General features: G+C 67.1%; 44 protein-coding genes, 1 pseudogene and 1 riboswitch (2 of these 46 running past the window's edge). Of the genes and pseudogenes, 13 read left to right on the forward strand and 32 right to left on the reverse strand.

Features of this window, described 5'->3' with window-relative positions:
* The 4 genes in view from ACIQTU_RS09930 to ACIQTU_RS09945 are tightly spaced (at most 38 nt apart) and all read right to left on the reverse strand, a layout consistent with a single transcriptional unit that may run on beyond the window.
* Window positions 1-248 carry the 5' end (the start) of a FecCD family ABC transporter permease gene (locus ACIQTU_RS09930; protein ID WP_400546012.1) on the reverse strand. 739 nt of this gene lie to the left of the window's left edge, so only the first 248 of its 987 coding nucleotides appear in the window; the start codon lies at window positions 246-248; the stop codon falls past the left edge of the window.
* A complete protein-coding gene (locus ACIQTU_RS09935) occupies window positions 245-1051 on the reverse strand; it encodes an ABC transporter substrate-binding protein (RefSeq protein ID WP_400546015.1) in 807 nt (268 codons plus the stop codon). The genes ACIQTU_RS09930 and ACIQTU_RS09935 overlap by 4 nt, the downstream gene beginning before the upstream one ends.
* A gap of 38 nt (window positions 1052-1089) precedes the next feature.
* Window positions 1090-2100 carry a threonine-phosphate decarboxylase CobD gene (gene cobD / locus ACIQTU_RS09940; protein ID WP_400546018.1) on the reverse strand — a complete coding sequence of 337 codons (1011 nt, stop codon included), beginning with the start codon at window positions 2098-2100 and terminating at the stop codon, window positions 1090-1092.
* Between the two features lie 4 nt (window positions 2101-2104).
* Window positions 2105-4063, reverse strand: coding sequence for a TonB-dependent receptor plug domain-containing protein (locus ACIQTU_RS09945; protein WP_400546021.1), 1959 nt, complete (start codon window positions 4061-4063; stop codon window positions 2105-2107).
* A 131-nt stretch (window positions 4064-4194) separates the two neighbouring features.
* Window positions 4195-4404, reverse strand: a riboswitch (cobalamin riboswitch).
* Window positions 4405-4443: 39 nt separating this feature from the next.
* On the opposite strand from ACIQTU_RS09945, the gene cobU reads away from it, so the two are divergent.
* The 3 genes from cobU to ACIQTU_RS09960 all read left to right on the forward strand — a co-directional run bounded on the left by cobU (window position 4444) and on the right by ACIQTU_RS09960 (window position 8292).
* Complete coding sequence (gene cobU, locus ACIQTU_RS09950; protein ID WP_400546024.1) at window positions 4444-4965, forward strand: bifunctional adenosylcobinamide kinase/adenosylcobinamide-phosphate guanylyltransferase; 522 nt, start codon at window positions 4444-4446, stop codon at window positions 4963-4965.
* A 117-nt stretch (window positions 4966-5082) separates the two neighbouring features.
* Window positions 5083-7275, forward strand: coding sequence for a TonB-dependent hemoglobin/transferrin/lactoferrin family receptor (locus ACIQTU_RS09955; RefSeq protein ID WP_400546027.1), 2193 nt, complete (start codon window positions 5083-5085; stop codon window positions 7273-7275).
* 45 nt (window positions 7276-7320) lie between these two features.
* The gene (locus ACIQTU_RS09960) at window positions 7321-8292 is read left to right on the forward strand and encodes a DUF6607 family protein (protein ID WP_400546030.1); all 972 of its coding nucleotides are present in this window, start codon (window positions 7321-7323) and stop codon (window positions 8290-8292) included.
* Window positions 8293-9088: 796 nt separating this feature from the next.
* Here the strand turns inward: ACIQTU_RS09960 and ACIQTU_RS09965 are convergent.
* The 3 genes from ACIQTU_RS09965 to ACIQTU_RS09975 all read right to left on the reverse strand — a co-directional run bounded on the left by ACIQTU_RS09965 (window position 9089) and on the right by ACIQTU_RS09975 (window position 11421).
* The gene (locus ACIQTU_RS09965; RefSeq protein ID WP_400546033.1) at window positions 9089-9955 is read right to left on the reverse strand and encodes a hypothetical protein; all 867 of its coding nucleotides are present in this window, start codon (window positions 9953-9955) and stop codon (window positions 9089-9091) included.
* On the reverse strand, window positions 9952-10407 hold the full coding sequence (locus tag ACIQTU_RS09970) for a hypothetical protein (protein WP_400546036.1): 456 nt from the start codon (window positions 10405-10407) through the stop codon (window positions 9952-9954). The genes ACIQTU_RS09965 and ACIQTU_RS09970 overlap by 4 nt, the downstream gene beginning before the upstream one ends.
* A 297-nt stretch (window positions 10408-10704) precedes the next feature.
* On the reverse strand, window positions 10705-11421 hold the full coding sequence (locus tag ACIQTU_RS09975) for a hypothetical protein (protein WP_400546039.1): 717 nt from the start codon (window positions 11419-11421) through the stop codon (window positions 10705-10707).
* A 516-nt stretch (window positions 11422-11937) separates the two neighbouring features.
* On the opposite strand from ACIQTU_RS09975, the gene ACIQTU_RS09980 reads away from it, so the two are divergent.
* The 5 genes from ACIQTU_RS09980 to ACIQTU_RS10000 are packed head-to-tail and all read left to right on the forward strand — an operon-like array spanning window position 11938 to window position 24930.
* On the forward strand, window positions 11938-16356 hold the full coding sequence (locus ACIQTU_RS09980) for a hypothetical protein (protein ID WP_400546042.1): 4419 nt from the start codon (window positions 11938-11940) through the stop codon (window positions 16354-16356).
* Entirely contained in the window at window positions 16316-19201 is a 2886-nt protein-coding gene (locus ACIQTU_RS09985; RefSeq protein WP_400546044.1) for an AAA family ATPase, read from the forward strand. The genes ACIQTU_RS09980 and ACIQTU_RS09985 overlap by 41 nt, the downstream gene beginning before the upstream one ends.
* Window positions 19198-20709: an ATP-binding protein gene (locus ACIQTU_RS09990; RefSeq protein ID WP_400546047.1), complete on the forward strand. Its 1512-nt coding sequence runs from the start codon at window positions 19198-19200 to the stop codon at window positions 20707-20709. The genes ACIQTU_RS09985 and ACIQTU_RS09990 overlap by 4 nt, the downstream gene beginning before the upstream one ends.
* A 25-nt stretch (window positions 20710-20734) precedes the next feature.
* Window positions 20735-21874, forward strand: coding sequence for an exonuclease SbcCD subunit D (locus ACIQTU_RS09995; RefSeq protein WP_400546050.1), 1140 nt, complete (start codon window positions 20735-20737; stop codon window positions 21872-21874).
* Complete coding sequence (locus ACIQTU_RS10000) at window positions 21874-24930, forward strand: AAA family ATPase (RefSeq protein ID WP_400546053.1); 3057 nt, start codon at window positions 21874-21876, stop codon at window positions 24928-24930. The genes ACIQTU_RS09995 and ACIQTU_RS10000 overlap by 1 nt, the downstream gene beginning before the upstream one ends.
* A 118-nt stretch (window positions 24931-25048) precedes the next feature.
* Here ACIQTU_RS10000 and ACIQTU_RS10005 read toward each other — a convergent pair whose 3' ends face one another.
* The 4 genes from ACIQTU_RS10005 to ACIQTU_RS10020 all read right to left on the reverse strand — a co-directional run bounded on the left by ACIQTU_RS10005 (window position 25049) and on the right by ACIQTU_RS10020 (window position 29772).
* Entirely contained in the window at window positions 25049-26293 is a 1245-nt protein-coding gene (locus ACIQTU_RS10005) for an HlyD family secretion protein (RefSeq protein WP_400546056.1), read from the reverse strand.
* Complete coding sequence (locus ACIQTU_RS10010; protein ID WP_400546059.1) at window positions 26290-28413, reverse strand: peptidase domain-containing ABC transporter; 2124 nt, start codon at window positions 28411-28413, stop codon at window positions 26290-26292. The genes ACIQTU_RS10005 and ACIQTU_RS10010 overlap by 4 nt, the downstream gene beginning before the upstream one ends.
* 111 nt (window positions 28414-28524) lie before the next feature.
* Window positions 28525-28890, reverse strand: coding sequence for a hypothetical protein (locus ACIQTU_RS10015; protein ID WP_400546062.1), 366 nt, complete (start codon window positions 28888-28890; stop codon window positions 28525-28527).
* 96 nt (window positions 28891-28986) lie between these two features.
* Window positions 28987-29772 carry a hypothetical protein gene (locus tag ACIQTU_RS10020; protein WP_400546065.1) on the reverse strand — a complete coding sequence of 262 codons (786 nt, stop codon included), beginning with the start codon at window positions 29770-29772 and terminating at the stop codon, window positions 28987-28989.
* A 584-nt stretch (window positions 29773-30356) separates the two neighbouring features.
* On the opposite strand from ACIQTU_RS10020, the gene ACIQTU_RS10025 reads away from it, so the two are divergent.
* Window positions 30357-30617, forward strand: coding sequence for a hypothetical protein (locus ACIQTU_RS10025; RefSeq protein ID WP_400546068.1), 261 nt, complete (start codon window positions 30357-30359; stop codon window positions 30615-30617).
* Between the two features lie 41 nt (window positions 30618-30658).
* Here ACIQTU_RS10025 and ACIQTU_RS10030 read toward each other — a convergent pair whose 3' ends face one another.
* The 13 genes from ACIQTU_RS10030 to ACIQTU_RS10090 all read right to left on the reverse strand — a co-directional run bounded on the left by ACIQTU_RS10030 (window position 30659) and on the right by ACIQTU_RS10090 (window position 43671).
* Window positions 30659-32452, reverse strand: a complete 1794-nt coding sequence (locus ACIQTU_RS10030; RefSeq protein WP_400546071.1) for an ABC transporter ATP-binding protein — start codon at window positions 32450-32452, stop codon at window positions 30659-30661.
* A 302-nt stretch (window positions 32453-32754) separates the two neighbouring features.
* Window positions 32755-33894, reverse strand: coding sequence for a hypothetical protein (locus tag ACIQTU_RS10035; RefSeq protein WP_400546074.1), 1140 nt, complete (start codon window positions 33892-33894; stop codon window positions 32755-32757).
* A gap of 218 nt (window positions 33895-34112) precedes the next feature.
* On the reverse strand, window positions 34113-34508 hold the full coding sequence (locus tag ACIQTU_RS10040) for a helix-turn-helix transcriptional regulator (protein WP_400546077.1): 396 nt from the start codon (window positions 34506-34508) through the stop codon (window positions 34113-34115).
* 259 nt (window positions 34509-34767) lie between these two features.
* Window positions 34768-35373, reverse strand: a complete 606-nt coding sequence (locus tag ACIQTU_RS10045) for a lytic transglycosylase domain-containing protein (protein WP_400546080.1) — start codon at window positions 35371-35373, stop codon at window positions 34768-34770.
* Window positions 35367-35873: a S26 family signal peptidase gene (locus tag ACIQTU_RS10050; RefSeq protein ID WP_400546083.1), complete on the reverse strand. Its 507-nt coding sequence runs from the start codon at window positions 35871-35873 to the stop codon at window positions 35367-35369. The genes ACIQTU_RS10045 and ACIQTU_RS10050 overlap by 7 nt, the downstream gene beginning before the upstream one ends.
* Window positions 35870-37018 (reverse strand): TrbI/VirB10 family protein, encoded by a 1149-nt coding sequence (locus ACIQTU_RS10055; protein ID WP_400546086.1) that lies wholly within the window; start codon window positions 37016-37018, stop codon window positions 35870-35872. The genes ACIQTU_RS10050 and ACIQTU_RS10055 overlap by 4 nt, the downstream gene beginning before the upstream one ends.
* Window positions 37015-37890, reverse strand: a complete 876-nt coding sequence (locus ACIQTU_RS10060) for a TrbG/VirB9 family P-type conjugative transfer protein (RefSeq protein WP_400546089.1) — start codon at window positions 37888-37890, stop codon at window positions 37015-37017. The genes ACIQTU_RS10055 and ACIQTU_RS10060 overlap by 4 nt, the downstream gene beginning before the upstream one ends.
* Entirely contained in the window at window positions 37869-38552 is a 684-nt protein-coding gene (gene trbF / locus ACIQTU_RS10065; protein ID WP_400546092.1) for a conjugal transfer protein TrbF, read from the reverse strand. The genes ACIQTU_RS10060 and trbF overlap by 22 nt, the downstream gene beginning before the upstream one ends.
* 1 nt (window position 38553) lies before the next feature.
* A complete protein-coding gene (locus ACIQTU_RS10070; RefSeq protein WP_400546095.1) occupies window positions 38554-39936 on the reverse strand; it encodes a type IV secretion system protein in 1383 nt (460 codons plus the stop codon).
* Window positions 39937-39947: 11 nt separating this feature from the next.
* Window positions 39948-40691: a conjugal transfer protein TrbJ gene (locus ACIQTU_RS10075; protein ID WP_400546098.1), complete on the reverse strand. Its 744-nt coding sequence runs from the start codon at window positions 40689-40691 to the stop codon at window positions 39948-39950.
* Window positions 40642-43065, reverse strand: coding sequence for a conjugal transfer protein TrbE (trbE, locus tag ACIQTU_RS10080; RefSeq protein ID WP_400546101.1), 2424 nt, complete (start codon window positions 43063-43065; stop codon window positions 40642-40644). Before trbE ends, ACIQTU_RS10075 begins: the two co-directional genes overlap by 50 nt.
* A 7-nt stretch (window positions 43066-43072) precedes the next feature.
* Window positions 43073-43351, reverse strand: a complete 279-nt coding sequence (locus tag ACIQTU_RS10085) for a VirB3 family type IV secretion system protein (RefSeq protein ID WP_400546104.1) — start codon at window positions 43349-43351, stop codon at window positions 43073-43075.
* The gene (locus tag ACIQTU_RS10090; protein ID WP_400546107.1) at window positions 43351-43671 is read right to left on the reverse strand and encodes a TrbC/VirB2 family protein; all 321 of its coding nucleotides are present in this window, start codon (window positions 43669-43671) and stop codon (window positions 43351-43353) included. The genes ACIQTU_RS10085 and ACIQTU_RS10090 overlap by 1 nt, the downstream gene beginning before the upstream one ends.
* A 365-nt stretch (window positions 43672-44036) precedes the next feature.
* Between ACIQTU_RS10090 and ACIQTU_RS10095 the strand changes: the two genes are divergently transcribed.
* Window positions 44037-44408, forward strand: a complete 372-nt coding sequence (locus ACIQTU_RS10095) for a helix-turn-helix domain-containing protein (protein ID WP_400546110.1) — start codon at window positions 44037-44039, stop codon at window positions 44406-44408.
* A 21-nt stretch (window positions 44409-44429) separates the two neighbouring features.
* Here ACIQTU_RS10095 and ACIQTU_RS10100 read toward each other — a convergent pair whose 3' ends face one another.
* From ACIQTU_RS10100 to ACIQTU_RS10120, 5 genes are read right to left on the reverse strand one after another with little or no spacing between them, the layout of a single operon-like run.
* A complete protein-coding gene (locus tag ACIQTU_RS10100) occupies window positions 44430-45074 on the reverse strand; it encodes an ATPase, T2SS/T4P/T4SS family (RefSeq protein WP_400547104.1) in 645 nt (214 codons plus the stop codon).
* Window positions 44984-45322 carry a hypothetical protein gene (locus tag ACIQTU_RS10105; RefSeq protein WP_400546113.1) on the reverse strand — a complete coding sequence of 113 codons (339 nt, stop codon included), beginning with the start codon at window positions 45320-45322 and terminating at the stop codon, window positions 44984-44986. The genes ACIQTU_RS10100 and ACIQTU_RS10105 overlap by 91 nt, the downstream gene beginning before the upstream one ends.
* The gene (locus ACIQTU_RS10110; RefSeq protein WP_400546116.1) at window positions 45319-45771 is read right to left on the reverse strand and encodes a hypothetical protein; all 453 of its coding nucleotides are present in this window, start codon (window positions 45769-45771) and stop codon (window positions 45319-45321) included. Before ACIQTU_RS10110 ends, ACIQTU_RS10105 begins: the two co-directional genes overlap by 4 nt.
* A complete protein-coding gene (locus tag ACIQTU_RS10115; RefSeq protein WP_400546119.1) occupies window positions 45768-47636 on the reverse strand; it encodes a type IV secretory system conjugative DNA transfer family protein in 1869 nt (622 codons plus the stop codon). The genes ACIQTU_RS10110 and ACIQTU_RS10115 overlap by 4 nt, the downstream gene beginning before the upstream one ends.
* Window positions 47633-48256, reverse strand: a complete 624-nt coding sequence (locus tag ACIQTU_RS10120) for a hypothetical protein (RefSeq protein ID WP_400546122.1) — start codon at window positions 48254-48256, stop codon at window positions 47633-47635. Before ACIQTU_RS10120 ends, ACIQTU_RS10115 begins: the two co-directional genes overlap by 4 nt.
* Before the next feature lie 204 nt (window positions 48257-48460).
* Here ACIQTU_RS10120 and ACIQTU_RS10125 point away from each other — a divergent pair, with 204 nt between their 5' ends.
* The 3 genes from ACIQTU_RS10125 to ACIQTU_RS10135 all read left to right on the forward strand — a co-directional run bounded on the left by ACIQTU_RS10125 (window position 48461) and on the right by ACIQTU_RS10135 (window position 51637).
* Window positions 48461-48958 (forward strand): helix-turn-helix domain-containing protein, encoded by a 498-nt coding sequence (locus tag ACIQTU_RS10125; RefSeq protein ID WP_400546125.1) that lies wholly within the window; start codon window positions 48461-48463, stop codon window positions 48956-48958.
* Between the two features lie 292 nt (window positions 48959-49250).
* Window positions 49251-49898 (forward strand): lasso peptide biosynthesis B2 protein, encoded by a 648-nt coding sequence (locus ACIQTU_RS10130; RefSeq protein ID WP_400546128.1) that lies wholly within the window; start codon window positions 49251-49253, stop codon window positions 49896-49898.
* A complete protein-coding gene (locus ACIQTU_RS10135; protein ID WP_400546131.1) occupies window positions 49898-51637 on the forward strand; it encodes an asparagine synthase-related protein in 1740 nt (579 codons plus the stop codon). The genes ACIQTU_RS10130 and ACIQTU_RS10135 overlap by 1 nt, the downstream gene beginning before the upstream one ends.
* Window positions 51638-51661: 24 nt before the next feature.
* On the opposite strand, the pseudogene ACIQTU_RS10140 reads toward ACIQTU_RS10135, so the two are convergent.
* From ACIQTU_RS10140 to ACIQTU_RS10150, 3 genes and pseudogenes are all read right to left on the reverse strand, one after another.
* Window positions 51662-54076, reverse strand: a pseudogene (locus ACIQTU_RS10140) (prolyl oligopeptidase family serine peptidase); the annotation flags it as partial.
* Window positions 54077-54083: 7 nt separating this feature from the next.
* Complete coding sequence (locus ACIQTU_RS10145; protein WP_400546134.1) at window positions 54084-56999, reverse strand: TonB-dependent receptor domain-containing protein; 2916 nt, start codon at window positions 56997-56999, stop codon at window positions 54084-54086.
* Between the two features lie 94 nt (window positions 57000-57093).
* On the reverse strand, window positions 57094-57671 hold the 3' portion of the coding sequence (locus ACIQTU_RS10150) for a FecR family protein (protein ID WP_400546137.1). Its footprint extends 394 nt past the window's final position; the window shows 578 of its 972 coding nt (coding positions 395-972); its start codon lies beyond the right edge, outside the window; it ends in the stop codon at window positions 57094-57096.

A 57671-nucleotide genomic window follows, 5' to 3' on the forward strand; every position in this document is an offset into this window, starting at 1 on the left:
GCCAACGGATTGCGCGTATAGCCCTGCAGCGCCGCCCCAGTCAGGCCCAGCACCGCCCCGACCATCAGGGCCAGAATGGTGCGCGGAAGGCGCAGTTCGAACAGGATGGCCCAGGCCGGATCGCCCCGCTGGCTCGCCCAGTCGCTCCAAGGAATCCAGACGCGCCCGGCGCTCATGCTGGCGAGGGACAGGACAGCGATCAGGGCCAGCAGCCCGATCATGATCAGGGGACGCGGCAAGGTCTTCACAGGGCCTCCAGCGCCGTGCGGCGCGCCTCAGCGAGGGCGGCTGCGGTCTGGATCAGTACCGGACCGCCGCAATAGAGCAGCTTCTCTTCCAGTTGGGCCTGCACCATCCGACCGGACAGAGAGGCCAGCGCCGGATGGCGCATCACCCGGTCGGCCCAGGTGCGCGACCCCTGCGCGGGCGTGCCGCTGAGCAGGACCTGCGGCGGATCGGCCAGCAGGCGCTCGACCGGGACATTGCCCCATTTGCCGAGGCCGTAGCGCCCGGCGACGTTCTGGAACCCGGCGCGGGTCATCATCTCGTCCATCAAGGTGCCGCGCCCCGCGGCGAAGCCGTTGGGCTGATAGATCAGGGCCTTCAGGGGTCGCGATCCCGGCGGCGGCGCAGCGGCGGCGAGGGCGGCCTCGATGCGAGCGATCAGGGCCTCGCCCCGCGCCGGGCGACCGACCAGACGGGCCACCTCGCGCACCTGATCCAGACTGGCCGCCACGCTGTCCGGGACGGCGAACAGTTCGGTCGTAATGTTCATCCGGCCCAGAGCATTACGGGTCGCCAGGGCGCTGTGGCGGCTGGTCAGCACCAGATCGGGGCGCAGGGCGATGACCTCTTCGGCCGTCTCCCAGGTAAAGGGCAGCGTACGGGCCACCTCGGAAATGGTCGAGCCGACCGGCTCGCGCGCATAGTGGCTGAGGGCCGCGATCTGGCCCCGGTCGGCGACATGGACCAGAATGGCGTCGAGGCAGGCGTTCAGCGACACCACGCGACGTGGAGCCAACTTGGCCGCAGCAGGTGACGCGACAAGCATAGCCGCCGCCCCCGCCAGAGCCTGTCGCCGCGAAGCCCTCATCCGAAGGCCTCCAGCGCCCGGACCAGTCGTGGCAGGTCCCGTTCGATCGGCACGCCGAACCGCAGTCCATCGGGCGTGTGATCAAAGGGACGGGTCAGGATTCCCGCCCGGCACAGATGCTGGAACCAGCGCGCGGCGTGGGGCGTGCGCGTCATGCGGAACAGGCTTGTGCCGCCGACGATCTGAAACCCCGCCCGCGTCAGTTGTTCGTCCAGCCGCGCGACCCGTTCGGCCAGAACCGCCTCGGTCCGCGTCCGCCACGCCGTATCGGCATAGGCCCCACGCCCCATGGTCAGGGCGTCGACGCCGACCGGCCAGTCGCCCAGCAGGGCGCGCAGACGCAACCCCAGATCGGGTGCCGCCAGCATGAAGCCCAGCCTCACCCCGGCCAGCCCATAGAACTTGCCGAACGAACGCAGGACGATCAGGCCCGGCTCGACCACATCCGACACGCTGTCGCCGGGCGCGCATTCGATGAAGGACTCGTCCACCACCAGCCAGCGGCCCTCCGCCGAGCGTGCGCGGGCCATGGCGATCAGGTCGGCGCGCCGGCTCAGGCGGCCGTCGGGATTGTTCGGATTTACGATGACCAGCACGCCCGACTGCGACGCCGCCGCCTGATCGGCCGCGATCAGGCGCGTCGCCACGCCCGCCGCCCGCCAGGCCTCGGCGTGGGCGCCATAGGTCGGGCCGACGATCTCGACCGAACGCACGCCCAGCAGCAGGGGCAGAAGACGGATCACCGCCTCGGCCCCGGCTGTCGCCGTGGCTCGCTCAAGCGTCGCGCCGAAAGCAGACGCCGCCGCCGCCTCCAGTGCAACCAGCGCGCCAGGATCGGGCAGACGGTTCAACTCGGCTTCCGGCGCGCGCGGCCCGCGCCACGGCTCGGGATTGATGCCGGTGGACAGGTCCAGCCACGGGCGCGGCGCGTCGGGATAGGCGGCGGCGGCCTGCATCAAACCGCCGCCGTGCCGGGTCGCCGCTGTGAGAAGAGCGGCTTTGCTCATCGGATCAGAACCGGACGCGAACGCCGCCGAACACGCCGCGACCGGCGGTGCCGTAGTTCAGGACCGTCTGATAGTCCTCGTCGAAGGCGTTCTCGACCCGACCATAGACTTCCAGGTTGTCGTTGATCGGATAGGAGGCGCGGAGGTCGACCAGAGTGTATTCGCCCACGACGACGGTGTTGGCGTCGTTGTTGAACGTCTCACCCACATAGCGCACGGCCACGCCCGTCTTCAGGCCAAAGGCGAAGGCGTAGTCAGCGGCGACGTTGGCCATGTGCTCGGGTCGGCGCGTCAGGCGCTTGCCGTCCGTGGCGCCCGAAGCGCTCTTGGCGTCGGTCCAGGTGTAGTTGGCGCTGAGGTTCAGGCGCTCCGTCACATCCACGCGGCCGATCAGTTCGACGCCTTGCGCCTCGGTCTTCTGGACGTTGCGGTAATAGCCCCAGCGGCCGACGCCGTTGACGGTGCACAGCGGGTCGGTCGAGGGCGTCGAGCAGCCGTTGTAGCGGATCTCGTTGTCAGCCTGACGGTTGAAGTAGGTCGCCGAAACCACGGCGCGGTCGAACAGACGCTGCTCGACGCCGACTTCCCAGCTGTCGAACTCTTCCGGCTGAAGCGTCAGATTGCCGTACTCGCTGTAGAGTTCATACAGGCCCGGCGCACGGAAACCCTGCCCCCAGCTGGCGCGCACGACGGTGTCGCCGTCGTTCAGGGCCCAGGCCGCCGCGACCTGACCCAGCAGGTTGTCGCCATACTGGGCGTGGTCGTCGTAACGCAGGCCGCCGGTCAGGGTCAGGCCGTCCAGCACCGTCCACTGCACCTGGGCGTAGGCGCTATCCAGGTCAGCCTGACCGCGCGCGAAGGCGGGATTCAGGTTGAAGGCCGACGGCGAGCGGGTGCGCATTTCCGAACGCTCGCTCTCGATGCCGAAGGTCGTGTTCAGCGCCTCGGTCACGGCGAACGTGCCCTGGTATTCCCAGCGGCGGTTCTCACCGGCGGCGTCGAAGGTCAGCGGCTGGACCAGGGTGGCCGGGTTGTAGTTACGGCGGTTGGTGTCGGTGTAGGCATAGCCGATGCGGTTGCGGAAACGGCCGTCCAGCAGGTCGAAGTTCAGGCCGGCATAGCCGACCAGTTCCTCGGTCTTGCCGTACTCGCGGCTGTCGCCGTTGAAGGCGTCGAAGTCGTTCTGGCCGTTCGACCAGACCGAACGCAGGTCCAGCGAAACCGCATCCGTGATCTTCAGGTTCAGGCGGCCCGACAGGCCGGAGTTGGTGTAGCCGTCGTCCTCGGTGCCCTTGGCGAAGGCCGAGAAGCCGTCGGTGTCATAACGGCTGGCCGCCAGACGCCAGCTCAGGCGGTCGTTGGCGCCGCCGATGCCGCCGCGGAAATAGGTCGTGCCGCGCGCGCCGGCCTCGGCGTCGAGTGAGCCTTGCAGGGCTTCGGTCGGTTCGGCGGTGACGATGTTGACCACGCCGCCGATGGCCTGGCTGCCCCACAGGGTCGACTGGGCGCCGCGCAGCACCTCGATGCGGGCCGTATCGCCGACCAGAAGGTTGCCGAAGTTAAAGCCGCCCTGGGTCGAGGATGGGTCGTTCAGCTTGACCCCGTCGATCAGGACGACGGTGTGCTGGCTCTCGGCGCCGCGAATGTTGACGCCCGTCGAGGTGCCGACGCCGCCGTTGCGGGTGAAGCTGACGCCCGGCGTCTGGGCCAGAAGCTCGGCCACGGCGGGGGTCTGACGCGCCTCGATGGCGGCCTGGGTCAGGACGGTGACCGAGGCGCCGACGCGCTCGATCGGCTGGGCCGAACGGTTGGCGGTGACAATGACGTCGGCGACGGCGGTGGCGCCAGCGCGACCAGCCACGTCAGGGGCGGCGGCCTGCTGGTCGGTGACTTCGGCGGCGAAGGCGGGCGCGGCGGCCAGAAGGCTGGCGGCGGCCAGGGTAACGAATGCGGTCCGGTTCATTCCGGTTCTCCATATGACGACGCCGCGCCAGACCGCCCAACGCCCGGATGAGCGAAAGCGGCCGCTGACGCGGCTGGTTTACGACTGTCGTCACACGAGTCACCTCGACCGCTCGGCACATCCCGACCGCGCGGAGAACGACGGCGACAGGCAGGTCTCCTGGCTCGCGGATCAAGGCCGGTGCACGTCGCCTTCCCAGAAGTCGTTCAGGCCGTGGCCTTCCGGACCGCCAGTGGCGTATGACGCGCGGGCTAGCCGCTTACAGTTGCGGGAACAGCCGGAGTTTCACACTCCGTTCCCTTTCAATCCCCTTTCGGGGAACCTGACGCGACCGTGGCAGTAGGACCGCGCGCCCCTCAGGTCAACCGGAGAGACGAAGCATGGCCATCACCCTGGTCCTCGGCGGCGCCCGTTCGGGCAAGAGCGTCTACGCCCAGAAACAGGCCGAACAGGCGGCGGCGACCAAAGACCGCCCTCCCCTGATGATCGCCACCGCCGAAGCCTTTGACGACGAGATGCGCGACCGGATCAGGCTGCACCGTGACGAACGCGGCGAAGGCTGGCGCACGCTTGAAGCCCCGCTGAATCTGGCCGCCGCCGTCCGCAACCTGAACGCCGAGGATGTTGTCGTCGTCGACTGCCTGACCCTCTGGCTCAGCAATCAGATGCTCGGCGACCACGACCTGCCCGCCGCTATCGACGACCTGACCGACGCCTTCGTCGACTGCCCCGCGACCGTCTGGGTGGTCAGCAACGAAGTCGGTTGGTCGCTGGTCCCAGAAAACGCCCTGGGTCGTCGCTTCCGCGACGAAGCCGGTCGCCTGAATCAACGTGTCGCCGCTGTCTCCGATACGGCCTGTTTGATCGTCGCCGGCATGAGACTGGATCTGAACAGGCTCTAGGGCCTCATACGCCGTCATCGACGCGCCAAGGATTTGTCAGGGCCGCGCCGCAATTGCGGTTGATTCTGATAATCGTTCGCAGTAATTGCGCAACCCTCTTCAACCGGGGCCGTAACCATGCGCTCGTTTCTGATGTTCTCCGCCGGGCTGACCGCCCTTTCGGCCGCCGCATTGCCGGCCTTCGCTGAAGAAGCAGTCGATCTGGAGCAGGCCGTTCCCGTCGCCCCGATAACGGTGATCGGCACCCGCACGCAGCGCCGTGTGGACGATGTTCCGGCCAGCGTCAGCATCATCACCGCCGAGACCATCGAGACCAATCTGGTCACCGACATCAAGGACCTGATCCGGTTCGAACCGGGCGTCAGCGTTCCCACCAGCCCGGCCCGCTTCTCGGCCGCCCTGTCGGGCGCCGGCCGGGACGGCAACTCGGGTTTCACCATTCGCGGCATGGGCGGCAACCGGGTCCTGATCATTCAGGACGGCGTGCGCGTCCCCAACGGCTTCAGCTTCGGCGCCCAGGCGGTCGGTCGCGGCGGCTACAACGACCTGGACCTGGTCAAGTCGGTCGAGATCCTGCGCGGCCCCGCCTCGGCCCTCTATGGTTCGGACGGCATCGCCGGCGCGGTCAGCTTCACCTCCAAGGACCCGTCCGACTTCATCGCCAGCGGCGAGAACTTCGGCGCCCGCGCTCGGGTCGGCTACAACTCAGCCGATGACAGCTGGACCGAGGGCCTGGCCCTGGCAGGCCGCGCGGGCTCGCTGTCCGGCCTTCTGGCCTACACCCGCCGCGACGCCCATGAGACCGAGAACCAGGCCGAAACCGGCGGCATGGGCTCGGCCCGCACCCAGCCGAACCCGCAGGAGTTCGCCTCAAACGCCGTCCTGGGCAAGCTGGTCTGGGACGCCAACGCCAACCACACCGTCCGCCTGACCTATGACCACTTCGATCAGGAAATGGATGGCGAGGCGCTGAGCAGCTATTCGCCCACCGTCATCGGCCTGACCGCCCATGACGAGACCCAGCGCGACCGCGTGAGCCTGGACTGGCGTTTCAACGACGTCTTCGGCCTGGATAACGGTTCGGTCTCCGCCTACTGGCAGGACGCCACCACGCGCCAGTTCACCTATGAGGACCGCACCCCGGCGGTCGACCGCACCCGCGACGTCACCTTCGACAACAGCATCATCGGCATGGCGGCCCAGGGGTCCAAGACCTTCGGCGGGGCGTCGGTTCAGCACCGCGTCACCATCGGCGGCGACTGGTCGCGCACGACCCAGGACGGCATTCGCGGCGGCACCGTCCCGCCAATGGGCGAGGTCTTCCCCGTCCGCCCCTTCCCCAAGACCGAGTATGATCTGGCCGGCCTCTTCGTTCAGGACGAGATCGAACTGCTGGGCGGCCGCCTCAGCATCATCCCGGCCCTGCGCTACGATTGGTACGAGCTGACGCCCAAGGCCGACGCCCTCTATCCCGTCACGGCCAAGGGTCAGAGCGACAGCCACCTGTCGCCCAAGATCGGCGCCATCTACTGGGTCGACGACCATTTCGGCGTCTTCGCCAACTACGCCCAGGGCTTCAAGGCGCCCTCGCCGATGGAGGTCAACAACTTCTTCGAGAACCCGCTGTTCGGCTATGAATCCATTCCCAACCCCGACCTGACGCCGGAAACCAGCGAGAGCATCGAGGCGGGCGTCCGCTTCCGCAACCTCGACATGTTCGGTGGTGTCCTGTCGCTGTCCACCACGGCCTTCCACACCAACTACGACGACTTCATCACCCAGATCGTCGTCAGCGGCACGGGCGTGCCCGGCGTTGATCCCCTCATCTATCAGTACGTCAACCTGACCGAGGTGAAGATCTGGGGTCTGGAAGCCCGCGGCGACATCCGGTGGGACAACGGCTTCTCAGCCATCGTCGCCGCCTCGTTCGCGGACGGCGATCAGGAAACTGACGGCGCTCGCGGCAAGCTGACCAGCATCGATCCGATCAAGGTCGTCGCCGGCCTCAACTACGCTGCGCCCTCCGGCGGATGGGGCGGCTCAGCCACGGTCACCTGGTCCGACGACAAGGACCGCGCTGGCTGCGGCGGCGGCACGTGCTGGGGCGGCGAAGAGTTCGCCATCATGGATGTGACCGCTTTCTGGAACGTCACCGAGAAGGCCACCCTGCGCGCGGGCGTCTTCAACGTCTTCGACGAGAAATACGCCTGGTGGAGCGACATTCGCGGCCTGTCGCAGACCAGCACCGTTCGAGACGCCTTCACCCAGCCGGGCCGAAACTTCGGCGCCTCCATCAGCTTGCGCTACTAAGCCCAACGGCCAACAATGCAAACGATTCTCATTAGGAAGAACCTCATGCGCGCCCTCCTTCTCGCCGCCGCCCTCCTGGCTGGCGCTGCTCCGACGGCGACCGCCCTGGCGCAAACGCCGACCGCAACGGTCACGGCGCCGGCCACCGCCTTCGAACAGGATCGCCAGTCGATCCTGGCTCAGGCCGGTCAGTACCGCGTCCACTTCGACATGCGCGAGAACGTCAGCTTCAACGCCGACTACGACCCGATGGAAGGCAAGCTGTCGGGCGGCAGCGAGATCGTGCGCATCGTCTATGACAAGGGCGACAAGATCAGCCTGCAGCACATTCTGGTCATGGAGCACGAAGGCCAAGCCATCGTCATCAAGCACTGGCGTCAGGACTGGGTCTATCAACCGGACAGCGTCCTGACCTACGTCGGCCCGAACGAGTGGTCGCTGACGCCGGTGTCCGCCGATCAGCGCGCGGGCGCCTGGTCGCAGACGGTCTGGCAGACGGACGACTCGCCCCGCTACGGCGGCGTCGGCCGCTGGACCTACGCCAACGGCATGAAGGTCTGGACCTCGGAACCGACCTGGCGTCCGCTGGCGCGCCGCGATGCGGTGCTGAACCCGGTCTACGACCGCTATCTGGGGACCAACCGCCACGCCCTGACGCCGAACGGCTGGGTCCATATCCAGGACAATATGAAGATGAATGGCCGGGCTGGCGGCGAGCCCGTCGCCATCGTTCAGGAAGACGTGGTCAACACCTATGACCGCTCCACCAGCTATTCGCCGAAGGCGGGCGACGACTACTGGGCCGCGACGAAGGACTACTGGTCCGCCGTCCGCGACGCCTGGGACGCCGCCATCGCCGTCGATGGCCGCGTCCATGTTCAGGAAGAAGCCCAGACCGGCGTCGTCACCGGCCCGCCCCTGATGGATCTGGCCCAGAAGCTTCAGGACGGCGAGGTCTCAACCGAAGCCGCCATCGCCCAGGCCCGTACCATCATCGAAACCGCCACGAAACGCTGAGCCTGACCCCAGCCCCCTGCGCAGCGTCACCCAGGGTGTTCCCTGCGCAGGAGAGGCCGGACGTCCATGTCCGCTGCAAGCATAAATCCGGGTCCCGAAATCGATCCGTTGCGGACACGCCTCTCATTGATGAGAGTGTCAGCCGATGATGCGCAGGACTATTTCTTTGGGTCTGTTGGCGGCCTTGGCGGCATGCTCGCCTGAAGGCAGCCCGCAGTTCATCCGCCATGCCAATGGATCGCCTCAGAACGCCTGCTCGCCATCCTCGCTTCCAGAGGCAGAGATACGCGGAACTCGCGTGGCCTCCATCATCACGGATACCGGCTACGAACAGTTTCATACCGACTGGCGCTATAGCCGCCGCAATGGGTGGGGCTTCTCTCAGTCGGGAATCTATCGACTTTGCGGCCCTTCTGTCTGCGTCAAAATCGACGGCGAGCCTGAGCGATGCCGCGCTCTCCGGAGAATAGCAAAAGCCCGCTATCTTGATCCCTCGGACCGAGAGATCGTGTTCCGACCAACCCTGGACTGAGCCTGCGCCCACGTGGGCCAATGGCCGAAAATCTATACAGTGCAGGTGGTAGGCGGCGACGGGTTCGAACCGCCGACCCTCTCGGTGTAAATCTGGTCAAGGCCATTTCAAGCCATTTCAGGATTTCTCAAAAATCTTGAAAAACAATGCACTGCTATAAAAACCTACATCATCGCTTTGCATGAATGTTCATTTGACTTCGTTCCGAATGCCCCACTAGCGCCCCACAAAAAGCCATTGGCCTGGCGCGCGCTCGACGTGATTCTAGAAGCTGATGCGCACGGGCGCGCCCTGGGCCGTTCTTATGAGCTGGGCCCGCGGCAAGGCAGTCCAATAGTTGCTCAGGTCTGGGTGATTGAAGCTGTTCGGATCCCCACATGAAAAGGCGACGATCACGTCGTACAGCGCGCCCCACTGGTTCAGGTAGCTATGCGTCTTGTTCGCCCAATGCGTGTGGGACCCGTGATGGTAGGCGACCAACCCAAGGAGGTCGTGTGTCCCCGCGACGTAACGAGCATAGTGGGGCACCCTGTGAACGGGCGCATCCCCCGGCAGGAGGATAACCCGTCCGGTTGCTTTCTGAACCAGGCTGAAGGCCACACCGGTCAGGTTGCAGTCCTCCCCAACGGTTGCAGCATCGAAATGCTGGAGCTTCTCCACCCACAGCTCATCGCCGTTCAAGGCAAGAAATCGGATCGGCGTCCGCTCGAGATGGCGAGGAATACAGCGGACCCAATTCATCCGCGCAGCCGTCATCGCCGCGCGAGGTGATGTCCATTGGCGAGGCGTCAGCCAACGCCCTTTCCGGCCAGCCTGGCTAGTTTTGCCCGCAGAGCACCAATGATCTTCATCCCAGTGCGTCAAGAAGATCCGATCGCCCTTCAACACGGGCAGATTCATATCGATCTCGGCCTGACGCCGAGCCAACGGCCGCACGGAAAAGGGGCGACTTTCGCGGCCTCCATAATCGATCCGCAAGATTGTGCGGCCGTCCTGGTCAAGGATCGAAACGGCGTCGCCCTGGCCCACATAGTCCACGCGGACACCACCCACACCGCTCACCCCGGCCAGAGGATTCAGCGCCACCCAGTCAGGCGACGTAATCGCCTTTTCCGCGGACGAAGCGGTCATGCGCGCACCATGATCTGCTCCGCCTCGCCTGTCTTTTGCCGGCCGGCATAGAGCTCATCCCAGGTCCGCTCCTGGGGGTCGTACTGGGTGATCGGAAGCTCGATCTCCTCCAAACGCGCGGAGCATTCGTCAACCGTCATGACCATGCCGGACGGTGAAGGGTCCAACGGCTCAACCGCCCCCCCCTCTGGCCCATCGTCCTCTTCACCGACGTCCGGAACATGAGCCAAGGAGAAGACATCCCTCAACCGGCTCTCCGTCGCAGGGTCTGCACTTTTGAACCACGCCAGACGCGCGGTTTGATCTTCGGCCTCGCCCCATGAATCCCCGACCAGGCAGAGAATTCCATCGGTTGGCGGCCGCGAGAAATCCAGCCCAACGACAAACCAACGCGAAAGCAGTGCTTCAAAGCTAACTTCGCCGAACCGCCCTTCACGGAAAAGGATGTCCACGACTGGGAGCTCCGCATCGCCGAAGGTGTCAAGCAGATCGCGCTGGCGCCGCCGCCTCTGACGCGAGGACGGCCTCGACCCGAGGCGTTCAAATTCGCCCTCAAGCCTCCGGAATTCCCAAGCATCCACGCAAGAAAAGCGCAGCCGGCGATCAAGGGACTCCATCGAGGGCGACCCAGGCCTGAGCGCGCCGGATGGACCGAAAAGGGGCCCATCGCCTAACCCATCTCCAGCCTCCAGATAGGCGAAGTAGAACTTCAGCTTCTTACCGAGAGGTAGCGACCTATAGAACATGGCCTAGCCGAAGAGCTGGGCGATCTCGGCCGGCAGGCCGCCGCCCGCGCCGGTCGCAGCCGTCTGCACCCATTCGAAGAATTCGCCTATCTTCCCTGGCACCTGCTCGGCGGCGCCGCCTGCCACCTGGGCTGCGAACCAGCGACCCGCGCGGTTTAGCGTCGGGACAAGGCCTTCGGCCTGCAGCACGCCGCCTGCCTGGAGCCTTTCCTGCAACTGACGCTGTTGATCCTGACTTAGAAAGGCGGTGATGAAGACGCCGAACTGCGTCATGGGAATGCGCAGGATTTCGCCGCTTAGAGAAATGTCCGCAAAGACCCCTTTGGCCTTGGATCGCGCTTCAATGGCCGATCTCACGAGCGGCGACTCGATGCCCAGGCTCAATCTTTGCTGATCGACGGAATAGCGGCCGTGCCTCACGGCGATGAGAACGCTTCGGTTGAGCGCATCGTCGTCCAATGTGCGCAGCTGGTGCTGGAAGAGCAGGTTACGCGCCTTCGCCGGTGTGATGTTGAGGCTTCGAGCCATGTCGTAAATGGGCTGATCGGCCTGCAGCACCCCGGTCTGGATCAGCAGCCCGAACACCAGAAGATCAACCTCGCTCTTGGGCAGCGCACCGAAGGCTGTCGCCAGATAGGAGTCGGCGAAAGCCTGGCCGAACGCCTGAGCGGTCTGGGCTTGCTTGAGCCGGCCCTTTAGGGCGTTAAAAGCTGTCGGCATAGCGCTTCCCCTGGTTCATGTCGGCGGCGAGCCTCGATCGCCGCCTGGCCAAAGTCCGTAGAGGCTTCAACGAGCTTAGCCATAACCTCGAAGTTCTCAAGCTTACGGTGACGACAGGTCGGAAGCTTAACGGTCGGCGCCGAGCCTCCTATCCAGTCGAGCTGCGATGAAGTGAAGGTTGTGGAGGCGGATTCAGTCCCGCAGGCGCAGCCAGGACATGAACAGACTCAGAAAAATGCTACCGGAAGCCGCCCGAATGCGGCGCGCGTGACGCCCCTTCCCGCGGTAGACCTCAAAACCGGCTCGACCAATCATCGTCCTGGTCTCCTGCACCCTGATTCCCCTTGGGCCCTTCGCTCGAGTTTAGCCTGAACGCTCCCCACGGCAGGCACCAATTACAACCGACAGCTCAAACATCATGGGCATCGCCGCAACTGGACAAAAGCCCTCTCGACATCCTGCCAGCCCTGATCCGAGCCCTATAGTCGAGGCTGGCCGCGATTCGAGGAACCCAGGATGTCTGTTCTGTTTGAAGCAGCGATCGGTTTCGCCGTCGGCAAGGCCGGCGACCTTGCGCTGGATCAGGTCAAGCTCATCCTCAAGAAAGGGGCCGCCAAGAAAGAACTTGGCGCCATCGGCGCCTCGGCCATTGAAGCCGCCATTCTCGTCGAGCCTGGGTTCAGCGAAGATTTCCGTTCTCGGCCATTCCTCGAAGATGTCATGGCGCCGGTCCTGCTGGACATGCTCGCCAATCCGGGACGCACCTGGGAAAGCAAGGCCTTCGCCGACCACTACCTGGAACGGTTCGTTCGTCCCTATCTGCGAGGTCGATCCGACGCGGAAGCGCTGAACCGCATCTATCAGACTGAGGTGAAGACGCTGCAGGCCGCCTTCGTGGCTTTTCTCGACAAGGTGAGAGCGAGCCTTTTCGCCTCCACTCATTGGAAGGAACAGGTTCGCGACGCCACGCTTTCGGAAATCCGAGAGGGTATGGTCAGCGTCCGGCAAGCCCTGGAGGTCATGACCGCCCCCTCTTCCGACCCGGAGCAAGCCCGACGCGACGCGAAAACCAGTTCCAGCGCTCTGCGTGACTGGACAAAGGACATATTCGGCGAAGAGATCGAGCGCGCCGCGCTTCCCGCCCTCCTGACTCGCATTGAATCCGAGCCTTCGGGCTGCACCCTCCTGATCGGGGAAGCAGGCGTGGGTAAGTCAGCCTTGCTGGCGAAACTGACTGCGGAGTTGGAAGCCGAGGGAACCCCCGTCTTCGCCCTCAAGGCCGATCTGCTGACGCCGGAAGTCCGCGACATGGAGGGGCTGTCGCGTGAGCTCGGGATCAAGGGGCGGATCGACGATGAAATCCAGACCTTGGCGTCTGAAGGCCCGCTGGTCGTTCTGATCGATCAGTTGGACGCGGTCAGCGACGTCATGGACCGGACCTCGCAACGCATGAGGCTGCTGCTTTCTCTGTGCAAGACTGCGCGGGCGACACCTGCGGGCGCGCCCCCTCTACCGGTCCATATCATCGTCTCCTCGCGTCCGTTCGAAGCGGCCCACGACGCCCGTTTCCAGAGCCTGAAGGCCAAGGAGGTATCCCTTTCGCCTCTGTTGGCGGTCGAGGTGGACGCCTTCCTTGAACGGATGGATGTTTCAGCGAAGACGGTTTCGGCCTCCCTGCGCGACACGCTCAGACGCCCGTTCGCCTTGAGACTATTCATCGAACTCGTGCGTCGGGGGGCGGCGCCGGAAAACCTCGCCGCCTCGGATCTGCTCCAAGCCTGGCTCGCCTCGGCCAAAATCGGCGACGGCGCGGAACGGCTGCAAGCCATGACCTTCCTCGAAACCCTCGCCGGGGACATGACGGATACAGAAACCCTGTGGCGTCCAGCAGATCTCTATGAAGCCGAGCATCGTCAGGCGCTCACCGCCTGCCTCGCCAGCGGCCTGATCATTCGCCAGGCGGACAGGATCGGTTTCAGTCACCAAGCTTGGCTGGATGATTTCCAGGCGCGTCGTCTCGCGACCGCGGAAACGCTCACCGACTATGTGTGGGCGAGACAGGACGGACTCTTCTCAAGGGCCACGGCGCTGCGCGCCCTTCAGAGACTACGCGCCCATGATGAACGGCAATACGATCTCGCGCTGGACATCCTGCTCGGTCAGGAGCGCACGAGGCGCCACATCCGCCACCTCGTGGTCGACCTGGTCTCGACCCATCCGGCCCCCCAGCCTCGTGAACAGACCTGGGTCTATAGTCTGATCCAGAACGACTCGCCTCTCGGCCGACGCGCGGCGGGCGGGCTTGTTGAACACTGGTCGCAATGGCGAGGCCGGCTCAAACCGCTTCTTCCTCGCATGATGCGCCACGAAGCCCTGCAATGGAGCGCCGTCCGCATCCTTCAGGCTGAAGCCGAAATCGCACCCGTCGAAGTCGAAGCCCTCCTTCAGAGGTACTGGGGAGAAGAGCCCTTCGACGGCCTTGTCTTTGAGGTCTGCATGCGCGCCGCCCTCTGGTCGCCGACCACGGAAGCCAGGCTCGCGGACGCCTTCGGTCGGAAGCGGATTCGTGACTATGACATCGACGTCTACGTCAGCGAGTTGATCAAGCAGGACCGACAGAATGATGCGAAGGATCTCGTTCGCGTCTTCATCCAGAAGGCCGGCGCCGAAGCCCTCGCTGAGATGGACTTTGATCGGCTCACGGCGCTCACGGAAACAGCGGCCGAGGACCTCGCCCACGTTCTCATGCCCTGGCTGCTGGAGATAAGCGCCGGATCCGAAGAGGCGGTCGAGAACCGCTACAAGGCGGATTACCCCCGTCTCCCATCCGCCTCATCAAGCCGGCTCAGGCGACGAGACGGCATCGCCGGCCCTTTCCAGATGCTACACTCGGCTCTGGCGGCAATGGCCGAAGCCGCCCCTGAATCCGTCATGCCGTTCCTCATAACCGCCATGGCCGTCGAGTTCGACGAGGTGCAGGCGCTGGTCGCAGACACGCTGGCGGCCGGGATTCCCGCTCTGCTGGAAGAGGGGCTCGCCTTTTTGCTGGCCGATCCCCGGCGGTTGCAGGTCGGTCACGCCCATCTTCGTGACGCCGAAGGGGTCGGACGCATGGTTTATGGCTGGTCGAGCCAAAGACTGATCACAGCCATGGCGCCTCACCTCGGCGGGACGGACGCGGCGCGCCTCCGAGACGCGATCAAGGCCTGGGATCCTTATCGCGATGTCGCTTGGATGGAATCCAAGGGGTCTAGTCTTCGAGAGCGACTTAGATGGGCCGACGAAGCCCGCATGCCGCTTTACGAAGCCCTACCCGATACCGTGATCGACGCGCGGCGGCGGCGCCAGATCCTCGAGTGGCGCGCGCAGCAGCCGCGGTATCGCGAAGAACCCGAGGACATGATCCTCACGGCTGTCGGCTCGCCCATGTCTGCCGATCAGATGGTCAAGGCCACTGACCAGGAGATCATGGGCATGTTCGACGCCGTGGACGACAGCGTCGACAACTTCACATCGAGACGGACCCGCGGACGCCGACGATGGCCCAACAGCGGCGGCGTGTCCCAGCTCGCCCAAGCCTTTTTGGGGTTTGCCCAGCGTGAGCCGGAACGCACGTTCGGCATCCTCGAACGCCTCGTTCCCCAACGCCACGCCTATGTCGCAGGGGCCGCGTTGCGCGCGCTTTCGGAGAACGAAAACGTCTGCCCGCAGCGGCTCCTTCGCATCATTCGCGATCTCAACGACAGGGGCTTTTCCGCCAGGGACTGGCGCAGGGATGCGTCCTGGGCGATGCAGGAACTGGCGCAGCGCAATGAGGGCCTCGCGCCTGCGGAAATCGATCTGCTCGAATCCTGGCTGCAGCCCTTCGTCCCTCGCTCGCCGGACGACCCCGGCTACAGCCCGCCAGAACCTGCCGCCGAAAATTCAGATTCACGCCCAGCCCGACCGGTCGTCTTCGGACACGACATGGGCGGCATATCCATCGCGCCGAACGGCAATTACGCGCACCTTTCGGCGATCCTCGCCGGCCAGATCTGCCGCAAGGATCCCGACTATGACGGCTGGCTCGGCGTTCTGAGCCGCCACGTCGAAACCGCGGAAGACCCTGAGGTTTGGTCGAGCATTCTGGCCTTGCGAGGACAGCATCTCCTGGGCGCCGACCGCATCGGCGTGCGGAGCTTTATCGACGCCCTGTGGCGAAAAGCCCCTGGCGTTTTTGATCCGCCCTCGATGACCCATTTCACCTGGTCGTGTCGCGTCTTGATGCCGTCCGCTGTCACGGAGGCCATGCTGTTGCGCTGGATGACCTCTTCGGACGCCGCCTTAAGGCAAGGCGCCGGAGAATATGCCGCAGCGCTCTGCCTGCTCGGCGAGGCGTCCGAAGCCGTGACCGCCCTTCACCTTCTGTCCTTGGGCGTCTCCGATAAAACCGCTCGAACGGGCGCGATGTTCGCGGCCGCGGCGGCCTGGGTCCAGGACGACCCTGACCTGCGGGCCGCCGGTCACAAGCTTCTGACCGGCGCCGCCGCCGGGGCGACCGGCGCCGTCGCCGAAGCGATCGCCAACGCCCTGACCCGCTCATCCTCTCTTGCGCCGGACGCCGCCACGCGTGAGCTTTTGACGCTCGCCTGCGACAACAGGGACTTGCTGGCCGCAGCCCTGAACAGTCGCCTCATGAACGCCCTCCAGGAGCTCCTCATCCATCCTGGCTTCGACGAGATCGTCCTTCAGTGCATGGAGCGGAGCCTGGACCGCTTTGACGAAGGTGGACAGCGCCGCGGGGCTTTCATCGACAAGGACATGGTCGAAATCTCGGTCGCTCTTCAGCGAACGGACGGCCCCATACGGGTTCGCGCCATGAACCTCTACGAACGGCTCCTAGACGCGGACGTCTATGGCGCCGACAAGGCGGCTCGGGCGGCGTTGCGCCAATAGGGCGAGACCCTCCCGGGGTTGTCTCGAGACAGCAGCCCAAGCCGCACGCGGTTCCACCTCGGAAATCGCGCAGACCATCAACCCAGGGAAATTGAATTCATCTATTTTAAGTGGTTATCACTTCATGGACGGCGTGAACGGTGAAGCTGGAGCGCCTTGGCTTCACCCCTTCGGAGAAGAGATCACCGTGAGCAACAAGGCTTTGTTGGACTGGGCTAAAAAGCAACCCGCATGGGCAAGCGACGCCCTGAGGCGGCTCGCCTCCTCTTCAGAGTTGGCCCTAACGGAGGAAGACAAGAAGGAGGTTCTCTCCAGGATCCGCCACGCTGCGTCGAACGGCGCCGACGACGGTCCGCAGTGCACCCCGCTCTCCGAAGATCATCTTCGTCGGCACGGAACGCCCGGTCCTCGCGTCGCGCTGACGTCGATCGGGCCGGTCGCCAACATTGACCGCTTGGCCCCGAACCAGCGGCTTCGCTTCGCCGAATCCGGCGTCACCCTTGTTTTTGGCGAAAACGGCAGCGGCAAGAGCGGCTACGCCCGCATCGCGAAACACCTCTGCCGCAGCCTCTCGCAGGACAAGCTCAAAGGCGACGTCTTTGCGACGGCTCCCACAGGGGCCATGGGCGCCCAGCTCCAATTTCGCGTAGGCGAGGACGAACTGAAGACCCTGGACTGGTCGCCTGACCAAGCCCCGCCCCCGGCGCTTCGCGCCGTTTCGGTTTTCGACAGCCACAATGCGGGTCTCTACGTCGACGACAAGAACCAGATCGCCTACCTGCCCTTCCAACTGGCTCTCCTGGAACAGCATGGAAGGGTTTGCACCGCCCTTTCAGCCCAACTCTCCAGCGAAGAACCCCCAATTCGCCAAAGACTGGCGAGCGGAACGCCCGCCGGCTATGCGCCGGAAGGGCTCTGCCAGACCCTGCTCGCTCGTATGAAGCCCAACGGATCGGACCTCCCCGCCGAACAGGAGCTCGCCACCCTCGCCGCCCTGAGCGAGGAGGACGTCGCAGAACTCGCCAAGCTCGAACGTACTCTCGCTCAGGACCCGGTCGCCCTGGCGACGACGCGGCGGCGTGCGATCACCCTGCTGGAGCGCGTCCTGACGCTCTATTCGGCGCTCGACGCCGGCCTGTCGGTCCAAAAGGCCACGGAATTCGAAGGCCTGCTGGCCGCGGCGGCGGCTGCGGAAGCCGCGGTGCGGATGTCCGCGGGCGAGGTCTTCGCGCAGGAGCCTCTGCCGAACGTCGGCGGGGAAGCCTGGCGCCTGATGTTCGAGGCTGCACGCGCCTTCGCCGGACGGGACGAACTTCCTGAACAGGTCAGCGAGGCCTGCCCGCTCTGTCTCGATCCTCTCAGCCCAGCCGGCGCGGATCGTATGGGCCGGTTCAACGCCTTCATCCGCAGCGAGGCGTCCCGTCAGGCTCAAGCGGCCCGCGCCGCGCTCCAGGCGGCCAGATCGGCGTTCGAAGCTCTGGCGACGCCGGACGCGCAGGCGGTCGAGGACAGCCTTGTCCCCTTCGCGGAGCTGGACGACGCCCACCAGGCCCTGGTGACGCGGATCATGACCGCCCTCGCCGCCCATCTCGCACGCCGTGAAGCCCTGGTCGCCCGACCTGGAACGAACGCGGCGCCCGTCCCGCCTCCGGCTGAAGATCTGCAGGCGGAGCTTCGCGCCGTCTGCGACCGCCTCGCCGAGGAAGCCGCAGCCCTGGAGGCGTCCGCCGCCCATGAGGGGGCGCTCGACGCCGCGCGCCGTCGCGTCAGCGATCTGAAGGATCGCGCCAAGCTGCGCGACGACCTGCCTGCCCTGCTGCAGAGACTGGCCGATCTGCGCGAACTGGGGCGGATCCGCGCCGCAATCGCCCTGCTGGGAACCGCGCCCATCACCCGCCAGATCAACCAGCTTCGGCGCGCCCTGGTGACCGAAGACCTCCAGCGTCGCCTCGTCGAAGAGATCAGAGCTCTCGATCTCGCCCATATCCCCTTCACAGTGTCCGACGGGGCCGCCCAGGGAGTGAACCACTTCAGCCTCGGCCTCGAGGGCGTCTCGCGCATCAAGAACAGTCAGATTCTGAGCGAGGGCGAGCAAAGAGCCCTGGCCCTCGCCTGCTTCCTGGCCGAACTCGGCGACCAGGCGTCCGGCATCCTGGTCGACGACCCGGTGACCTCGCTCGACCATCATCGCATGCGCAAGGTGGCGGCCCGTCTCGTCGATGAAGCCGCAGGAGGACGACAGGTCATCATCTTCACCCACAACCTGGTCTTCTTCAACGAGGTCGCCAGCGAGGCCGCGCGCCGCGGCGACAGCGCCCCGCTGATCAAGATGATGGTGCGCAAGTCGGCGGCTGGCGGATACGGCCTGATCGAGGAGGATACGGCCCCCTGGCTGATCCGAAACGTCGTCGACCGCATCCAGGATCTGCGAGAGCGGGCGAAGACCCTGGCTGGCCATGACGATCCAACCGGCGAGGATTATCGTCGCCGCGCGAAGGACTTCTACAGCGACCTGCGCGAAACTTGGGAGCGCGCGGTCGAGGAAACCCTCCTCTACAAGACGATCCAGCGCCTTGTCCCCGACGTCATAACCCAGAGGCTCAGCGGTGTCGAGGTGACCGATGCGGACTACAGCGTGATCTACCACGCCATGAAACGCGCCTCGGAACGTTCGGGGCACGATATGCCCGAAGGTCGGGCCATATCCGCGCCGAGCGCCGATGAGATGCTGGCGGACGTCGAAACGTTGGACAGGCTTCGGCTCGAGATCGCGACCCGACGCAAGGTCGTCGAGAAACGGCGTAAGACCCTGGAAGAGCCGGTGAAGGCGGCGCTGACGGCATGACCCAGACCCCGCGACTGTTCGACCTGAACATCAAGAAGATCCTCGAGGCTTGGGACAACGCCCACGCCGTGCGCGAACTGATCGCCAACGCCCTCGACGAACAAGTGCTGAGCGACACCGCCGAACCGACCATCCGACGCGACGAAGCCGGCGTCTGGACCATTCGCGACTATGGCCGCGGCCTGCGCTACGAGCATTTCACCCAGAACGAAAACCCCGAGAAGCTGAAGGCGGTCGGACGGGTGATCGGCAAGTTCGGCGTCGGCCTCAAGGACGCCATGGCCACCCTCAACCGCAACGGCGTGGGCGTTGAAATCGCCTCGGCCCACGGCGTGATCACGCTCGCCGAGACGGCCAAGCACGGCTTCGGCGACGTGGTCACGCTTCACGCCGCGGTGTCTACGCCGCGGGAGCCCGGCATGGCGGGCACCGAGATCCGCCTTCCGGGCCTTGCCGACGCCGACATGGCCCGCGCCAAGGACTTCTTCCTGCGCTTCTCCGACGAGGCCGTGATAGAGGAGACGCGCGTCGGTCGGATCCTGCGCAAGGCCGGCGCCAAAAGCCGGATCTATGTCGCCGGCCTGCTGATCGCCGAAGAGGAGAATTTCGCCTTCTCCTATGACATCACGACCCTGACGGAGACGATGAAGAAGGCGCTCAATCGCGAGCGCACCAACGTCGGGCGCACGGCCTATGCCGAAAGAGTCCGCGCCATGCTGCTGCAGACCGGCGGCGCCGAGGTGGCCCAGGTGCTGGCCGATCAACTCATGGCCGTCCAAACGGGCCTGGCCTGCGACGAGGTCGGCTGGAAGGATGTGGCCGTCCATGCCTGCCGCATCCTGAACGGCGCCGGCGACGTGCTCTTTGTCAGCGCCAGCCAGCTTATCGACCATACGAGCGCGGTCGATCACGCCCGCGACGACGGCCTGAGGATCGTGACCATCCCCGACGCCATCTTGTCCGAGGTCGCTGGCCGCGCCGATCTGTCCGGCGCGCCGATCCGGGACCTCGGTCTCTATCAGGCGGAATGGAACGACAGCTTCGTGTTCGACTGGGTTGCGCCGGAGACCCTGACGCCCGCGGAAAAGGCCGTGTTCGACCGCACCGAAGAGATAGCCGCCCTGGCGGGCGGAACCCCGCCGCGCGTGCGCGACATCCGCATCAGCCGGACCATGCGGCAGGATTTCGCGGCCGGCGGCGACGCCCAAGGCCTGTGGGACCCCCAGACCTCCAGCATTGTCATCCGTCGCGACCAGCTAGCCTCGCTGCCCGCCTACGCCGGCGTCCTGCTGCATGAGATCGCCCACGCCCGCTCCGGACACGGCGACGTCACGCGAGCCTTCGAAAACGAACTGACCGACCTGCTCGGCCTGGCGGCGGCGGCGGCTCTGAAGCCAATGGTGGCCGCCCGCCCTCTCTCCGCGACGCCCGAGGCTCTCGTCCAGGCCGAACCCGTTCTTGCGCCAGGCCCGAAGCCCTCGTTCCTCTCCCGCTTCAGACGGCTATAGAGGGCGGTCAGGGGGCGAGGACAACATGCGATTCCTACACACGTCGGACTGGCACCTGGGCCGCACCATGGCCCAGGAGAGCCTGCTGGAAGACCAGGCGCTCATCCTGGACCAGATCTTCGACACCCTCGTGGACACGCAAGCCCGGGCGATCGTCATCGCCGGCGACATCTTCGATCGCGCAGTGCCGAGGCGGGAGGCCGTCGATCTGTTCGATCGCTTCCTGACACGCGTCTATCGCGAGACGCAAAGCGCCATCATCGCCCTGGCGGGAAACCACGACGCCCCCGAGCGCATCGGTTTCGGCGGCGCGCTCCAAGACCCGACTCGCGTCCTCATCCGCGGCCCGTTGAACGGCCGCCCTCAACCCCTCGTGCTGACCGACGATCACGGCCCGGTCGCCTTCAGCGCCCTGCCCTTCGGTGAGATCCACGCCGCGCGGGGACGCTTCGACGACCCCGGAATCGTCACCCCCGCTGACGTTCTCGAACGCCAGGTCGCCGAGGCTCGCCTCCATGTTCCCGAGGGCGCGCGCTGGGTCATCGCCGCCCACGCCTTCGTCCAGGGCGGCGCAGCGACCGAGACGGAGCGGTCGTTGGACTTCGTCGGAGGTATAGAAACCGTGCCCCACGCCGTCTTCGACGGTGCGGACTATGTCGCGCTCGGCCACCTTCATCGCGCCCAGATCGCCGGCGCCGACCATGTCCGATATTGCGGATCCCCCATGGCCTTCGGCTTCGACGAAGCCGGCCTGGAAAAAAGCCTGCTCGTGGTCGACCTCGAACCCGACCGCGTCACGATGGAGACCCGCCCCCTTGTCCAGCGCCGCGCCGTCCGCGTGATCGAGGGGCGTCTGGAAGACCTCGTCCAGGCCGCCGGCGGCCGTCTGAGCGAGGACTTCATCAAGGCCGTCCTGCTGGACGCCGGGGAGTTGGTCGATCCCATGGGACGCCTCAGGACCGTCTACCCCAATGCTCTGCAGATCCAGCGTCGCGAGCGACCGGAAATTCAGGGCCGCGCGGCCTTCGCCCCCGGCGGCGCTCGCCGGGCGCCCATGGAGGTGATGGACGCCTTCCTGACGGATGTACGCGGGGAAGGCCTGACGGACATCGAACGTCCCCTCGTCCTCGGGGTTCTGGAAGCGGCCGCGAGGGAGGCTGAATAATGCGTCCGGTCCGCCTCACGCTCCAGGCCTTCGGCCCCTTCGCCGGCCGCGCCGTCATCGACTTCAGGGCCGCGCTCGACCAGCGCCTGTTCGGCATCTACGGCCCCACGGGCGCCGGCAAGACCAGCGTTCTGGACGCCATGGCCTACGCCCTCTTCGGCGAGTCTTCCGGCGGCGAGCGCGGTCGCGGTCACATGCGGTCCGATCTCGCCGATCTGAACACCCGCACCTTCGTGGAGTTCGTCTTCGAGCTCGGCGCCCGACGCTATGTCGTGCGACGCGAGCCGGAGCAGGTTCTTCGCTCGCCGCGCCGCGACAGCCGGACCTATCCTCAGAGCGCCGCCCTTTTCGACGCCACCGCCCTGGCGGTGGACGCCATCACCGACGACGCCTCCGGCGAGATCCTGGCGGAGCGTCGCGTCCGGGACGTCGACGAAGCCCTCGCCCGCCTTCTTGGTTACAGCGCCGACCAGTTCCGTCAGGTCGTCATCCTGCCGCAAGGCCGGTTCCGCGATCTGCTCACCGCCAGCAGCGACCATAGGTCGACCATTCTGCGCGGACTGTTCGACGTCGGGGTTTTCGAACGCGCCGCCGAACGCCTCCGGCGCGAGGCCGCCGATCTGGACGTCGCTGTCCGGGCGGCGCGTCAGGAGACCGAGGCGCGCCTCGCAGACCTCGAGGCCGCCGATCTCGACGCGGTCGACGCCCAGCTCGAAGCCGCGACGGCCCAGGCCCGGGCGGCGGCGGACGCCCGGCCGGCTCTCGACGCGCGCCGGGCGCAAGCCGAGACCGCGCTCCTCGCCGGACGCGAAAGCGCCGCCCGACTCGAGGAAGAACGTCAGGCCGCAGCCGACCTGGCCGGGGCCGTCGCCGAGCAGCCGCACCATGAGGGGCTGCGCCTCAGACTCGAGCGGGCCCGCCTCGCCGAGCGGCTCTCGCCCCTCGAAGCCGCCGCCCGCGCCGCCCAGACCATCGCCGAGACAGCCGCTGCGGCCGCCGCCCGGCTCGGATCAGAACGGGACGGCGCGCGGGAAGCCGCTCGAACGGCGACGACCCGATTGGAAGCCTCAGTCGCCCAGACCCCCGCACGCGCTGAGGCCCATAGGGCGAGGGAACGAGCCGAGCGTATCCTCGAGCGGGTGGAAGCCGCCGAGCCGTTGCGCGCCGAGGGCGTCGTCGTCCGCGCCGCCCTGGCCGGTCACCAGGCCGAAGAGGCGCGCGCCCAGGCGAATTGCGATCGCCTTGAGGCCGACCTCGCTCAGACCGCAGCCGCCCTTGCCGCCGCGCGAGACCGCGCCGGTCAGGTCTCGGCGCTAAAACTGCGTCTGAACGAGTTGAAACAGGCCCTGGCCGCGGCCCGGAGCTTCGATACGCTCGCCCTGAGGCTGGCGAGCCAGGAAGATATTTCGGCCCAGGCCGGAACGGCGTTGGAGACGCGACGCCGCGCGGCGGCCGAAGCCTCCGGCGCCCTCGGCGTAGCCCGCGCCCGCAGAGAGGAACGTCTCGCGACCGTGCTCGCCCTCTCCCTGGTCGATCAGACCCCCTGTCCCGTGTGCGGCTCGCCCGAACACCCTGCCCCGGCGCGTCTTCCCGCGGACGACGGCGATCCGGACAGCGAACTCGAAGCCGCAGAATCGGCTGAGACCACGGCGCGTGAGGCGCTCGCCTCGGCCGAGCGCGCGGCCGGGGAAGCGCGGGTGCTCCATCAGGAGCTGGCGCAGTCCCTCGCCGCTCTCGACCGACCGCCCCGCCCCGCGGCCGCGCTTGAGGCGGAGATCGCGCCGGTCGAGCTGCAGCTGGCGGACCTGGAGAAGGCTCCCTCGCTGGAGGAGATCGAGGCCGCGGCCAATGGGGCGGCCGAGGAACAGACCGCCGCCCAGACCGAGCTTGCCGAACATCGCCGCGCCGCCGCCGAAGCCAAAAGCCGCCTGGAAGCGCTCGATACGGTTCTGGCGACCGAGCTCGCCGCCGTGCCGGATGATTTGCACGACCCCGCTCGCGCACGCTCCCACCGCGAAGCCAGCCTCAAGGCGGCCGAGCAGGCCGAAGCCGAGCATAGGACGGCGGCCGATCAGAACGCCGCCGCTGCGAAGGCCTTGGCCGTCGCGGAAGCGGCTCTGGCGGAGCGGCAGGACGAAGTCGAACGGACCGGCCGCGCCGCCCTCGAGGCGTCTGACCGCCTGGCTGATGGGATCGACAGGGCAGGTTTCAACGCGACAACCTTCGCCGTCGCGCTGGGCGACCTTGCCCAAGCCGCCGCCCTCGAGGCGGCCCTGGCCGCCTTCAACGCCCGCCTCGCCGCCGCCCAGGCTCGACGAGATCGAGCGACCCTAGCGGCGACGGCCGCTCCCGAGCCCGACCTGGAAGTCCTGCAGGCCGCTCGCATCGCCGCCGAGGCCGAGCTCGAGGCCCTGGTGCGCAGCCAGGCCCGCAGCGAAGCCGAAGCCCAGGCGCTATCGCTGGCGAGGACGCGGATCGTCGAGACCCTCGAACGCCAGGCCGCCGCAGAGGAGGCCTATCGCCATGTCGGCGCCCTGTCCTCGCTCGCCCAGGGACGCAACGACCTGCGTATGGCCCTCGTCGACTATGCGGTGGCCGCCTATTTCGAAGACGTCCTGCGGGCCGCCAATATTCGTTTCGACCGCATGTCGGCGGGCCGGTTCGAACTCCGCCGCAAGACGACCGCCCAGGATCAGCGCAGCCGGGCCGGACTGGAGATCGTGGTCTTCGATGCTCACAGCGGGCGTGAACGAGACGCCCAGACCCTGTCCGGCGGCGAGGGCTTCCTCGCCGCCCTGGCCCTGGCTCTCGGTCTCTCGGACGTCGTCCAGGCCGAGGCCGGTGGCGTGAAACTCGACGCCATCTTCATCGACGAGGGCTTCGGCCACCTCGACGACGAGAGCCTGGAGCGCGCTCTCGACACCCTGAGGGACATGGTGGGCGAAGCGCGAGCCGTCGGGGTCATCTCACACGTCGACGCCGTGAAAACGCAAATCCCGGCCGGCTTCGAAGTCACCCCCGGACCCGCGGGCAGCCAGATCCTGGCGCGCGTCTGATAGAACGGCGCGATGAGCCATCGGATTGCATCTACAGGCGTAGGACGAAGTGCCGCCGCTTGGGCTCGGCCCAGCCATGCTCTCGATCATCCCCTCCGCACGACGGGATCCCTGAAGGCTATGAGGCGCGCTTTCCGGCCGCGAGCAGAGGATCGAACAACTGCTGCCAAAGCCGTCGACGATCAATGGGCAGGTCTGCACGCAAACTCATGCCCGATTGGAGCGCTCGTCGTTCTCCGTAGGCCATGACATGATCGCGCTCGAGAGCGACGCGCACCTCATAGACAGGCTGATCCTGGGCGATCGGGAAGGCGGCGTCACCAGGCCGCGTCACGGTTTTGGCGATGTCGATGACCCTGCCCTCAACGAAGCCGAAACGCTGAAAGGGGAAGGCCTCGACCTGCAGGCGGGCCTCCTGACCGACGCGCAGAAAGCCGACCGCACGTGTGGGCACCAGCAACCGGGCTTCAAGGGGCGATCCTTCCGGAGATAGCGACAGAATAGCCTGTGTCGTATCCGGCGACATTCCGGGTCGAGCTTGCAATGCGGACACCCGTCCATTGATTGGCGACCTGAGAACGTGCCCCCTAGCGACTTGAAGTTCAGCGCGCCTCTGGGTCAGGCTGGAGCGTTCGCTCGCCAGAATGGCCAGACCCTCTGCTTCCCGAGCCGGCAGTGAAGCTATCTGGCCTTTGAGATTGGTTACGAGCGTGTCCAGTTCCGAGATCTGCGTATCCAGGTCCGCCAAGGCCCCTCGCTCCGTCAGAACGCTTCGACGTTTGGCGTCGATCTGCGCATTGGTTGCGTAGCCCCGGGCTTGCAGCTGGGTCATCCGTTGCGCGTCGGCTTCCGACAAAACGAGCGCCTCAGCCTGCACGCGACGACGTTCCTGAAGGATGGCTCGGGTTCGAGTATTGGCGGCAATCTGGTCGTTCAAACGGCTTCGCTCGTCCGCATTGCTGCGCACCAGCGCGGCTTGCCGGTTCGCCAAGGCGCTGACCTGGGCGTCGGTTTCGGCCATCTGAATGTCGAGCACGGGCGCTTGTCCGGTGCTCTCCAGATCCGAGATGAATTCGACCAGGGCCGCGCCCGCCTGCACCAGCTGCCCATCGCGAACAAGCACTCGGCCGATGCGCCCAGCCTGCACGGGGCGAACCTGAACGACCCCAGCTTCGGGAATGAGGAAACCCTCGACGGTCTCCTTCCGAGTGTACCTCCCGAAAACAAGGGCCCCAAACAGGGATGCGCTCACGAGAGAAAGCACCACGGTCCAGGCGATGAAGGCTGGAGGTTGCGCCAGACGAACCTCGCCCCATAGGCGCCGCCGCTTGGCGTCCAGAGCTTCAGGCCGAAAAAGACTCATGCCGTGCGCTCGCCTATCGCAGACACCAGACCGAAGGGCTGAAGCACGGCTCCGGTGACTTCCGAAACCACGCCTGCATCGACCATGAGCACCCGGTCTGCCCCGCGGACGGCGGCCTCTCTATGAGCGACCATGATGCAGGTGATCCCAAGCGTGGCGATGGTGGCCATGACCTGCCGCTCCAGATCGGGGTCGAGGTTGGCCGTCCCCTCATCCATAAAGAGAATAGCGGGATCCTTATAGAGGGCCCGCGCCAACAGAAGTCGTTGCTTCTGCCCCCCTGACAGCGTGGACCCCATGTCGCCGATCAGGCTGTGATATCCCATGGAGGTCCGCATGATGTCATCGTGCACATGAGCCAAGGCGCACACATGCCGGACCTTCTCCATATCGATCTGAGCATCGAAAAAGGCGACATTGTCCGCGATTGAACCGGACAAGAGCTGGTCATCCTGCATGACGACGCCGAGGCGATCACGTACGGCCCTTAGCCCCAACAGACGCATGGCGTGGCCGTCGACCGCAACCTCGCCTTCAGTTGGGGTGTAAAGACCGACGAGCAGCTTCAGGAGGGTGGATTTCCCTCCGCCCGACGGACCAATGATGGCTACCGACTCTCCGGCCGCCACCTTGAAGCTGGCGTCCGAAATGACCCACGGGTCATGAGCGCCGTACCGGAAGCGCACGGCACGCGCCTCGATCGCTCCAGTGATCGGCCTAGATAGAGCAGAGACGACTTCAAGACCCGGCTCGGTGTCATGATGAACAATGTCCGCAAGCCGCTCGAGATGAAGACCCAGCATGCGCAGCGTGAAATAGGCGCCGATCAGATTGCCGATGCGACCTGAGAATATGGCCGCATAGCTTTGAAACGCGAAGAACATGCCAAGGGTCATATGGCCGTCGAGCACCTGAAGCGCGCCCGCAAACAACATGAGGAGGCCGTTGAGGCCGCCCCAGACAGCCAATCCGCCCCACCCGAAAAGTCCGAATACGCCCTGCCGGTAGGCGACATTCTGCTGATCCGCCATGGCGTTCTGCCACACGCCGTGACGCTCAGCCTCCCGGCCGGCGATCTTGATCGCGCGCGCGGCGCGAACGGTCTCTAGAAATACTGAATCCGTTTTAGCCGCGAGGTTCAGGTTCTCTTCCGCATAGCGGCGCGCGGTCGGAAAAGCGGCCAGACGAACCACAAGGATCACGGCCAGGTTGATCAGGGCCAGACCCGCCAGAAGCGGGGAATAGAGGACCATGATGACGGCGACGGGAAGCACCATCACGGCGTCCAGGACGATGCCGACCAGCCCGCCTGTCAGGAAGCCCTGGGCAGGCCCTAGTGATCCGAAACGGGAAAGCACGTCTCCGACGTGGCGCCGTTCAAAAAAGTCAGTTGGCAATCTCAAAAGATGCCGAAGGAGATTGCCGGACAACTGCAGCGACATCCTCTGCCCCGCATGCAGCTGTATGAAACCCCGTAAGGTTTCAATCGCCGTCTGTATGACGATGAACGCCCCGAAACCGACCATGATCGCGACCAGCAGGTCCCGATCACCGCGCCCGATCACGTCATCGACCACAAGCTGGCTTGCAAGCGGCGAGACCAGGGCCGCCGCCTGCAGCAATAGGGTCAGAAGAATGATCTGTACGAGGAAAGGCCGAAAGCCGGACAGACGGCTCCACAGATCGCCGAGCTTGACGCGCTCCACCTGTGCACGTCTCTCGAAGTTCGGAGCCGGCGTCAGTTCAAGGGCGACCCCGGTGAAGTGACGCGACACCTCTTCGATCGGCAGCTTGCGCTCACCTCGCGCTGGATCGGAAATCCAAGCGTATCGGCGGTCTATCCGTTGGAGGACGACGTAATGGTCCAGGCTCCAGTGAAGGATAGCTGGTGTTTCGAGTTGCGTCAGTTCGTCGAGTTCGCAGCGCACTGGCCGAGACGAAAAGCCCAGAGCGTCAGCTATGGCCACTAGGCTCTGCAGGCTTGAACCCGAAAGCGAGACGGGAAATCGACGCCGCAGTTCCGATAGGCTCTCAAGCCGCCCATGGGCGGCGGCGACCATAGCCAAACACGCCAGGCCGCATTCGGCTGCTTCCGCCTGCAGGATAGCCGGGCGCTTCATGATTTCTCGATGTCTCTATTGATCGCCGTCTCGCCAGAGCCTGCAAGGAAGCTCGCACGAGAAACCAGGGTGGAGCGCCGCACACGGGACGCGGCGGCGCTCCTTTGACCTCTAGTAGAGGCCCGCCAGGTCTTCAGCAGGCTCTTTTTGGGTCTGATTGGGCGCACGGATCGTCTGCGGAATGCTCACATTGCCGCCATAGCCGCCGCTCGAACCCGCGCCGCCGCCGGAACCGCCGCCGCCCGGCGAGGAAGGGCCGGTCGTGACCGTGACGGTCGAGGTAGTGGTCGTGGAGCTCCAGTTCACCCCGATCGTGCCGCCCGTGACCTGGCCGCCCGGACCGAAGTTGCCGGTCCCGGTGACGCCGGTCGTGGTGGAGTTCGAATTGGTCGTGGTCGTGGTCGTGGTGCCACCGGTTTGAGTGGCCTGAGTGCCGCCGATAACGAGGCTCAGTTCCGACTTTTCAAGAATTCGCATTCAGGTGTCCTGCTACAATTTTTGGATGAGCTGCAGCGCTACGAGACCACCTTGACGATACGAATCCATCAACGTCAAGTTGATAAAATCCGTTAATCACAGCTCTTCATCGATGGCTTGATTTCGATAGTGGAGGGCCGCACCATGTGCGTTCTCAGCCAAAATCTCGCGATCCCGTGCATCGGCGGGACTCCAGAAATCGACGACCTGGAGTTGCGGGACATGCCTCGCAAGATAGGCGGGGTCGACGACCGCAAAGTCATTGGGGCCGAAGGCCGCGACATCTGTGTGGAAATCCTTGAGCGAGTACCATCCGCCACCCACGTCATGATCAATGGCGAACTGCTTGTGTGAGGCGACGATCCCCACGACGATGTCACGCATTTTCGCTCGACCTTCAGCAACGAGCGCTTCGGAGACATCGGGAAACGCCTGACGCTGCTGGCGTTCCACTTCGTCCTGGATCAGCTTGATGAAGGCCTCGCCCTCCTCGGGAGCGCCATGGAGCCCCACAATCGAGTATGGCTCGACTTCAAGAGACCTTGCAGCCGGGACGAGATAATTGGCGCAGGCGGAAAAGCAGACGCCGCGCACAATGAGCGCGTAGTTTCTAGCCGTAACCATACGAGCCGCCTGGATGGCTAAGGCAGCGTCGCCCCCGTTGGACGTGATCCGCAACTTGCGTGTTTGCGACGGCGCAGATTGCAGACACTCGACCAGACTGGAATCGGTGCTGCCGACGAACACCAAGGCGTCTTCTTCCTGAAAACACATTGGAACACCGGATCTGATTTGATCAACGGATGCCTTGGCCCGCGCCCCAGGGTCAGCGTCCGGCGAGGAAGCGTAAATCGACACAGCAGCGACGAACTGGATAATCATTCTGGAACACCAAAAACGCCAGCTCGACAAAGGTCGTCGAGCTGGCTTCTGACTTCAGTATAGACCCGCCAAGTCGTCGGCCAATTCCGACTGATCGACGGTCCGAGAGGTCGGTTTATTGATTTCGACGACCGGCATGTTGGGAATACCGCCCCCGCCACCTGCGCCTCCGCCTCCGCCTCCGCCCGTCGAGCCGCTCGGCGCAGAGGGGGAGCCGCCGGAACTGTGACTATACGAAAGGCGGATGCCCGTTGCGTTGCCATTGGCGCCAAAGGTCACGCCGACACCAAAAGACGTCGTCGACGAAGACCCTGTCGTCGTGGTCGTGCCGCCGCCCGTACTGGTCGTCTGACCTCCGGACGTCGGGCCGGAAGACTGCCCTCCGACCACTTTTAGAATTTCGTCAGCCTGGAGGCTGCGCATGTTGGATGCTCCATGCAAATCAAGTGACATGTAGCGCTGCCCCGCCAAGCTATTTGGTGGAAACAGGAAGTCAACCTAAAGGGGTGAATTTCATCCACTGATGGTGGCCGTTTTGCTCGCCATGAATCGACGAGAGACCCAACCAAGTCTACGACGTCTGGATGTCCAAGTACGAGCCCCTGACCCGCTACCTCCGACGACAGCCGGCGGACACGGTGGACCTGACCTTCAGGGAGTTCGAGAATCTGCTCAAGGCCATGCTCCCTCGCGGCGCGGCGGAACCCAAATGGTGGGCGGACGAAGCGACCCCGAGTATCCGCTATCAGCAGCGCCTGAGTTGGCTGAACGCCGGCTTCGAGGCCGCGCTCATCCAAGGCAAGGAGCGGGTCCGTTTCCATCGCGCGGAGACGAATTCGGACTAACAGCCATCCTGGATGGCCCTCCACAGGACTTCGCCTCCGCCCTACCCCGTGATCTCCGGCTCCGTACCCGCCTGCCGCTCGAACAGCCGACGATACTGGCCGTCAGGAGAGGTAAGCAGGTCCTCATGCGATCCATCCTCGACGATCTTCCCGTTCGCAAAGAGCAGGATGCGGTCTAGGGCCCTTACCGTTGACAGCCGGTGGGCGATGACAAGGGCTGTCCGGCCGACCAGCAGCCGCTCCATGGCCTGCTGAATGGCGGCCTCGCTCTCCGAGTCCAGGCTCGACGTCGCCTCATCCAGGATCAGGATCGGCGCATCCGCCAGGAAGGCGCGCGCGATCGCGACCCTCTGACGTTCTCCGCCTGACAGCTTGACGCCTCGCTCCCCGACCAGGGTGTGGTAGCCCTTGGGCAGGCGCGCGATGAAGTCATGGGCGTTGGCGAGGCGCGCCGCCTGTTCGATCTCCACCGCCGTGGCGCCGGGTCGGCCGTAGCCGATATTGTCGGCGATCGACCGGTGAAACAGCACCGGTTCCTGCGGCACGATCGCCACCTGGCTGCGCAACGACGCCTGCGTCGCCCCGGCCACGTCTTGGCCGTCGATCTGCACCTGGCCTTGGGTCACATCATAGAGCCGCTGGATCAGCTTGACGAAGCTGGTCTTGCCCGATCCAGAGCGCCCGACCAGACCCACGCGCTGGCCAGCCGGCACGGTCACGTCCAGATGTTCGAACAGGGCCCTGTCCTGGCCGGCGTAGCGGAAGGTCACGTCCGCAAAACGGATCTCGCCCGCCTCCACCCGCATCGGAACCGCGCCGGCCGCGTCGGCGACGCCCAAGGCTTCGCCATGAAGCTGAACCAGTTCCTCCATCTCGTTGACCGAGCGCTGGAGCTGGTGGATGTGCATGCCGATGTCGCGCAAGTAGCCGTTGAGCACCAGATAGCTGGTGATGACATAGGCCATGTCGCCGGCGCCGGCCTGGCCGCGCATCCATAGCCACAGCGCCACGCCGGTCACCGCCAGACGGATGGACCACAGCAGCGCGCTCTGCGCCGTCCCCGCCCAGGTGAAGGCCATCCAGGTCCGTCGCGTCCGCTTGCGCCACTTGCCTAGGGTCTTCGCCAGAAGCGCTTCCTCGCGCGCCTCCCCGCCGAAGGCCTTGACCACGGCGTTGGCCCCGATGGCGTCGGCCAGCACCCCGCCCACCTTGGTGTCCCACTGATTGGACAGGCGGGCGATGGGCGCCAGAACCCGGGTCGCAAGACTGACGGTCAGGACGATATAAGCGACCGCGCCCAGCCCCATGACCAGGCCTAGGACCGGCCAGCGCAACGCCATCAGGATCACGGTTCCCGTCAGCACGGTCAGCGACGGCAGCATGGACAGGAGCAGCACGTCGTTCAGCGTGTCCAGCGCCCACATGCCGCGCGTGATCCGCCGCACCGTCGAGCCCGAAAAGGCGTTGGCGTGCCAGTCGGTCGACAGACGCTGGACCCGCGCGAAGCCTTCCTGTGTCACGGCCCGCATCATGTTCAGGGTCAGGGGCGTGATCGCCCACCAGCCGAGATGGCGCAGCACCACCATGGCGCTGCCCAGAACCGCGATGAAGCCGAAGGCCCGCCAGGCCCCTGCGACATCGCCCGCCCCCACGGCGTCGATGATCCGCCCCGCGAACAGGGGCGTGAAGACCTCGGTCAGGGTCGCCAGCAACATGGTCGCCGCACAGGCCAAGGCCAGGACGGGCGATCTCGCCCACAGGCGGAAGGTGAAGCCCAGCACCTTGCGCAGGACAGAGACGCGCGGCGGCGCGTCCGTTTCATCTTGGTCGGTCATGAATGGTCACCGCGCAGCAGGCGCGGTCCTCGTGTCAGGCGAAGGTCGGCTCGGCTCCCCGAGGAACCGCGAAAGGCGTCAGCGGCCGCTGCGGCCGCCAGACATTGGGAAACCTCGAACGGGCATGGTCTCGTCAATCATCACGCCCTCCTTCCCTTGGCCAGTCAGACGGCTTTGCCGTTAGCAGGTCTGCGCTTTCGGGACAACTTTCGCGCGACCTCGGGCGCTATCGGATCAAACCTATCTACCCGTGCTTTCGAGTTGAGGACGCAGCAACAGGCGAGAACCACCGCACAGCATCTTCAAGGCGAGCCAAAGACATCCTCCCGCTTCAGGACCCTGATATCGTCGTCGCCATGCAGACGCCCCCCGTCCGACGCCTCCCCGCCTTGTTTCAAACGTTCCTTGAAAGCCTCCAGGGCGCAGCCTTCGGTCGACTGCTCGGCAGCAGCGTCTGTTCCCTTGGGAAGCCAGATGATCCGCGTGTCGCCTGCTGCAAACACCAAACAGGCCAAGCGGGAACGATCCTCCTTGTTCAAGCCGGCTGGCCGATAGATCATGGGAGCTCCGCCTCCGAGATTGGCGGCCCTCAGGGCGATGCCGACCAGCGCGCGATCGCCGACCGACGCGAGCATCGGCGTCCCGACCACGAGTACGACGAGCGCCGCCGCTTTCCAGTGGCGCAAGGTCATCAGACCATAGGCGAGCACCAGCAACGCCAGCGCCCATGCAAAGGCTGTGTTCGCGGACACTCCGTGCTCCAAACCGGCTTGCACGGCTTTCCGTACTGGCGAAGCAAGAACCCCCACCCAGAGCAGCAGGATCAGGTTGGCGCTGAAGACAAGACCGACATCCAGAGCGAAAGAAGCCCATCGACGTATTCCGCCCTTCTCGTTCCGTGTTCGGCTCCACGACCATACGAGGCTGGCCACGCCGCCGATCGCCAGGCTCCACCCGAACCCCGACGGGTTAATACCAGGCACGGTCGCTACGAAAATCAACCAGCCGAAGCCCACCAGGGCGCCCGCGTGAGCGATGAGAAAGCGCCTAGGATCAGACGGTTGAACGCGAAATGGCGCACCAAAGCCCCCCTCATCGCGCGTGTCCAGCAAGGTTGCCATGAACACCGGGGCGCCTACGAAGAGTAGGAAAACGACTGTCACAGTCGTCATCGAGAGCAGGATGAGAGGGATATAGTCGAGCGACTGGCCGAACGACAAAGGGCCTGGCTGGCCGAACGCCGCCAGATACCTGCCCATCAAGAGGTTGCCGACCACGTATGCAATCGGAGATGCCAGCGCCAAGACCTTCAGCAGGGTCTCGCTGACCTTCGACGCCACCTCCAGGACGGCGTTGAACCGTCTGCCTGCACTGGAATTGGGTCGCCGACGGTCGGGCTTGCGAAGAACACGGCCGTGGCCGCGAATGTAAACATTAGACATGCCCCGTGGCATGTAAGCTTCGCCGTAAAGATTTCGTGCCCGCCGTGGCCACCAGGGCCTTTGTCAGTCGATATGACCGAGTTCAACGGTTCAGGACGACGGTCCGACCCGTTCGGCGAGAACCACGCCGGACCGTCTGCCGCCAACGAGGTCGGTCGCCGACGACGCTCCCTGCTTAAGGCAAAGCTTGTTCAGCGCAAGTCGCCCCATATCGTGCTTCAGAAGCCGAAATCCGTCTGCTCAGGCGAGACGTAGCGGCGTCGCCGTCTCGACGGGGTCTTCACCGACACGGGCACGGCCTCCGGTTCGGGCATGACGGACTTCGACTCGGGCGGCCGGGACGGCGCCTCGACAACCCTCCTATAAGCTGGCCTCAAGGGCTTCCGCACCGTTTCGCCACGCGCCCTTGCCGCCTTCCAGGCGGTGAGTTCGCTCTCCCACCAGGCCACCCGGCCCGGGGATACGGGAATCGGCGAAGGGAAGGCCCCGCTCTGCTGCAGACGCCAGGCGGTGGACCGGCTGATGCCGGCGATGTCCTCCACCCGCCGCCAGGGCAGAAGGCGATCTTCGGTTCCTCCCGCAGGCGCGCTTTCCGTGTTCGACGTCCAGGTCATCGCCGCCGCGCCTTGGCCGCCGCTGGAGCCCCGGTTCGCACCTCGGTGATCTGGGCGAGCGCCCATTCCCGCAACAGCCTACGAGGATAATAGGGCTTCGAACGGACATGCCTGCACGGCGGGCCGTTTGATCCTGCGGACCACAACCGCGCCAGGGTGGCGGGTTTCAGGCGAACCCCCAGGGTCGCCAAGAAGGCTGAAGCTTCGGCCCGGGTCAGCAAGACCTCCGCCTCAGCTTCCCTACCCTCGTTCAAGGCGGTCATTTAGCGCCTCCCGCGGAACGACACTCCCGCACCGAGGTCACCCGCCGTCCGGCCGTCAGGGCCAGGTAACAGTCGATCACGGCTGATACGTAGGCCTCAGTCTCAGGAATGGGCGGCACACGCCCCAGGCGCGCAACCCGCGCCGGTCCCGCATTATAGGCGGCCAAAGCCAGCCTCACGTCCTGAAATCTGACCAGCTGGCGCGCCAGATAGTCAGCACCTCCTCTTAGGTTTTCAACAGGTTCGAAGCGATCTTTTACACCCAACTCCAGGGCGGTGGCCGGCATGAGCTGGGTCAGACCTCCGGCTCCCGCGTGCGACCGCGCCTCCGGCCGATAGCCGCTTTCCGCAATCACCAGGGCGTGCAGCAGCCGGGCGTCCACCCCATGCAAGGCGGCGGCCGCCTCGACCTCGACCTGGAAGGGTTGATCCATCGCGGCGGGACGAGCCGGACCTTCCGCCTGCTTCGCAACCTCGAGCGCTTCGACCCGACCGAACAAGTCTCCGCCGGCGCGATCCCAGTCGACGACCTGTGCCGAGACCGGCCCTCCCGCCGTCAGCATCCCCGCCAACATCACCGCATCGATCGCTCGCCTCACCATGACGCCGCCTCCCGGTAGACGCCCCGGATGAGGCTCCGATCGACCGGACCGAAATACCGGCTGTCGAAACTGTTCGGCGTGTCGCCCAGCAGGAAGACCTCGTGTGGCTCCAGCCGACGGCATCCTCGCCAGAACGACAGACCCACGCCGTTGCGATCCGCACGAGACACTATCACACGCCCCATCGGGGTCTCGACGTGATCGCCCTTTCGACAAACCCGGTCCCCGCTGACCGCCGCCACCCTTTTGAGCAGCAACTGATCGTCCGACGCGCCGAGACTGGCGAGATAGGGCCGGGCGGAGGCGGGCGGCGGCGTCGCCACAGTCGCTCCCCGAGCCGGCGCGCCAGAAATACGGACATAGAGGCCGCGCGGCAGGCTCGGGCTTTCATTGACCAAAGCCCAGGCCGGACTGCGGCCGGACATTAGGGCGAGGCAGCCGAGCGCGAACAGGGTCACGCTCAGGGTCGACCAGCGGTTTCCGTTATCCAGAGGGCTCATGGCTGATAGGGCTCCAGTATGAGATCGCGGGTAATGAGGACGCCGACCTGCGCGCCCGGCTCCAAGCGGATCGAGGGACGAACGGCCAGCTCGCGATCGACGAGACGACCGCCGACCTGGGCGGCCTGGATGGCCGCAGCATTGCCTGCGTCCCCGAAAAAGCTTCCGCCGGCGCCTCGATCCCGATCCCGAGCCGCCTGCCCCAATGTGGTGACGGCTCCGGCGAAGACGGTCCCGATCGCTAGGGGCAGAAGACGGCGGTCCACCCGTCCTGCGACGCCGACCCCGCCCTGCGCGTCCACGCCGGGTTCGTCCGCCAGCACCAGACTCTTCCCGTTGGGCAGAAGCAGCCGTTCCCAAGCCAGATAGGCGCGGCTGTCGCCATGACGGCTCTCGCCCTCCGAGCGGCCGAGCAGACGCGCGCCCTGGGGGATGAGCAGGTGACGGCCGCTCACCGTGTCGAAGACATCCCGGGTCACCACGGCCACGACCGGCCCCGTGCGAGCTGTATCGACCGCCGTGAGCAGGACGGCCGGGGCCAGGACGCCAGCCTTGACCTCAAAGGGCGAGCGCGGCGCCATCAGGCGATTGAGGTTGTAGATCTCCGGACCAGAGACCTGCTCTAGCGGCGGGGCGATTTCAGCTCTGCGGTTTCCACCCGCAAGCCTCTCGTCCTGCCCCTCGAAAAAGAGCGGGGAACGGATCGCCATGTCACGCGCGTCCGGCGAAGACGACCTCGCAACGGGCGTGCTGTAGGTCGGCGAAGACGGCCTCGGCCTGGGCGCGGCCCGAGCGTCTTCAATCTCCCCAACCTCCATGACGACCGCCTCCTCTCCGCCGATGCGAGGCGGCGGTAGGCGGTCGTAGGCCGCGGGTTGGTCGGTCACCAGGGCGCTCGGCCGCACGGCGGCCCGCCCTTCGTCGCGCGCTTCGCGTCCCGCCTCATCCATTGCACGCGCCCGGAGCTCCGGCTGGACCACGAAGGCCCAGGTCAGGGCGCCCGCGACAAGGGCCGCCCCGCCCATGGCCAGACCCCGCACGACGGAGCCGCGCAGACGCACGACCGCTGGACGCGCCGCCCGCGCCTCCAGCGACGGCGTCGGCCGCTTGGCCGGACGGTGCTCAGGCTCTACAGGACCGATCATGAACCCGCCCCTTGCAACCGACGTATCCCGACGACCTGCGGCCGGCGCGCGCCCAATCTGAGTTCGGCGCGCTCGAGCAAGCGATCCACGACATAGGTCCGTCCGACCTGACGCCAGGCGATCAGCCGCCGCTCGCCGTCCGTGCCCAACTCGAATAAGGCCGGCGCCTCGCCCAGCGCGAGGTCGGCGCCGAACTCCACCACGGTCCTTTGTCCGTCGTCATGGACAGCGACCGGGGTCCAGCGCGGCGCTCGGCCGCGTGGCTCGATCAGATATCGACCGGACGGCGCCGGCGCGGCCTCTGCCGGATCGGCCATGCCCGAAGAGGGCTCATCCTCCACGATCCAGCTGACGGCCACGTCAAAATTCGCTGCATCCACGCTTGTGAGATCAATGAGATAGAGGCGTTTGCTTGTCGTCAGAACGAGGTTTGTCGCCAAGCCGCGTTCCAGAGGCTTCAACAGCACCACTGCGCGTTCCGCCTCGCCCGCGCCGGATCGCGCCTCGCCGATCTTCCAGCGGACCGTGTCTCCCGCCGCCCGCGTCAGAAGCGTTTCGCCCGGCGGCAAGGCCAGGACTGTCACCCGCAAGGGCGCCGCCCTGACGGGGAAGATCCGCCCCGGCGCCCAGGCCAGCCGCCGCTCGCCTTCTTCAACGCGCTGCCCGGGTGCGGTCTCCAGATAGGGCCGCTCAGTCGAGCTCCGAGCAATCGTGACCACATCCGGCGCAGCGACGATCTGCGGGGGCGCGGTCGGCTCTGTCGCGAACAGGATCTCGCGCTCGGCTGGGGCCAAGGCGGCGCAGCCGCCCAGACCGGCACACAGGCCGAGGCTCGCGGCGAACAGGGGGATCAGGCGGCGTCGGGGGTCCATGATACGTCCTCGATCTTCAATCCAAGGGGATTCTTCATCAGCTCGGCCTCGGTTTTCGGCGACTGAAGCGTGGTGGTGATCAGGGCCCGCCAGCGCTGGGCGCCGAGCGACTGGCCGTTGAGGAAGCGGGTCTCGCGCCACTGCAGGTCGAAGCTGCGTTCCGAACGGCGCACCACATTGAGCACCTCGACGACGACCGCCTCCTCCCCGACGCGGGCGAAGGGGTCGTGGGCCTGGGCCCAGGCGTTGAGAAAACTCGCCGTCCGTGGTGTGGCTAGATCATAGGCGCGCAACCAGTTCTGGCGGATCACAACGGGATCGGTCGACTTGGAGCGCACGTCCTTGATCCAGGACGACAGGGCATGTCCGATCTGGACTTCGCTGGGCTCGTAACGACCGTCGAGCGCCGTGATCCTCTGGGTCTCACCCCAGTCGGACACCTCGACCACGAAGGGCCTCATCACAGCCCGGTCGGCCTGAGCCCACCAGCCCCCGCCGAGGAAGACAGCGAGGCCGAGATTGGCCAGGGCCATGCGCCGCCAGTTTCGCGCATGGGCCAGGGACAGCCCCATGCGCTCGTCCCAGACCTGGCCGGCCTTTTGATAGGGCGTGGCCACCGGCGCGGACGGCAGAACCCGTTTCGGGCGGAAGAAGGGATGCATGTCAGTCCTCCGTTCTCAGGCGCGGGGAAAGGGTCCCGCTGGTCTCGCCGGCGGGCAGCAGGCCGCGCCCGGCGTTAGCGATGAAGAAGGCGCGCAGGGCCGCCCGCCGCCCGGAGACCTTGCGCTCGCCGCCTGGCTCATCGGTTTGCGCAGCGGCGCGATGGAAGGCTGCTTCAGCCGATCGGCGATCCCGGGCCATGGCGGCGTCGGAGCGTTTCGGCGACGGAGCCTCGCCTGACGTCCCCTGCCCTTCGCTCGACGGGGACCAGGCGACGGCGGGTTCCTCGACCAGCTGAAGAGAGGGCCTCTTGCTGGACGGCGGCTGAGACGAAGCTCCGCCGTCCTGCCCTGATCCCGTATCGGGCGCCCGCCCGGGCCCCGGCCCGCTCCCCGAGGACGGTTGAGGCGGCGGCGCGGCGGGAGGCGGGCTTCGACCGCCGCCCGCGCCGGCGGCAGCGCGCGTCGGTCCCGCCATGCGGGCCGCTCCGCCGGAAGCGATCGCCCCAGCCCCGACCAGGCCCGCCCCTGCCAGCAGGCTCGCGCCGCCGACCGCCAGGCCGCCCGCCGCCAGGGTCCCGGCGCCCAGGGCCGGGCCGCCCGTGACCAAAGCCGAGGCGAGATTGGGAATGAAGACGGCCAACATGGCCAGGAGGATGGCCGCGACTAGTATGGCCAGGGCCTCGTAGATGTCCGGATTGGCCGTGGGCTGGAGTTGATCGAAGACCGACTGGGCCCCGGAGACGACGATGGCTAGGGCCAGGACCTTGAGACCGGCCGAGACCACATAGCCCAGGGGTCTTTCAGCCAGGAAGGCGGACTTCGACCATATGCCGAACGGCAGGAGGACGAAGCCGCCCAGGGTGACGATCTTGAACTCCAGCAGGGCGACGATGATCTGCAGGGCCAGGACGGCGAAGGCCAGCATGATCCCGATCATGGCCAGGCTAAGGATCAGGGCGTCGACCAGGTTGCCGACGACGTCGAAAGGATTTTCGACCGGCGCCGGGGTCTCGCCGAGCGCTTTCACGATGGACCATCCCTGGGCCAGGATGGCCCCTGGATTGAGGAAGTCCTCGCGAGCCAGCCCGCCCCCGCCCGCCGTCAGGCCCAGCTCGATGAAACCGGCGTAGAGGGTCTCCGACAACCGCTGCCAGTCGTTGATCAGCCAGGCGAAGAAGCCGATCAGCAGGACCTTGCCGAAACCGGCCGCCAGCAGGTCCCGATTAGGCGACAGGGCCCACTGGATCCCCGTCAGCGCCACCACCAAGGCGATCATCAGGCCGAAGACGCCGTTCACCGGCCCCTGCAGGCTGGCGAACCCGGCCGAGACCGTGTTCGAAAAGACAACCATCAGTTCGTTAGGGGTCTCTACGCCCGGGGCCATGACCGCTCTCCTCAGTCCGTCCGGCGCGGCAGGGGATCAAAACGCGGCGCGGCCGGAGCCGACGCCGCCCTTCCCCAACGCTGGCGGCGGGCTGCGTCACCGGCCTCACGTCCAGCGGCCTCCCTGGCCCCGGTTTCAGCCTGGAGGCGGGACTGGGCCAGGATCATGACCCTCAGGGCGGAGAGATCCTCAGCCAGAACCGCCAGCATCTGGTTGGAAGACTGGACGGCGGCGGTCTGGCCTGTCGCGCTCTCGCTGGCGGACAGGGCCCCGGCGAGCCGTCGCTCCCGCCCCTGCCCCAGACGTTCCAGCTCCGCGGCGATCCGGGCTAGGTCAGCGGCCGTGCGCCGGGCCATGTCCCGACGGCCTCGATCCTGTTCCAGGAGCCGTTCGAGGTCGGCTCGGCCGAGATCCTCCGGATAGAGGTCGGCGAACTGTCGTTCGAGATCGGCGAGCGAGGCGGCCAGACCGCGTGCGGTCCGCGCCAGCTCGGCCATCTCCGCTATCGAGGCCTGGCTTTCCACCAGATGGCTGTAGGGCGAAGCCGCCAGGCTGCGCGCTTCATTGGCTAGACTCTCCAGCTGTCGCGCCGCCTGGAGGGCGTTCTCGAGATGGTTCTTCGGATCGAAGACCACATGCTGGGCGGACACTCCGGAGACCGGCGCCCCCGCCATGACCAGACCCAGGGCCGCCGCCAAGCCGAACCTATTCGGCTGCGAGCGGCGCCGCGAAGGCGTCGAGAACAGACTCCACATGTCGCACTCCCTTGCTGCTGAGAAAATCGCGGAGGAAGCCGGCCTGACCCGAACGGGCGAGCACGGCGTCGATCAGTGTCTGGTCTTCGGGAGAGCCCGCGCCGCACAGGGCGAGACCGGCGCCCGAAAGGGACAGGTCGAAGAGCCGCCTGCCATGGGGCTGGCGCCAATAGTAGGACCGCTTCGGCGCGGCGAAGGCGATCAGCTCCCTTTGCCGGCGGTTGAGGCCGAAGGCCCGGTAGAGTTCCGCCGAGGCCGGCTCCAGGGCCCGGGGATTGGGCAGGAAGACCTGGGTCGGACAGTTCTCGATCAGGCTGGCCGCAATCGTCGAAGCGGCCACGTCCTCCAGGCTCTGGCTGGCGAAGACCACGGCGACCCGCTTCTTGCGCAGGGTCTTGAGCCATTCGCGGATCCGCGCGGCGAACAGGGTGTCGTCGAGAAAGAGCCAGGCCTCGTCGAGGATCAGCAGGACCGGTCGACCGTCAAAGCCCTGCTCAATTTGACGGAACAGGGCCGACAGGACCGGCGCCAGGGCCGAGGGCGCCGCCATCAGGCTTTCCATCTCATAGACCTCGAAACGGCTGGTCGTCTCCACAGGATCGGCCCCGTCCAGCAGGGCCCCATGCGGTCCCTTCAGGGTCAGGGGCTCCAGGGCCGCGACGGCGGCCCGGTGCTGCAGCAGGGCGCAGAAGACGGTCAGGGTTCTCTGGACGGCGGGCGCTTCGGCCAGGGCGCCCAGCGCGCTCCAGATCGCCTCGCGCACCTCCGGAACAGGCTCCAGACCGGCCTGTCTCACGGCCTCGGCCAGCCAGTCGGCGGCCCAGGCCCGCTCCGCCGCCTCGTCGATCCGCGCCAGGGGCTGAAGCGCCAGTCCCGACCCCGGCTCAAGCGCGCGCCAGCGACCGCCCGCCGCCAGGGCGGCGGCCCGGATCGAACGCCCCTTGTCGAAACAGACCACCCGCGCGCCCGGGTAGCGGAACCACTGCAGGGCGAGGAAGGCGAGCAGGACGCTCTTTCCGGACCCGGTCGGTCCTACGACCATGGCGTGGCCGACGTCACCGACGTGCAGGGACATGCGAAAGGGCGAGGTCCCCGCCGTCCGCGCCGTGGCCAGCGGCGGCCCCTGGAGCGCCTCGTCCCGCGCCGGTCCGGCCCAGAGGGCGGAGACCGGCAGGAGGTCGGCCAGGTTGAGGGTGGAGACCAGGGGTCTGCGCACGTCGGCGTAGGGCTCGCCAGGCAGGGAGCCCAGCCAGGCCTCGACCGCATTGAGGTCCTCGACGCGCGCCACCAGGCCCTGTGCGTTGAGCGCCGCCTCCACCGCCCGCGCCCGTGCATCCGCTGCTTTAGGATCGGCGTCCGTCAGGGTGACCGTCGCCGTGAAATAGCCGAAGGCGCAGACATCGGCGCCCAGGACGGCCAGGGCGCCGTCGCACTCCTCGGTCTTTCCCGCCGCGTCGGTGTCGAGCAGCGGCGTCTCCTCCCTCGTCACCGCCTCGCGCAACAGGACGCCGACGCCCTTGCGCCGGGCGAACCAGCGCTTGCGCAGCCGCATGATCTCCCGCTCGGCCTCGGTCTTGTCGAGCGCGATCCAGCGCGTGGTCCAGCGGCAGGGAAACGGCAGGGCGCCGAGGGCGTCCAGCAGACCGGGCCGGGTGACGGACGGCAGGCCCCGGACCGAGACCATGCGCAGATGCGCCTCGCCGAGCCGGGGCGCGACCCCGCCGGTCAGGGCGGCGTCGCCCAGGAAGGCGTCGAGGAAGACAGGCGTCTCGGGCGGCGTCACCCCATGGGCCGAGGTGGAGACGCAGGCGTGCAGCCAGGTCAGCAGGTCCGCATCCCCGAGACGCGTCATCTCCGGCAGGGCGCCGGCCAGAAGATCCTCCAGGGCCCCGGCTTCGTGCTCGAATGCGGCCAGGGACAGGCGCCAGTCGCGATCGGCCGCGGCCAGACCGTCGAAGAGCCAGCGCTCCAGCCGGCGGGTCGTCTCTCCGGGCGGCAGCCAGGTCAGGGCCAGACGGAAGTCGGTCTCGAAGGCCGGTTCCGCCGTCTCGAAGCCGTGCCGCCGCTCTTCGTCCACCAGCCAGGCGGCGGCGAGGTCGAAGCCGCTGTGCGGATAGGGTTCGGCAGGCCGCCGCAGCGCCTCGACATGAAGACACCAGCCCGAGCCCAGACGTTTCAGGGCGTTGTTGAGCCGGGCGCGGACCGCCATCAAGTCCGCCTCTCCGGAAGACTCCAGATCCGGCCCGCGGAAGCGGAAGCCGGCGAGGAAGGAGCCGTCCTTGTTCAGGATCACGCCGGGCGCCACGAGGGCCGCCCAGGGCAGATGATCGGCCAGGACGGCGGGCCGTCGGCGATGTTCGTCGAGAAAGCGCATGTCCGCCTCACGCATCCATATGGCCGGGCAGCGCCAGATGGCGGCGCAGGACATCGAAGAAACGCCGGTCGGACCGGGCCGCCCACAGGCCGACGGCGTGGGCGACCGCCCACCAGGCCAGGCCCAGCCACCAGAGACGCAAGGCCAGGCCCAGCACCATGGCGATCGTGCCCATGGCGACGGCGTACTCCCGGGGCATGCCGGCCATCAGAACGGGCTCGGTCAGGGCCGTCGTCAGCGGCAGGTCCCAGCCCTCGGGTCGCCGATCTTCAGCAAGATCGGCCATCAGGCGATCTCCAGCCCGCCGGCGAAGCCGAAGAAGTCGAGGAAGAAGGTCGAGGCGGCGAAGGCGATGCAGAGGCCGAAGAGGATGCTCAGAGCCCGTCTCATGGAGGAGCCGTTCTCGCTCATGGCCACGCCGGCGCCGAAGACCACCACGGCCACCACGGCGGCCGCCTGGACAACGGGTCCGGTGATTGACTGCACCGCCTGCTGCAACGGGCCTTCCCAGGGCATGCCCGATCCGCCCGCCAGGGCAGGACCGGCTATCGCCAGTCCTGCCAGAACCCCGCCGGCCAACCGCTGGGCCGCCTTGCACCGCCTCATCGTCCTGCTCCGCGTTTCACGGCGCTTCAGGAGGCCGCGACTCATTGCAAGCGCGACAACAACGGGTTCGTCAACAATATTTTGTATTTATTTTCAATGACTTATATTAAAGTTTGAATCAAGTTTTTCAAACGTCTCCGGCGGGTCGCCGCAAGTCGCGGTTCAGTCCCGCCCAGCCTCGCCAGACCCGGTTTCCAGATAAAAGCCAGCGCCCGTACCGGCGTGATCATCGCGTCTTCGCCGCATTCTCCGGTTCGATGCAGACGACCGCCTTGGGACCCGGGACGGACCCGGTCAGGGCCAAAGACCTCTGTTCCCACGATCAGGCGCTCGCCAAGCCGGGTCCGGCCTTGTAAACCGCGCCCATGCCGGAAGCTCCCAACCCCATAGATATTCAGGTCGGCGCCCGAGTGCGCGCCCATCGCGAGGCCGCCGGCCTGTCGCAACACGAGCTGTCCCGTCTCATCGACATCAGCTTCCAGCAGATCCAGAAGTACGAGCGCGGCCAGAACCGCATCTCCGCCTCAAGGCTCCTGCAGATCGCGGAACAGCTGGGCGTCAGCGGCGCTGTCCTCCTCGGCGAGACCGCTGGCCCTAACGCCGACCACCCGGCGACCCTGTTGAAAACCCCCGGCGCGCTTGAGCTTCTCACCGCCTATAAGGGCATCCGCAGCGCCGCCCACCGGCAAGGGCTTGTGGCCATGGCCAAGGCGCTCGACGCCGGCAAGTCCGACTGATCCGGAAACCGGGGCGCCGGCCTAGGCCAGAGGTTCGTAGGCCCGCCCGCCTGTTGCTCCCAGCAGCGCCGCCAGCCGACGCCCGCCCTCGCCTCGAGAGATGTAGGCGATCACATCCACCGCCTGGAGGATGGACCGCCGAACCGACCGCGCCGACACCTCGGCCGTCAGATCCTCGAGCCGCGCCACCGTCTCCGCCGCAGAATTGGCATGGACGGTCGACAGCCCTCCTGGATGGCCTGTGTTCCAAGCTTTCAGGGTTTCAAGCGCCGCAGCGCCGTCTCTCATCTCGCCGACCACGATCCGATCCGGCCGCATCCTCAGGGCGTCGCGCACCAGGTCCGCCACGCCAATCCTGACCGGGGCGCGCCGCGTCAGGACGGAGACCTGGTCCCAGGCCGCGCACTGCAGTTCCGGCGTGTCCTCTATGAGAAAGACCCGGTCGCGCGCAAAAGCGGGCTCGGCAAGAACCGCATTCGCGAGCGTCGTCTTGCCTGATCCCGTGCCGCCCGAAATCAGAATGTTGCGGCGCTCAACCACGGCGCGTCGCATCGCCGCCGCCTGGGCCGGCGTCATCACGCCCTGCCCGACATAGTCGTCCAGGGTCCAGACGACGGCGGGGCGCTTGCGGATAGAATAGGCCGGCGCCGCGGCGACCGGCGGCAGAAAGCCCTGAAAGCGCTCGCCCGTGACCGGCAGAACCCCGGCCAGTCGCGGATCCGCTCCCGCGCCTCGAACGACAGGATCACCCCGGTGTCGGCGCGCCCGCTTCCCAGTCGGTCAAGCACCAGGCGTCCATCCGGGTTGGCGAGAATCTCCACCACATCGGGCGTCTGCAGCGCTTCCAGCACGGCCGGGCCCAGGGCATGCCGCAAGGCCTCAAGCCTGCGTTCGCCGACGACCGGATGGGTCACGCGCCGATCTTCCCAAAGACCGGATCCTCGGGCGGCCGTCGCGTTCCGACGTCTCCCCTGGCCGATCCCGCCACGATCCGCGCCGCCGTGGCGTCCAGCAGGCGCTCGATGCGGCGGTCGACGGCGGCCTGAACCGTGGCGTCCTGGTCGGTGAAGGCGTCCGGCATGCGCAGGAAGAAGGCCCGCGCAACCTCGATCAGCAGTTCCTGGAGGATCTGCATGTCCCGCGCCGTCGACCGCATATGGCCGCGCAGGGCCTGTTCAAGGACCAGCATGCGGTCTTCGGGATCGGCGCGAGGATTGCCCGCCAAGCCTCGCGCTATGGCGCGGGCCGCCGCCTGGCTGAGCGGCAGGCGGGCCGCCCGCGCCTCCCGGTTTAAACCCGTCACCACCTTCTGGTCGGTCAGATAGACCTGCACCCGGCAGGCCGTGGTTCTTCCCCGGCTCATGACTGTCGCCCCTGCAGTTGATCAAGCGCGGCCTGCTGCGCCGCCATTTCCTCGGCGACGCGACCGTAGATCTCGCCAGCCCGAGCCGCGGCTTTTCGGTCGTCGATGGCCGCCGTCACCTCCTTGAACAGGGGCAGGCTTACGCCCTCGTCCCGCCCCAGGGCGCGACGCCCCGCCCAGGGGTGCGGTAGATGCGGCGGGACATCGGGTCCGGCCGCCTGGTCCGGCGCCGGGATCCGCGCCCGTCGTCTGAAGGGTGCGCGGCGATCGTAGAGCAACTTGCGCGTCCGTAGCGGTTTGCGGCCTGCCGCGAACACCAGCTGTTCGTCATCGTCCAGGGCGCGCACTTCTCCCGGCTCCATCAGGGGTCGCTCGACCTCATTGCGGGAGACGGCGCTGCGTCCGCCGCCGAGCCATCCAGGCCCGCTGCGTCCCCTCCGCCATTCGGTCGTCGAGCCGGTCAGCTTCGACACCTTGTCCTGGGTCAGGGGATCAAGGGCCGCAAAGGCCGTATAGACATGACAATTGTCGAGGATGGTGTTGTTCGGCCCATAGGTCTCCACGATGTCGTTGAGGGACTGGGCCACGAACATGGGCTTGATCCCGTAGCCGCTCATCAGCCGCATCGCCTTCTCGAAGAAGGCCAGTCGTCCCAGCAGGGGAAACTCGTCCATAAGCATCAACAACCGAAACCGCTTCTTCCGACCCGCCGCGTCGCTCTTCTCCTCGGCGGTCAGGGCCTGGGCTGCAGCCTGGAACAACAGGCGCACCAGAGGCCTCAGGGACACGGCGTCGGCCGGCGCCGCCTGGACATAGAGGGAGACGGGCGCCTCGGCGCACATCAGGTCGCCCATGGAGAAGTCCGAAGCCGACAGACAGCGCTCGACGTCTTCTCCGGCCAGCCATTTGAGATAGGACCGGGCCGTGCCCTGCACCGAGGTGCGAAACCGATCGTGCATGGCGGCGTAGCCTGTCACCGCCGTCCGGATGAAGGGATGGGTCTCAGGCTCGCCATTCGATCCCCGCCGATGCAGGGTCTTGAGCATGACGTCTGCTGCAGCGTCGAGATCCGCCAGCAGCTCGCGCGCCTTCAGCAGGGTCTTGGCCTCGTCCTCGGCCGTATAGAGGACATGAAGGACGACCGCCTCCAGGATTTCGGAGGCCGCCTTGTCCCATATGGCCTCGTCGTCGCGCGTTCCCCCGGGATCTGAGAGAACATCCACAAGCCTCTGAACCTGCGCGAGTTCGTTCGGTCCTGGCCGGATTTCCGCCAGGGGGTTCCACCGCGCCGAAGCGGGATGACGCGGCGCCAGGAAGAGGACGTGGGAAAAGCCCGAACGCCAGCCCGCCGTCAGGCTCCAGAGCTCGCCCTTGGGATCATGGACCAGGGCGCTGTGGCTCCAGGACAGGAGGGTCGGAACCACATGCCCCCTGCCCTTGCCGCTGCGCGTCCCTCCCGTCACCAGGCTGGGTCTCAGGTCCGTAGTCGCCAGAAGCCGGCCGCCCATCAGGCCGATCACGGCGCCGGCCGGCTCCAGCAGTCCGGCGCGACGGGCCTCCGCGAGATCGCCCCATCCGCGACGCCGCCGGTTCGACTGCCTGTCGATCAGGACGCCGAGCCCCAGGCCGCCGAGGGATCCGAGCAGGATGAGCGCCCCGCTCCTGCCGATCGCCTCGCGCGCCTCGGAAGCGAAGGTCCGCCGCCAGACCAGGACGGACCAGGGCGGATAGAGAACGAGTTCCGACCCGATGCGCCAGCCGGATCCCAGCAGGGGGGACCAGGCATAGGTCCAGGCGAAGACCTGGGTCGCGACGCTCAGGCCGATCAGTCCGCCGGCCGCGAGCCCGATAAGCCGTCCCTTCACGATGCGCCTTCCGCCCCATCCGGAGGCGGCGTGCCCGCCTCCAGCACCAGCAGGGGCGCCGAGTCCATCCGGCGATGATGATAGATGGAAAGGGCGGACCACAGCCCCTCCACGTCGCCGTCCTCGAACCGCGCCGAAAGGCCTTCGGCCTCCGCCGCCACATCCTCGAACACCCTTGCCTCGGCGACGGCGAAGCGCGCCAGTCGGGCCGAAACCCTGCGATAGGCGTCCAGAACAGCTGTGCTCCCGCCGCTCTCCACCAGCCGTTCCAGCCGCGTCCGCAAGACAGCGGGCGCCCCCGCATCGACTTCCGGCGGCGTGGACGGAAAGACCTCCACCGTCTCCAGGCTCAGTCTCAGGCAATGGAGCCGGAAGGCCAGGGCGTCCCTCAGCCCCGCCGCATCCATGGACACGCTGACATAGCCGCCCAGCGGCGCACGCTCGACCAGTCCCGCCCCCGCCATCCAGGCCAGGGCCTCGCGCACCGGCGTGACCGACACCCGAAGCCGCCTGGCCTCATCGACAATCACGACGGGCTGGCCGGCGCCGAAGGCGCCCTGCTCGGCTCTCAACCTCAGGCTGTCGAGCGCCTGAAGAAAGGGGTCGCGACTTCTGGTCAAGGTCATGCCTCCGTCGAGGATCGACGAAAACTATTGAACAGAGGCGCGCCTTCTCCAATGAATGAGAGAAACCAGCGTTCTTCGCGCCGAAAAAGGTCGCGCCCAGCGCCGGAGTTTGTCGTCGAGTGCGCCGGAAAACGGCGCGGCTTCTTTCTCGACGCCCGTCCGACCGGCCGATCCGGCCTGCAACCTTGGGGGTGGAGGATGGATGCGAAGACCAAGGGCGTTCCGCCCGCCGCCGCGCATGACAGCGCCCTTCTTTCACGCGCGCTCCGCTCGGTCCGCCGCCTGCGCGGCATGAGCTCGAACCAGACCGCAGAGGCCATGAATATGCCCCTGCGCACATACCAGAGGTTCGAGGCCGGACAGGCGCGCCCGAACCTGGACCACATCCACCGCTTCGCCCGGGCGACGCGAAGCGATCCTCACGCCCTCCTCATGGCGGTGGCCATAGGTTCGCCGGAGCTGGCGGCCCGCACCGCCGACAACCAGCTGGCCACGATCCTCGCCGTCGGCCTCCAGAGCTTCGACCTGGCCCTCGGCGACGGCGTCCGGGACCTGGACCCGCGCACCATCGTCAGCGCCGTCACCGCCATGTTCGACAGGCTGGCGGCGGCCCAGACCGCCCAGGCCGAAGCCCGGACCTGGATCCGCTCCGGCGCGGACGCCCTGGCCCGGGCCCGCCCGGCCCCGGGACGCTAGCGCCCTGTCCTGGTTAAGAAATATACTCCAGATATAGCTTCACCAGACGCCGATACGGGCGCTCACTGGGTCCGCCGCATTCCGCGGCGATCTGATCCAGGAGACTGACATGCAGACCCAAACGCTCAAACTGGTGCGCGTCGGAAGCGCACGCGATCTCACCCGCCTGGAGATCGACGGCAAGTATGTCGAAAGCGCTGGCCTTCGCACCGACTTCCCAATGTAGGCCCGGTCGGGCGGCTGCTCGTCGGCCGCCCGATCACCTCGCCCATCATCTCGTTTGAGCGCCCCCATGACCGGCCTGTCCGACGCAGACCTCGCCCCTGGCGTCCACCTGGCCCGACGGGACGAAGACGTCGTCGTCCTCGACCTGCGAAGCGACGCCTATATCCTGATCCCCGGCGCAGCCGACCTGTTGCAGCCGGTCCGCCACGGCGGCGGCGTCCAGGCGGAAACCGTGTTTCTCGATCAACTGGCCGCGGCGGGCCTTGTCGTCCCCGCCTCCGACGGCCGGCGCAGCCCCCTCATTCCGGCGAAACGCCAGGCGGCCCTGAACCTCTCCGCGCCGCCCTTCCAGCGCCTCCCCCTCTTTCTGCACGCCCTCGCGGCCACAGCCGCCTTCCGGCGCCGCGGTCTGGCCGCCCTGGTCGAGACCGCCGCGCGCCGCAAGGCCCGCGCCCGCCGGCGCGACCTCGAAGCCGCCATCCGCGAAGCGGCGGCCTTCGAGACGATCCGACCCTGGGCGCCCTTCGAGGGCGACTGCCTCCAGCGTTCCTGGATGCTTCATGATCGCCTCTGCCGACGCGGGCTCGAAGCCGACTGGGTCTTCGGCGTCCGCACCTGGCCCTTCTTCGCCCACTGCTGGGTCCAGATCGGCGACGTCGTCGTGGGCGACAGTCTCAACCGGGTCGGCGGTTTCACCCCGATCATGGCCGTCTGATGGGCGACTTCCTCCTCTGCAGCCGCCCGGCCAGGGCGGCTCTCGGCGAACGCCTGTCCCTCGCCGTCCGGGCCGAGGTCGAACGTCTGGGTTTCACCGTTCGCGTCCTGTCCCCGCTCGCCTGGCTGATCGTCTGGGGTCCGCGCCCGCCCGATCTGCGCAAGGTCGGCCCCTGGACCCTGATCGGCGACGTCTTCGATCGACGAAGCCCGGTCTTTCCCGCCATTGAGGATCAGGCTCCCCACGCCTGGGATCGCAAACTCCTGGCCCGGATCTGGGGCCGCTATGTCGGCGTCCTCCTGGCCCCGTCCGGAGAAGCCGCCGCCGTGCTTCGCGATCCCTCCGGCGCCCGCGAAGCCGTGATCTGGAACACCCACGGCCTGACCTTCATCGCTTCCGACGTGCCTGACGGCCTGGTGAAGACGGTCGCAGACGACTGGCGCATTTCAACGTCCCGCCTCGCCGCCGCCGTGCGCAATCCCCTTGTCCTCGGCGCCGCCCTGCCGCTGGACGGTCCGGTCGCCCTTCTTCCGGGAGAGATGAGAGATCTTGCGACCGACGAGACCCACGCCCTGTGGCATCCCTCCGACCATGTCCACCGTCCGGACCTGATCACGCTCAGGCCGCCCGAGGCCGCCGCTCGTCTGCGCGCGGCGATCGAGGAGGCCGTGAACGGCCTGGCCTCAGCCGCCGGAGCGGTCGGAGGCGAAATCTCGGGCGGGCTGGATTCAAGCATCGTTGCGGCCGCCCTTCATCCGCGTCATGAGGTCCGTCTCTGGCTGAACGCCACGGGCCCAGGCCCGGGAGCGGACGAGAGCCGGTTCGTCGACGCCCTCGAGCAGCGCCTCGCCATAACCGCGACCCGGTTCGAGCGTCGCCGCTCTCCCCTCGGCCTTGCGGCCCTGGAGGCCGCGCCCCAGAGGCTGCGCCCGTCGCTCGCCGCCCTCGACGGCGACTTCGACCAGACCTGGGCCGACCACTGCTCCGCCGCCGGCGTCCAGGCCCTCTTCACCGGCAAGGGCGGCGACGGTCTCCTGATCCAGCCCGCCTCGCCCGCCGTCTTCACCGACCTGTGGCGTCTCAGGGGCTGGCGCGCCCTGTGGTCCCGGGACCTGGTCCGGCTCGCACGCCTCAACGAGAGATCGGTCTGGACCCTGGTCTCCGCCGCCCGGTCCTGGCGTGGTCCCGCCGATCCGGCGCCCGGCGAGCTGTCCCTTTTCACACCGTTCGACGGCGCGGCGCCGCGCCATCCCTGGCTAAACGAGGCCGCCGCCTGGGGGCCGGCCAAGACCGTCCAGGTGCTCAGCCTCCTCCAGGGCCATGGCCTCCACGGCGCCAGCCGGCTCACCGCCGCCGTCGACGTCTTCCATCCCCTCCTGTCCCAACCCGTGATCGAGACCTGCCTGGGCCTGTCGACGCCCCAACTCACCCTGGGCCGCCGTGATCGCGCCCTCGCCCGATTGGCCTTCCAGGACCGGCTTCCGCCCGAGATCATCCATCGGCGCTCAAAGGGCGAGCTCACCGCCTTCTTCGGCCGGATGATCGCCGACGGCCTCGACGACCTGAGACCCTGGCTCCTGGACGGACGCCTGGCCGCCCTCGGCGTCATCGACCGCAAGGGCGCCGAAGCGGCTCTGACACGCGACGCCCTCATTCGTTGCGGCGACTATCCCGACATCCTTCTCGCCGCCCTGTTCGAAGGCTGGGTCCGCGCCTGGGACAAACGGCTGGAGCGATGAGGCCTCCGCCTCCTCGAGCGTCTCGTCCAGCCAGCGGAAGATCTGGCCGTGCAGATCGCGAAAATTGGCCGGGCTCGTCATGCCATGACCCTCGCCCCAGTAGGTGATCAGCCGCGCGCGTTTGCCGAGACGATGAAGGGCGGCGAACATGGCTTCGGACTGGCTCGCCGGCACATAGTCCCGGTCGGCCGTGATCAGCAGGACGGGCGCCCTGATGCAGGGCGCGTCCAGCATGGGGCTGGCCCTGGCATAGACGTCCGGCGCCTCCCAGGGCGGAACCTCCAGCTTCGCCTGGCCCTGTTCTGTCGCTCCGGCGGACTGGGTCCAGGCTGAACCCGGGTTGGGCCAGAGCCGGGCGACCGGCATGGGCTCCCCCCATTTGCCGAACATCTGCGTCGGCGCCGAGGACACCACATAGGTCCGGAACCGGTCGGTTCGCGCCGCCACGCCCAGAGCCCCATAGCCTCCGAAACTGTGCCCGTAGAGGGCCAGACGCGACCATGGCAGATCCGGCGCGGCCGCTTCCGCCGCATCGATCGCCAGATCCAGTCCTGCCCGGAAGTCGTCCAGCATTTCGGCCCGGTCGCTTTCGCTCTCGGCCGCGCTGGTCGGCGACAGCACGGCGTACTTCCCCATGGCCAGGACCGTGGCCAGCATGCCCGACCTCAGGCTCAGGGCGTCGGTCCACCGACCCGCATCCCCGCGTCCCGGATAGAAGTCGACGATCACGCCCCGAATCTCCGACGCCGCCAGACCGGGCGGCCGATAAAGGTAGCTGACCACCGGACGTCCCAGGCGATCCAGATGCGGCACGGGCATGGGCCGCGGCAGCTCGAGATCGGCGAAATCCGGATTCAACCTCTCCAGGACCCGGCTCCCTGAAGCCTCCTCCGCCGTCAGAACGGACACGCCCTGAAGGTCGCAGACAGCCAGGGCGCGGGCGCCCGCGACGGCCCGCACGCGGAGTTCCCCGTCGCAGACCCGGCTGGACCGCCATATTCGTCGACCGTCGTTCCCGTAGGCCGCCAATCCCCCCGCCTCGAACAGGGGCGACCACCCGCGTCTCGCCGCGCTGTTGGAGCGGCTGCGCACCGTGTCGAGCAGGTTCACGGGCTCGGCCGACCGCAATTCCGGCCCGGCTACCGCCAGAGGTTCGGCCTCGCCGGTCCGAGCCAGCCTCCAGAGCCGTCCGTCTGCGGCGAGACGGGCCGAATTCGCGTTCACCGCCGTCAAACGATCCGGAACGATAGCTAGCTTGCGTGTCACCGCCACGGGACCGTCCGGATCAAGCCGCCACCAGTCGAACCGATCGCCGTCCGGCTCCCGGGCGTAGAAGAGGAGCCGGTCTCCGATCCAGTCGACCCGCGCCGCTCTCAGTTCGTCCAGCGTCCGGCCCTTCTCTCTCGGCTCAAGCCTATGGACCTCGATCCGCCGCATCACTCCGTCGGTCGCGATCGCGGCCAGCCCGCCCTCACGCCAGGTCGCGCCTTCCCGCCGTCTCCAGATCACGATCTCCCTGCCGTCGGGAGACCAGCGCAGGAGGTGCGGCGCGACGTCCAGCTCCGCCTCCGGCTCCACGACCCGACCGGTCGCCGTCTCCACCAGCCGAAGCCGTCCACGGCGCAGGACCGCGCTCTGGACGCTTCTTTCCTCGACCGGCGACGGCGTCGCCTCCTCCTGGACCAGGATCGCGGCCCAGGCGCCGTCCGGCGACAGTTCAAAATCGCGAATGGAGCCCGTCAGCAAGGGGACGGCCGTTCCGTCGTCGGCGCTCGCCATCACCAGGGTCTGGACCTCCCACGACTCCTCGGCCGCGACGGCCGCTTCGCGCGTATCCAGAACCTGGCGCGACGGGAACTTCCCCTCCCGGCTGATGCGCCAGCGTTCCGCCATGACCTCTGCGCCCGGCGTCTGGAAGCGAAGCTGCCAGGGCGAGCGGCCGTCTGTCCTGACGCTGAGCAGGAACCGGTCCGCGCCGAGCCAGGCCGCGCCCGCGCCGTGCAGGGGCAGGTCGGGGGCCAGGCCCGTCCACCTCACCCTTCCGGTCCGTACGTCCGCGATCCCCGCCTCGGCGATCTCGCCGACCAGGCGATAGACGATCAACCGGGCTCCGTCGGGCGACCATGGCCCCTGAAGCAGGCCGGCCCCTCCTTCGTCCACCGGCAGCGGGGCGGCTCCAGTCTCCAGATCGGCGATCGTCAACACCCCGGCGCTCCAGGCCGAGCGCCAGTCGCGATCAAAGCGCGGTCCTTCATCATAAGGCCCCTGTCGCACCCAGGCGGCATGACGCCCATCGGGCGAGAGGGAGACGGCGCCGAAGCTGGACATGGAGAGGATGTCGTCGATCCTAGCCGGCCGCCTTTCGTCCGCCAGGGCGCCGGTCCACGACAGGCAAGCCAGGGCCATCCCCGCCAGGGCGGGGCTGTTCCATCTGATCATGTCGGACCTACCAGCGCTTGATCAGTTGCAGGGAGACGACCCGCCCCAGAGGGTCGGCGCCGCCCGGATCGAAGCCCACGCCCGAGGTCGAGTCGTAGAAGGGCGGATCGGCGTCGAAGAGGTTCTGGACGTTGAACAGGGCCCGAAGGCCGTCGCCCCGATCCCAGCCCAACTGAAGATCAGCCGTATTCCAGGCGTCGATCCTGGTCCCCTCCCGATCTTCATAGGCGGCCACATGGCTCCAGCTCATCCCGGCGAAGACCTCGCCCCGGGTCCAGGTTGCCCCGGCTCTCGACCTCAGCTTCGACGGATAGCCGACCAGGCCCCGGACGGAGCGCAGGGGCGCGGCCGGAGTATTCTGCTGATCATAGTCGAACAGGTACGAGGCCGAGACGTCAAACGTCAGTTCACCCGCGCCAAGGCGCACCGGCCAACTGCCGGCGAAGTCCAGACCGCGCACCTCCACGGCGGCGGCGTTGACCCATCGTCCGTCGAGGATCGCGCCGTAGGCGTCGGGGGGATAGAGGCCCGCGGCGGGAAAGCCGGGCGCCTCCACATAGGATCGCACCAGGGCCATGTCGGCGGGATTCCCCGCCGGATCGACGAGGCGCACAAAGGGCGCGAGGTCCGGATTCGTCAGGGCCGCCTGGAGGTTCTCGTTGATCGGCTGATTGATGCGGTCGGAGAAGCGGATGTCGAAATAGCCGAGGCTCAGCCGCCCGCCGCCTTCCGCCCGATAGTCGAACCCCGCCGTCCAGGTCTCGGCCGTCTCGGGCTTCAGATCCGGATTGCCGCCGTAGAGGTAGATGCTCGTCACCCTCAGGCCGTCGGATCTCGGCACGGTCGTCATGGTCGCCGCCGAGGCGTCGAACATCTGGGTCAGGGCCGGCGCCTTGAAGGAGGTTCCCCAGGAGGCGCGCAGGTTCCATCCCTGCGCGGGCGACCAGACCGCGCCGATCCTGGGATTGGTCGTGGATCCGAAGTCGTCATAGTCCTCGATCCGGACCGCGGCCGTCACCTCGAGACGTTCCAGGCCGCGCCGGGCGTTGGCGCTCCCCACGATCGGCAGACGGGCCTCGACGAAGCCCGCCTGCACCTCGCGATCATGATCCGGTTCGCGGTTCTCGCGCGGCGCGGCGGTCGAGGTCAGGGTTCGGGCGCGGCTCGCCAGACTCTCCCGCCTCGCCTGGTAGCCGACAGCCAGATCCAGATCACCGCCCGGCAACCGCATGAGCGGCCCCCGCGCCAGCAGGTTGGCCGAGCCCGCGCGATTGCGCAGAAGGCTGTGTGAATAGCCCTGGCTGATGAAGTCCAACACCGCCCGGTTATTGGCGGCGCCCGCGCCGAACGGATTGAAGTAGCCGTCGCGCAGACGATCATAGGCCGTCGCGGGATTGTCCGGGCCGTTGCCGAGCGCCTCGGCGAGGAAGGCGCTGTTCACGACCTTGAAGGTCAGGTTCTCCGCCCTCTCCTCCGCTAGTCCCAGGTAGCCGTCCAGCGACCAGCCCGCGCCGAGGTCATAGGCCCCGCCGGCGGTGACGCCGAGACTGCGTGAAACGCCCTTTCTCCGTGTCGGCCCCAGGTCCCCATAGAAGGAATAGGCGATCAGATGCTGGGCCGACCCGTTGGGCGAGATGAAATGCGGATTGGCGGCGCTTACGGCGAAGACCGTGCTCGTCGGCGCGTTCTGCATGCCGTAGACGCGACGGCTAAAGCGAACGTCGGCGCTGGCCTCGAAGCGGCCCCCCAGATCCTGGGCCACGCGCCCATAGAGGCTGTCCCGCCTGACGTCGGGCGTCAGGTCCGCCCCGGACAACAGGGCCGTCCCATTGGCCTGTCCTGCCGCGAAGTCCGCTGCCCCCTGGGCGGTTCCCGACGGGCCGGGCCGAATGGCCCATTGGGCGGCGAAGGCCCCGCCCGAAGCCGCCACGATATTGCCCGGGTAAGCGAACAGACCCCGTCGGTCATGCCCGCCGAAAGGACGCAGGTCGCCGTCCGCCGTATAGGACCGATCCAGCATGTTCAGCCCCTTGGCCGCCTGATGCTCATAGGCGACATAGGCTGAACCGCCGTCCCAGCTCTTCCCGGCCAGATGCGAAACCGTGAGGTCCTCGCCGCCGCCGCGCGCGGCGCCGACCCGCAACCGGCTTTCCTGACCGTCGAACGCGCGCCGCATGACGATGTTGACCACCCCGGCCACGGCGTCCGAACCATAAAGGGCCGAGGCCCCGTCAAGCAGGACGTCCACCCGGGCCACGGCCGCCGAAGGCAGGGCGGAAGCATCGGCGAAGGCCCCGCGCGATCCGGTCCCGGCCAGCCGCCGCCCGTTGACCAGGGTCAGGGTCGAGCCCACACCCAGGCCGCGCAGGTTGATCCCCGTGGCCAGGGCGCTGTTGCCGCCCGCGGGATCGGCGAAGCCCAGAAGCGCGCCCGGCGTTCCCGAACCGGCGTAGTTCTGAGGGAGGTCGGCCAGGACGTCTGCGACCGAGCCTCGCCCACGCCGGTCCAGGGCGTCACGATCCAAAACCAGGACCGGCGACGACAAGGGGCCCGAGCCGCGCAGCAGGCTGCCCGTGACGATCACCTCCCCCACCTCCGTCGCCTCTTCCGCAGAGGCTGTCGCCGCCCTCACCACATAGACGCCCGGCCGCGTCTCCACCCAGACCAGGCCCGTCCCCGCCAGTAGACGGTCCAGCGCGACGGAAGGCGCAAAGGCGCCGCTGAGCCCGTTCGATCGCCGCCCCGCGACCAGGTCGCTGGTGAATAGGATCTGCCGGTCGCTCTGCACCCCGAAGGCGGTCAGGGCGTCGCCCAGGGCGCCCACCGGAATATTAAAAACCCGCGTCTCCTCGGCGGAGGCGGGCGAAGCCGCCGCCAGACAGGCGGCCGCGGCGGCGAAAGCGAAGATAGTCGATCGATTCATCTCAGGTCTCCCCCTCGACGCCTCGTGGCGTCAGGAAAGAGACGCCCGAGCCCCCGGACGACCCCGGCGCTCGACGATGAAAAATTTCGCCTTCCTAGCCCGACGCCCCCGTCAGCCGGACCGAACCGTCCGGTTCCGCAACCGGCCGGACGCCCAGGGCCTGGGCGGCGGCGGCGACGAAGGCCTCCCGGTCCCCGGTCCGGAACACGCCGTTCACCGCCCGCCCGTCCGCCGCTGCCGGATCGAGCAGGATTTTGTCGGACAGGTAGCGGTTCACCTCGGCCACGGCGGCCGGCAGCGGCGTATCCCTGAAGACGACGCGCCCCTCGGTCCAGCCCGTCTCGGCCCCGACATCGACCGCCGCCGTGACCAGGCCGTCCGCCCCTACCCGCGCCTGCCGGCCCGCGGCCATGCGCTGGGCCGACCCGCCGCCGCTCACCTCCACCAAGCCGGAGACCAGGGTCACGCGAACGTCGCCGGCGTCGCGACGGACATCAAAGACCGTGCCGAGGGCCGTAACCCTGGCGTCGCCGGCCGTCACCACGAAGGGCCGTCCGGCGTCATGCGCCACCGTGAACAGGGCCTGACCTTCGCTCAACTCCACCAGACGTCGATCCCCGTCGAAGCGAACCCGCACCTTCGAAGCCGTGTCCAGGCGAACCGAAGATCCGT

The sequence above is a fragment of the Brevundimonas sp. NPDC090276 genome, assembly GCF_044772165.1.
GTDB lineage: Bacteria > Pseudomonadota > Alphaproteobacteria > Caulobacterales > Caulobacteraceae > Brevundimonas.

What these genes read in the sequence shown, in the direction of transcription:
- ACIQTU_RS09935 (WP_400546015.1), bottom strand. Translation starts at nt 1,051, where the DNA reads ATGCTTGTCGCGTCACCTGCTGCGGCCAAGTTGGCTCCACGTCGCGTG.
- cobD (WP_400546018.1), bottom strand. Translation starts at nt 2,100, where the DNA reads ATGAGCAAAGCCGCTCTTCTCACAGCGGCGACCCGGCACGGCGGCGGT.
- ACIQTU_RS09945 (WP_400546021.1), bottom strand. Translation starts at nt 4,063, where the DNA reads ATGAACCGGACCGCATTCGTTACCCTGGCCGCCGCCAGCCTTCTGGCC.
- cobU (WP_400546024.1), top strand. Translation starts at nt 4,444, where the DNA reads ATGGCCATCACCCTGGTCCTCGGCGGCGCCCGTTCGGGCAAGAGCGTC.
- ACIQTU_RS09955 (WP_400546027.1), top strand. Translation starts at nt 5,083, where the DNA reads ATGCGCTCGTTTCTGATGTTCTCCGCCGGGCTGACCGCCCTTTCGGCC.
- ACIQTU_RS09960 (WP_400546030.1), top strand. Translation starts at nt 7,321, where the DNA reads ATGCGCGCCCTCCTTCTCGCCGCCGCCCTCCTGGCTGGCGCTGCTCCG.
- ACIQTU_RS09965 (WP_400546033.1), bottom strand. Translation starts at nt 9,955, where the DNA reads ATGACCGCTTCGTCCGCGGAAAAGGCGATTACGTCGCCTGACTGGGTG.
- ACIQTU_RS09975 (WP_400546039.1), bottom strand. Translation starts at nt 11,421, where the DNA reads ATGCCGACAGCTTTTAACGCCCTAAAGGGCCGGCTCAAGCAAGCCCAG.
- ACIQTU_RS09980 (WP_400546042.1), top strand. Translation starts at nt 11,938, where the DNA reads ATGTCTGTTCTGTTTGAAGCAGCGATCGGTTTCGCCGTCGGCAAGGCC.
- ACIQTU_RS09985 (WP_400546044.1), top strand. Translation starts at nt 16,316, where the DNA reads ATGGCGCCGACAAGGCGGCTCGGGCGGCGTTGCGCCAATAGGGCGAGA.
- ACIQTU_RS09990 (WP_400546047.1), top strand. Translation starts at nt 19,198, where the DNA reads ATGACCCAGACCCCGCGACTGTTCGACCTGAACATCAAGAAGATCCTC.
- ACIQTU_RS09995 (WP_400546050.1), top strand. Translation starts at nt 20,735, where the DNA reads ATGCGATTCCTACACACGTCGGACTGGCACCTGGGCCGCACCATGGCC.
- ACIQTU_RS10000 (WP_400546053.1), top strand. Translation starts at nt 21,874, where the DNA reads ATGCGTCCGGTCCGCCTCACGCTCCAGGCCTTCGGCCCCTTCGCCGGC.
- ACIQTU_RS10005 (WP_400546056.1), bottom strand. Translation starts at nt 26,293, where the DNA reads ATGAGTCTTTTTCGGCCTGAAGCTCTGGACGCCAAGCGGCGGCGCCTA.
- ACIQTU_RS10010 (WP_400546059.1), bottom strand. Translation starts at nt 28,413, where the DNA reads ATGAAGCGCCCGGCTATCCTGCAGGCGGAAGCAGCCGAATGCGGCCTG.
- ACIQTU_RS10015 (WP_400546062.1), bottom strand. Translation starts at nt 28,890, where the DNA reads ATGCGAATTCTTGAAAAGTCGGAACTGAGCCTCGTTATCGGCGGCACT.
- ACIQTU_RS10020 (WP_400546065.1), bottom strand. Translation starts at nt 29,772, where the DNA reads ATGATTATCCAGTTCGTCGCTGCTGTGTCGATTTACGCTTCCTCGCCG.
- ACIQTU_RS10025 (WP_400546068.1), top strand. Translation starts at nt 30,357, where the DNA reads ATGTCCAAGTACGAGCCCCTGACCCGCTACCTCCGACGACAGCCGGCG.
- ACIQTU_RS10030 (WP_400546071.1), bottom strand. Translation starts at nt 32,452, where the DNA reads ATGACCGACCAAGATGAAACGGACGCGCCGCCGCGCGTCTCTGTCCTG.
- ACIQTU_RS10035 (WP_400546074.1), bottom strand. Translation starts at nt 33,894, where the DNA reads ATGTCTAATGTTTACATTCGCGGCCACGGCCGTGTTCTTCGCAAGCCC.
- ACIQTU_RS10040 (WP_400546077.1), bottom strand. Translation starts at nt 34,508, where the DNA reads ATGACCTGGACGTCGAACACGGAAAGCGCGCCTGCGGGAGGAACCGAA.
- ACIQTU_RS10045 (WP_400546080.1), bottom strand. Translation starts at nt 35,373, where the DNA reads ATGGTGAGGCGAGCGATCGATGCGGTGATGTTGGCGGGGATGCTGACG.
- ACIQTU_RS10050 (WP_400546083.1), bottom strand. Translation starts at nt 35,873, where the DNA reads ATGAGCCCTCTGGATAACGGAAACCGCTGGTCGACCCTGAGCGTGACC.
- ACIQTU_RS10055 (WP_400546086.1), bottom strand. Translation starts at nt 37,018, where the DNA reads ATGATCGGTCCTGTAGAGCCTGAGCACCGTCCGGCCAAGCGGCCGACG.
- ACIQTU_RS10060 (WP_400546089.1), bottom strand. Translation starts at nt 37,890, where the DNA reads ATGGACCCCCGACGCCGCCTGATCCCCCTGTTCGCCGCGAGCCTCGGC.
- trbF (WP_400546092.1), bottom strand. Translation starts at nt 38,552, where the DNA reads ATGCATCCCTTCTTCCGCCCGAAACGGGTTCTGCCGTCCGCGCCGGTG.
- ACIQTU_RS10070 (WP_400546095.1), bottom strand. Translation starts at nt 39,936, where the DNA reads ATGGCCCCGGGCGTAGAGACCCCTAACGAACTGATGGTTGTCTTTTCG.
- ACIQTU_RS10075 (WP_400546098.1), bottom strand. Translation starts at nt 40,691, where the DNA reads ATGTGGAGTCTGTTCTCGACGCCTTCGCGGCGCCGCTCGCAGCCGAAT.
- trbE (WP_400546101.1), bottom strand. Translation starts at nt 43,065, where the DNA reads ATGCGCTTTCTCGACGAACATCGCCGACGGCCCGCCGTCCTGGCCGAT.
- ACIQTU_RS10085 (WP_400546104.1), bottom strand. Translation starts at nt 43,351, where the DNA reads ATGGCCGATCTTGCTGAAGATCGGCGACCCGAGGGCTGGGACCTGCCG.
- ACIQTU_RS10090 (WP_400546107.1), bottom strand. Translation starts at nt 43,671, where the DNA reads ATGAGGCGGTGCAAGGCGGCCCAGCGGTTGGCCGGCGGGGTTCTGGCA.
- ACIQTU_RS10095 (WP_400546110.1), top strand. Translation starts at nt 44,037, where the DNA reads ATGCCGGAAGCTCCCAACCCCATAGATATTCAGGTCGGCGCCCGAGTG.
- ACIQTU_RS10110 (WP_400546116.1), bottom strand. Translation starts at nt 45,771, where the DNA reads ATGAGCCGGGGAAGAACCACGGCCTGCCGGGTGCAGGTCTATCTGACC.
- ACIQTU_RS10125 (WP_400546125.1), top strand. Translation starts at nt 48,461, where the DNA reads ATGGATGCGAAGACCAAGGGCGTTCCGCCCGCCGCCGCGCATGACAGC.
- ACIQTU_RS10130 (WP_400546128.1), top strand. Translation starts at nt 49,251, where the DNA reads ATGACCGGCCTGTCCGACGCAGACCTCGCCCCTGGCGTCCACCTGGCC.
- ACIQTU_RS10135 (WP_400546131.1), top strand. Translation starts at nt 49,898, where the DNA reads ATGGGCGACTTCCTCCTCTGCAGCCGCCCGGCCAGGGCGGCTCTCGGC.
- ACIQTU_RS10145 (WP_400546134.1), bottom strand. Translation starts at nt 56,999, where the DNA reads ATGAATCGATCGACTATCTTCGCTTTCGCCGCCGCGGCCGCCTGTCTG.